Here is a 53,370-nt window from a genome sequence, read left to right as displayed (position 1 = left end):
TGCAGGATCGCTTCGCGGGCATCCATCTCAACGCTCCGTCAGATAAAGCAGGATCTCGCCTGCGGCCTCGCCGGTCGGCGCCGGCAGGAAGCCATGGGTGTCGACAAGCCAGGTCTTGCCGTTGATGACGAGCTCGGCGCCTTGCAGCTTTTCCGGCTCGATGCCGGCGAGATCGCAGGCGCGCAGTGATGCCGCCGGCTTGACTGTCTGCACCTCGGACTGGAACCGGCCACCGCCGGTGACGACGCCCGACGTCTTGTCGATGGCCCGCAACGGCCCGCCATCCGCACCCTTGCTGACCGGCATCTCACCACAGGCCACCGTCAGCACGGCATCGACCGCAATCGGCGACGCATAGAGCGCGTTGTAATGGATATCCCAGATGCTCATACGCCGCGCCTTGTCTTCGGCGTGAAGGCGAATTCCCAGTGGCCGATGCGATTGGCACCGGCATCGGCGTCGATGACGGCGACATATTGCGCGCCGTCGACCAGGGCGAGATCGTCTTCGAGGATGCCGCGATAGACGCCATCGCTGCTTGCGACATAGGCGAGCGTCGCCGGCCAGGTCTGGCCCGTGACGTTGGTCCCGCTGGCATCCTTCACCGTCACGCTGACGTCGGCATCATTGACGAAACCACCCTCGACCGCGCTTTTCAGCCCGACGACCTCGATCAGATTGGTGTTGTCGACATAGACGAGGCAGGTCATGTTTCATCCGTCCTGATCTTGCCGGCAAGCAACGGGCCGGCGTCGATGTCGCCTGAAAGCGCGGTCTTCATCTGCAGCGAGGCGCCGAGCAAAGGCCGGATCGAAATGGACGCTAGGATCAGCGTGGCGATCGGCGGGATGACGGCATCGGCCCAGCAATCGGTCCAGCAGTCCCGCCAGCAATCCGCCCAGACCGTGCCGATCATTTATGCCGGCCCGAACTTGTCGCCGGACGATCCGTCGCCTGTCAGCGCGGTGCCGTTGATCTTGGTCATGTTGGCGTTAAGCGTGCGCGTCTCGACCTCATCGGCGATCGCGTCCGCAGTCGGCGCAGTCGCCCCGGTCGCCCAAGCACCATCACCATGGCTTTGCAGGGCAGTGAACGCGCCGGCGACTACCGATGCATCAGCAGGATCGTCCGGCAGATTGTCGGTGCGCTCCTGGATTGCGGCGATGCCGGCATTGTCTGGGTTGACCGTGGCAAAGCCGGTAGCGGTCGACCAATGGCTGTCGCCATAGCTGGCGAGGCTGGTGAAACTGGCCGATATGCCTGACGACAGCGAGGCAATAGCCGCCAGTGTGGCATCATCCGCCCCAGCCAGCGCCGTGGCGAGCTCGGCATTGGTCGGCAAGTCGGAGACATCCGCCGTCGACCAGGTGCTGTCGCCGTGGCTCTGCAAGGCCGTAAGCGCCGCCGAGGTGGCCAGTGTGGCGATCTGCGTGTCGAAATTGGCCGAAGCCAGACCGAGCGCCGAGCGTGTTCCAGCGGCATCCAGCGGCGCCGTATAACTGAACGTCGCCATGCGACTCGAGATATCAGCGTCGAGATGATCAAGCAGGCCGGCGCGCGTGTTGGTGAGGCGCGAAAGCAATGTCGTGGTTCCAGCCGTGTCGGCTCCGGCATAGGTCGAACGGCTGGAGACGTCGGCATCCAGATGCGCCTGGCGCACGCTGGTCACGCCAGCGTCAGAGAGGGCCGTATCCGCTTCGGCATTGACCTCCGCGGCTGACAGATCATTGAACCCTGTGACGCCGGTTCCCTTGGCGAGCGCGATGTTGGTGCCGGCGGTCAGCACGCGGGTTGCCGTCGACCACACCGCGTCAAGCGCGTTGGCGGCGAAGGAGGCCGCGGCGATGATGCCGGCGGTGATCGTCTTCATGTTGACGTCGGGCAAGCCGGAGGTCAACGTCGTCGCGGTGCCGGCCCATGCCTTGGCGTTGGCGTCAACGCGGCCGTTGGCGTCCTGGTTGATCTGTCCTGCCCCAGTACCGCGCGTATAGAGCCCGCCAGCGGCTTCGGCGGCGGCATTGGGCAGCGCGGTCAGGCCGGCGCGGACGCTGTCCTGCGGGTCCCATGCGACAAGCTGGACATCGACGCTCGCCTGCACCATGCCAGTGGCGCCCTTGAGCACGATAACCACGTCATCACCCGCTCCGGTCGCAAAAGCCGCATCAGGCACGTCGAGGCGGTAGATGCCGGGCATGTTGGTGGCGTCGACTTCCTTGAAACCGCCCGACGACCATGCCGTGTTGGCGGCGGCCAGCGTTGCCAGCGTGATAGCGGTTGCGGTGCCCTGGTTGCGCACATAATAGGCAACCAGGCTCGACGTGTTGAAGGCAAGGCCGGTTTTGCGCCCACCTGTGGTCGATGTGGAATCCAGCACGTCGAAATAGACCGACTGGCTGGTGGCGCCTTTCTTAATGGTGCGCATGATCTACCTGCCCCTAAGCCGCGATCTCGAACTGGATTTCTTGGTTCCAGGGCGTTGTGGTGGTAAAGCCCGATGTCTGGAACAATTGGTAATAGCGATAGCCGGTCGTGTTGGCGGACGCGGACTTAGACACTTGGCGGAAAACCCCGCCGAGCGTCTCGGCTGCACCGACATCGGTCCAGTTCGAATTGTCGTTCGACGCGCGCAGCTTCCATGTACCTTGACTGCCCCCAGGGTTCTGCCAGAAGGCATAGCCTGTGATGATCTTGCTGGCGCCGACCCCGAAATCGAAGGTGATCGTCTGGTTGCTCTGCGATCCGGGAATCTCCAGACTATCGGTACTGTTCAGACCGAATCCGCCGTCGACCAGATTGCTCAAGGTCGAGCCGGATCCGGCTGTGAACGTGCTGGTAACGGTGATGCTTGCGGAACGGTCGCCCGTGCCGCCGGGATTAAGGTAGGACGGCACCGCCGAATTGTTATCGTTGGCCTGCGGCGCGGCGGCAATCTTGAACTCGACTTCGCGGATGTACGGACTAGAGCTCGTCGTACCGGAGACCTGGAGCAGCCGATAGTAGCGATAGCCCTTGCCGGCATTGTAAGCCACGGGGATGGTGGTGGTCGCCGATGTGCCCAATGTGAAACTGTCAGAAATCGGCACCCAGTTCGCGTCGTCGTTCGAACCATCCAAGACCCAACTGCCCTGCGAGACAGCGCTGTCCTGGTACCACTTGATCTCCGAAATCGCCTTGTAGTTGCCGGCGCCGAAGTCGAACTTGACGTATTTGCCAGACTGGCCTGATGCGAACCATGCGCTGTCCGTTTGCGCGCCGTCGATCATCACGGCGATGCCGCCGCTGCCGGCCATGGTGGCATCGGTGGTAATGGTGATCAGCGATGACCGGTTGCCGGATCCGCCGGAATTGGCGTAGGACGGCACCTCGGCGGCGGCGAGCACAAACTGATACGCCCCACCCATCGACCATTGCCGCATGCCGAGGATCGACATTTCACCAGATCCTGTCGCTGTCGGCGACGCGCACGAAGATCATGTTCGAGCCTGCCCAACTGTGCAGGGTGAAACCCTTGGCATGCATCAGCGCATCCAGTTCGTGGCTGGTGTCGCCGCTGCCATTGTCGGCTTCGACGATGACGACGCGTGGCGGGTTTTCGCCGAAATCGGCCGCGCGCAGCACGTCGATGTCGAGGCCCTCGATGTCGATGTTGAGCAGGTCGGGCCAGATGCCGGTGCCCGCCACGTCGACGATGTTGTTCAGCGTGTGGACGTCCACCTCTTCGGCGCGCGTGAAGCCAAGCGTGGAAGCGATCGCCACGTCGAAGGTAAAGCGGCCGGGATCGGCGTTGACGTGATAGAAGGTCATCCTGCCGCAGACCGGCGCGACGCCGGCATGGACGTTGGTGTCTCCCGGCCGGGCCTTGCTGAACGCATCGAACAGCGCCTTGTTCGGCTCGACATTGATGCCGCGCGAACCGCGCTCATAGAGCAGAGCCGTGTTCGAGAGGTCGAACGGATGATAAGCACCGACATCGAGATAGGACGGCTTTTCGATGCCGAGCCGCTTGAAGATGTTGAGCACCGCTAGATCGTCGCCATGCTGCGCATAGGTGCGTCCGCCGAACCATTGATCTCGGTGGGTTATGTTCACTGGGTCACCGTCAGTCGCTCGGGCTGGTGGAGGCATTGGTTAGGACGCTATGTTGCTGACAATGCCGCCGTCGACAGTCACTGTCTTCAGGTCAACAGTAGTGAACGTGTCGGAAGCACCGTTGGCCAGAGCCACGTCACCATCACCATCGGGTAGACCGATTGTCCGCTCTTGGCTGGCGTTGTAGTGGTCGATGAACGTGATCTGATCGCCATCCTGAGGGTTCTGACGGAGCCCAAAATAGTTGCCCGGCTGAATGGTAATATTGTCGTTTGAGTTAACCTTGAACTTGGAAACCTCAGTCGAATTGTTCAAACTGGTGTCGAAAGTGATGGCCAAATCGCCATTGTTATGAAGCAACGCGAACGTCGTGATGTCGAGGATTTGATTGACTGAAACGCTGTCGATCGACCCATTGAAAGTATCATCCAGAGATGCAAATTGAACGTCACCCTGACCCGTGTCGTTGGAGTAAAATAGCGTCACCGAGAAGTCGCCATTTTCGGTCAACGTCGCATTCGCTGCTCCCATCGCCACGCGCAATGTCCATATACCGGAGGCCCCGCTTATTGTTCCGGTTATTCGATACTCTGTGTTTTTTACAGTAGCCAAATTGGCTTGATCGAAACCGGCATCCTCCACGCCCGGAGTTCGCGTGACCTTGTTACCACCGTAGGCCCAGCCTTCTGAAAGGGACCATCCGTCTGCGTTGCCGGTGAACGAACCATTGCTGACAAGCTCGCTTCCTAGGCCGCCCTCTGTCGGCTTAACCGTCAGTCGCGCCGGTTGCAGTTCGGAAATATCCGCAACGCCGAAGCCCCATTGCTGCGTGTCAGGGTTAACGATTGCTCCAAGTGCGGCCAGTGCATCCACGAGTTCCATATCGTCATCCGTTCCTGAAAGGAGAGGTTCGCCGTCCACGGTCAGGGCTTCACCGAGATAAAGGATGCGTCCGCCCCCACCACCCCCGCCCGCACCGATAAAGGCGGCACTCAAGCGGACTTTTCCGGCGGCTTCGCCAGAGATCTCGACGGCGACGCCGATCAGATTGTCGCCTTCGGTCGCGGTCGCCTGGCCGGCGTCCCAATAGACGCGCTGGCCGACGGTCCAGTCCTCATTCTCAGGCTTCGGCAGGATCCAGACACCGGTCAGCGCCAGCTCGCCGGCCTCGCCGACCGCGATGTCGGTCTGCGCGACGCCGAAGAGCGCGCCGGCCATCACGCCATCGCCAGATGCGACGGCGGCATCGCCATCGTTCGTCCAGGGGATGGTGCTGCCGGGACCGATATAGTTCTTCACTTCCGTCCCTCGGCGATTGCCGCCTCGATCCAGTTGAAGTGCTCGCCGATGACGGTGTGATGGCCTTCGACGTTGGTCAGGTCGACCCGAGAAGACTTGTGCACCTCCGCCCCTTCGATCCCGTCGAAGCCGGCGAAATAGAGCGCTGCTTCGAGCAGACCTTGCGACCAGATCGCCTTGTGGCCGTGCGCGAAGATGATGGCGTGCATGGCGCCGCGCAGATCGGCGGTCGGTCCCCATCTGCGGGTGAAATCGCAATAAGCCTGGTCGCCACGCTTCCAGATGTTTTCGAGGCTGGGCACGCAGATGCGGATGACGCCGCCCGGCTTCAGCACGCGCCGGCACTCGGCGAAGAAGGCCAGCGCCTTGACGTAATCGACATGCTCGACGACATGCTCGGCATAGATGAAATCGGCATGATCGTCGGCGAACGGCAGCGGCTTGGTGATGTCGATCTCGGCGTCGAAGTTCTGCCAGCCGTCGAGGCGATTGGTGCCGCAGCCGAAATTCAGCTTGACCGCCGGCTCGATCTGCGCGGCTGGTGCCTCGATCTCGACCGGTGGCGGCGGCATGGCCGCCTCAACGAAGGCATCCAGCGCTTCCGGCGCGCAGTGCGTGATCCAGTCGAAGCCGGCAGCGTTGGCGGCCGTCAACTGGCCCCTGTCGCCGCGCTCGGCCTTGAGCGGCAGCATGCACAGATCCTCACCGATCAGGTCGAAGATCACCTTCTCCGGCGTCGGGCTTTTGCTCCGGTTCCACCAGTCGTAGCGCTCGATGAACTTCGACTGCCAGAGATAGTCGACGCTGAAGAACATCAGGCCGGTTTCAGCCCAGCCGGTTTCCTTGCGCTTGGTGCCCTCGACCGGCACCGAGGCGGCCTTGACGCCATCGGCCATCATCTTGCGGATGATCGGCAGCACCGGCTTGGAAAACAGGCTGTCGCCCTCGATGTGGACGACGTAGTCATATTGGCCGTCGATCGCCATTTCGAGGCCCTTGCTGAAGGCCCTGCCCCAGCCGTCTTTGCCGCCGCGCGCGAGATGGCCGATGTTGTCGGGGAAAGAATAGACCTGGCAGCCCGGCATCGTGTCGTCAGGCTTCGGCGATCCGTCCTCGAACCACCATTCCGGTGAAGCGCTGTCGACCAGCAACAGATGAGCGCCGGGATTTAGCGTCTCGTGCAGCGCCTGCCATTGCTCGGCGAGCTTTGCCTTTGCCGGCGTATCAACATAGGTGGTGCCGAACACCAGGATGCGCGCCATGGCCGCATGTTCGGTGGCGAAGGCCTCAACCAATGGCACGGCCTTCGCCAGGTCGATGGTCTTGTCGCATTTGTGGTGACGATCAAAACACTCGCACGGCTTGACCGGCTCGATCGGCAGCGTCGGCGCCAGGTGCGCGCCAACGATATTGGTGAAGCGGTAGCTTTCATTGCCGCCATAGACGACAATATTCGGCGTGCCGACCGCCTGCGCCAGGATCGGCGTGAAGCCGGCATTTCCGAAAACCAGCGCTGCCTCGGCGAACAGCCCGGCCAGCGTCTCGAAATCCGCCTCGCCATGGTGCAGCTTCAGGTCGGCCGGCTGTTCCTCGCCGACGATCTCCTCGCCCTTTTGGGTCAGGTTGCAGACCGACACGGTGAAGAAGCGATCCTTGATCGCGCCATAGAGCGCGGCATAGGCCGCCGGGTCAGGCGAGCGCGCAGGCGCCGACCACGTCGCATTGATCACGATCGGGCGGTAGACCATGATCGGCTTTCCGCTGGTATCGCCTATCAATGCCCGTGCCGCTTCCCGCCATTCCGGCTTGACCGGCAGGGAAAAGTCCGGCCGCTCCGGGACAGGCAGTCCTACCGAGCCGAACATGGCGGCGAGCAGCGTGCCGTGCCGCTTCGTCGCCGCGTGGTCATAACCGATCTTCCTGTCGTGCGACCGGACCGGCTTGCGGGCTGCGGTGGTATTTCCCCTGTCATTGATGCGGGGATCGAGCTTGCCGGCGACCAGCGTGACCTTGAGCCCTTCGGCTTCGAGGTCATGGAACATCGACGTGTAATAGGTCTGCAGCTCGACATCATGCGTCTTCATCAGCTCGCGCAATACGGCGCGCTGATGAAGATTGTCGCCGATGCCGTACATGGAGAGCACGGTCAGCGGCGGCTTGACGGCAACGCGGTCGAGCATGGAAATGACGTCTCCAAAGGGCACTTTCGGCCAGCAGGCGACATGGCTGACCGGGGAACAGTTGATCACTTCGACACCAAGCTTGCGGATCGACGGCGCCAGCGCTTCGAGTTCGCGGCGGTGGCGCTCGAAGCCGCCCTTTCTCAGGGGATCTGGATAGCGCCCATCATGATGATGACGCCGACCATCCGCGCCCACACAGCCATCGACGCCGAGCAGCACGATGCGGGCAACGCCGCGCAGGGTCAGGATGTTCATTGCCCCGGAAACCGACGTTGCCGAAACAACGATGCGACCGGGATGGATTGAGACACCACGGCCAGGATCGACCTTGACCAGCCGCTTGACCGACTTCGGCCCGCCGAGCGCGTTGGTGGTGAAGATCTCGCCGGCGAAAGGCGGTTCCTTCGAGCCGGTACGCATCCACCAGTCGGAATCGGCGTAGTAGAGCGCATCGGCATCGGGGTAAGCCAGATGCGCCGAGTTGACGGCGATGACCCGCCGCCCTTTCAAGAGCGACAGGTCGAGATTGCGCACGGACGGCCCGCCCGCGAGCACGAAGGCGGTTTCGCCTTCCCAATCGCGGACGAGCTGCGCCACGCTGCAATCAGATGGTGAAGGCGCTGGACAGCCGCACCTTGCCGGTGGCGGACGGGTTGTCTGCCGCTTCCACGGCGACGCCGATCAGCTTGTTCGAGCCGGCGGTGCTGGTGCATTCGCCGCTGGCGGCGACGAAGTAGATGCGCTGGCCGAAGGTCCAGGCCTGCGCCGAGACCTTGGGCAGTTCGTAGACGCCGATCAGGGAAAGCGTGCCTTCGTCACCGACGGCGATATCGCCATTGGCAACGCCGAACAACGATCCGGCAACGACGCCGTCGCCCGAGGCGACATCCACGGCTCCGGTGACGTCTTCATTGGTCCAGGCAATCTCGTTGCCCGGCTGGATGTAGTTCTTCATGATTTGCCTCCTGCAGAGGGATGGATGAGGGGGGAACGAGCGGCATAGGATTTGGGCCGCCCGTCAGGGATCAGGCCGCTTAGTTGCCGGGGTTTTTGTAGCCGAAGCGGTAGTCGGTAGCGCCGACGCCGAAGTCGATCTCGACCGACATCTTGAAGCCCTGGGTGCCGAACGGCTCGTCGGTGCGCACGCGCGGCGCCTCGTAGCCTTCGAGATAGCCCCAGCGGTAATTCGATCCTAGCGCCGGATCGGCGAAGGCATACCAGGCGTTGCCGGTGATCTGCGCGGTGTCGAGTACGCCGAGCTTGCCGGAGAAGATGTTGACGGTGGCAACAGTCGCCGGCGTGATCGAGGCGATCAGCATTTCCGCCTCGGTCAGCTTGTCGGGGCCAACGAGAAGCAGCTTGGCGGCATTGGACAGCAGCTGGTTGCCGCCGGTCGACTTCTGTTTCGACATGGCGGCGCGCGCCTTGCCGACATTGGTGACATCGATCGCCGTGCCGGGGCTGGCAAGGTTGCCGTGGTCGGCGTGGAACACCGTCTTGCCATCCGCCAGGGCGGCATTGAAGGCCAAGCTGTAGAAGGTGATTTCCTCGAACAGCGCGACGGTCGGGCCGTAGCTCGACAGCAGGTCGGCAATGGCGCCGATGTTGTCGTTGATCAGCATCTGGCGGGTGATCGACAGCGCGATGGCGTAGCTGAACGCCGACACGGTTTCCTTGCCTTCGTTGAAGGTGCCGTATTTGATCTCGCCGGATTCCAGCACCTTCTGCAGCATCGGAAAATCACCGGTCTTGACCGTGGTGTGCGGCCGGAAATCGTTGAAATTCTGCTTGCGGGCGATGCTGCGATAGGTCGGCTGTGCGAGCGCATAGCGGCCTTCGAGGGTGCGGTTGATGGCATTCTCGAAGATGATTGGGAAATCCGACGTCGACATGCCGGCGCGCGTCAGGATCTCGTCCTTCTGGCGGGCATTGACCACCATGCCACCGCGCCAGTCGACCGACTGCGCCGCAATGTCGATGATGCTGCGGCCCATGAACGGGCGGGCGGCAGCGGAAGGCCCTGCGGCCGGCAGCGGCGCGCCGAGCGAATAGGCCAGCGCCTCGGTCATGGCGGTGCGGCGGACGTCGCGATCGTCCTGGCCGATGCGGGCCGGGATGGTCGGCGTCTGGCGGGCCGCCAGGCGGTCGAACATCTGGGCACGGAAGGCGGACGGGTCGACATTGCTGCGGATCGCGGCCTGCTCGTCTTCGGTCGACAGATCGACGCCCTGGGCGCGCGCCGTGGCGGCGATGCCGACGATGTCGGCGGCACGAGTTGCCGCATCGGCCGGCGGAGTCAGCTGCTGCTGGCTGCGGGTTTCCTCGGCTTCGGCGGTGCGGATGTCGGCCTTGACCTGCTCGATCTCGGTCATGATCTTGGCATGGTCGGCCTCGATCGCACGCGCCGCATCGGCGGCGGTGTCATCCTTGATCTCGGCCTTCTTCTGTTCGGCCTTGGTGGTCAGTTCGGTCAGCCTGACACGCAGGGCGGCAAGGCCGATGGCGGCATGCATGGCGTGGTCGGAAAGGTTGAAATGCTGGTGCAGGTCGAGGGCGGACAGATGCGGGGCCGCATATGCCAGGTCGGCACCAAGGCCGACGATAAGGCCGGCGCACAAGATCATGGCGACGGCCGCGGAGAAGAAAGCCTTTTTCATCATGGCTTTGGTCCTTTGCGATTCCGGGGCGATGAGCCGTCGCCCTGCGTCCCCGGTGGAGCGCAGGCGGCCGTTGATATGCTGGTGTGCTAGCGGCCGAGACCGGCCATCCGCTGCTGCATGCCGAGACGGATGCGGCGGACCTCGTTAGCGTCGGCGAGCGTGCGCATGACGCGGCAATCGAATGTTTCCGGCTTGGCGCCGTCACTGCGCACCTGCGCGCCGGGATCAGCCGGAATCGGCACCGCCGAGATTTCCCACGGCTCCCAGTCGACGACGCGGTGCAGCGGCACCTTGCCATCCATTTCCTTGCGTTCGACGGCGTGGATGCGGTAGCCGACCGAGATGTTGGAGACTGTTCCTTCCTTGATGCGGGCGACGCGGTCGACGGCGTCGGCGGCGGCCGACAGCTTGACGGTGGCGACACCCTTGCCACCTTCGATCTTGGCGGAACCGCGCACCACCGAGCCGATGACGTCGTTGAGGCTCCATTGGCCGTGCGTGTCGAGGAACGGCGCGCCGGCATTGAGGCGACCGAGGCGTACGGCGTTGCCGCTGACGATCAATTCCTCATCGAACTCGCCATCCATCCACGAAAAGCGCCGCACCGTGGCGCCAGTGGTCCAGATGACGTCGATCGAGTTGGTCGCTTCATCGAAGGATCCGGCGCGCACCTCGGCGTCGCGCAGCATCTGCGGCAGGCGGATGATCTCAGTCATTGTTGCCATCCTGTGGGGTTTGCGGGGCGCCATCCTGTGGCGATGGCGCCGATCCGCCGTTGAGCGGGCGGCGGCCGTCGATATCGAGGGCGAGATTGGCCTTGTCGCTGATCTTGAAGAACGCCTCGGTGTCGGCGATCACCTTCTTCCAATCGCGGCCCCATGCCGAGATGAACTCCTGCGGAGACATTCGGCCGGCGCGGACGGCGGCGATATCGGCGTCGAGGTCCTTCTTGGGGTCGATCGGCTCATTGGCCGGCATGATCAGGTCGACCGGATAGCCGTCGCTGCGCGGCCGAAGCTTGCCGGCGAGGATGGCGCGATCGATGAAACGGCGCGTCGTCGGCATCACCAGCCGCGGTGCCATCAGGTGCCACTGGATCTGCTCGACCAGGCGGCGGAAATCGATCTTGCCGGCGCGCAGGCTGGAATAGTTGGCTTGCCGCAGATCGCCGGTCAGCTGGTCATAGGTGATGCCGGCGCCGGCGGCCATTGCCTGCATGGCGGCGAGGTAGACGGTGCCGAACTGCGATTGCGACGACGGCTGGGCGAACACCATGTCGGAATTGCCGATGTCGACGATCATGCCCGGCTCGATGCGGGTGACTTTCTGGCTGTCGCCGGAGCCATCGGCGGCATCCTTGACCGCGAACGGATTGGGATCGCCGGGATTGGACTTGCGGAAACCGGCGAAACAGGCCTGCGTGCGCGCCTGCATGAGGGCAGAATCGAACAGATCCTGCGCCTCACGGCCGTTGAGCAAGATCGGCGCGAACCAAGTGATGCCGCGCACCTGGCCCCAGCGCAGAGGCCGGTAGAGGTGGCAGAGATCCTTCCAGTCGACCATCGCCGAGCCGCCGCCCAAGGCCGACACCGACATGTCGCCAGGATGGTTTTTCCACAACCACAGGCCCTTGCGACGGCCACCGTCGCCAAGCTCAACGCCGAGCCTGGTGTTGGAACCGGCAAGGCCATAGTCGCGCGAGGCATCGATCTGGTCGCCTTCGAGGCCCTGCAACCTGAACGGCACGCTGCCATCGGCCTCCTGCGACGTCAGATCGATGAAGCGGATGACGCTGTCGCCGCCCTCGACCATGGAGCGCAAGGCCAGGCCCTGCATGGTCGGCGCGTCGAGCACGCCTTCGAGGTCGGCCTGCGCCTGCCATTCCTCGTAGGCCAGCCGGAACTGGTTGTCTGAACGGTCGGAGCCGGTGTTCGGCACCACGGTGATGCCGGTGCCGACGACATGCGAGACCAGCACGTCGAGGATGCGTTGACCCGCCCAGCTATCGCGGACGAATTCTCGCGCCCGATTGCGCAGCGTCGCCAGCGCCTGGCCGACCTCGACGTTGGCCGAGGTGCCGCGACCTGTCCAGCCCTTGTTGCGGCGGCCGGACTGACCAGCGGCATAGCTGCGCTCGAAGCCTTCGAGCGAGGCGCGCGCGGCGGCGCGGCGCAGGCCGGCTTGCGGCGAGAAAACCGAGATCAGGCGGTCGAGCGCGTTCATTCAGGTACCGCTATGGAATTCGGTGAACATCGCGCCGCCGGCCGATCCGTTGACCTCGGCTTCCATGCGCGCCAGCACGCGTTCCATCTCGGACATCGAGCGGAAGGTGGTCAGCGTCTCGCCATGCTTGACGGTCAGCACGCCCGAGGCCATGGCCTTCTTGATGGCGTTGATGTCGGTTTGCGTCCAGGCCATGGCTCAATCCCAGAATGCGGGTTTTTCTTCAGCTATAGGTGCCGACGTCGACTGCATGGGCTTCGGACCTTTCGGCACACGCGCCTGCGACTTGGACGGAGCACGCATCTGAACCTGCAGGACGTCGGGCGCGAAGAAGTCGAAATCCTGCGGAAATCCACGATCGGCGGCGAGCGTGCGCCACTGGTCGGATGTCATCCGCGACAGGCCGAGATAGTCGGCCAGTGCCGCATTGTAGATCTCGCAGTCGAGCAGGTGGTTTTCCTCGCCGCCACGGATCTTCCAGACCCGGCGGGCACGGCCGCGATAGGTTTCGGTGGCCAGATATTCCGAGGTGATCTGGCGGAAATAGACCTCGTCCTGCCACCAGGCGAAGTGGCAGTAGCCGGCCGGATTGACCGGCTGCCCGGCGGCGATGCCTTCCTTGCGCAGCTGCGCGTAGAAGGCGCCCTTCAGCGGCCAGGTGCCGACCGCCCAGACCATGGCGCCGCCGCGGATGCGCTCGCCCTTGAAGTCGATGTCGACCTTCGTCGGCTGGCCGAGCGCTGGGCGGCTCCAGCCGTCGATGCCCTTGAGCGCGAAGGTCGCCGCCTTGCCGCGCACCCATGAATAGACGACATGGCTGCGATAACCCGAGTCGACGCCGAACAGGTCGACGGTGCGGGTGCGGCCGTAGGCGTCCGGCCATTGCGTGACGCGGATTTTTTCCAGCTCGGCGAAGGCGCCGGCGTGGGGATCGTCGGTTTCGCCGGAGAGGTAGCCGGCATCGACAACCCAGCTCTGCCCGTCCGGCGCATAGGCCTTGACCGAATACCAGATGCCGCGCATCTGCACGTCGGCGGCTCCGGTCAGGATCAGGCCGGCGCCCGGAATGTGGCCGCGCTTCTGTTCCTTGTCGCGGCGCAACATCAGCTTGGCGTGGTCGGGCGCGTCACCCTTGACCTCGAACGGCAGGCCGAGCGTCAGGTTTTCGAAGGTCTTCAGCTTGAGCGGATCGCCGGCCGCCTTGACGAAGCGCTCTGCGATCTTCTCCCATGGCACGAAGGGCGAGGTCAGCGCGTCGAAATGGTAGCTCGGATGCGCGCCTGGCCGCGGCGCCGTAGCGATCCAGCGACCTTTCTTCATCAGCTCGACCTTGTCGGACGCCTCGACGATCGCGCCGCAGCAGGGCGTCGCGTAATAGGCCTTGTAAGGAAAGGTTTCTTCGAACTTGAAGAAGGTGCGGTCGAAGACGAACTTGAACGGTGCAGCGCAGCCGGGGCACGGCATGTGCCAATAGCGCTGGTCGCCGGCGTGGAACCCAGCGTCGATCTTCGAGGCGCCCTTGACGGTCGGCGTCGAGATCTTGGCGCGCTTCCACTCGCCCGACATCAGGAACGATTCCTGCCGGGCCTCGATCATGCCGAGCGGATCGCCCTGGCCGTCGAGGTCGTCGGGATACTCGTCGACCTCGTCGAGCAGCGCGACCTTGATCGTCTTCGATCGCAGATCGGCCGGCGACGAGGCGATCGCCAGCGTCAGCGAGCCGCCTGGGAAGACTTTCGATGTCGTGGTCGAGGCGTCACCAGCGCGGCTGGTCTGCGGCTTGACCTTGCGCTTGAGTGACGGCGTGTTTTCGATCGCCGGGCCTAGCTTGTCCTTGTTGAAGTCAGTGAGCGCGCCGGAGGTCGGCTGCACGATCATCGCCCGGCACGGATCCTGCTCGATGATGTGTTTGACCGCGGCCAGGATCAGCGTGGTGAAGCCAGTCTGCGCCGACTTGCGGATATCGAATTCATTGACGCCCGAGTCCATCGCCATCAGGTCGAGCGGCTCGATGATGTAGGGCGTCAGCGATGCGTCCCACTTCTCGTTGGCCTGCGGGCCATCCGGCACGATCAGCCCTTTGGCCGAGGCGCTGGGCAGCATACGCTCGGGCGGCATGATCAGCGCGGCAAGCGTGCCGGCGATCACCGCCAGGGCGGAGCGCTTGAGCTTCAGTTTCATGGATGGTCCTTCAGTCGGTGCCGAAGTCGAACTCGTTGCCGGCTTCCTCGTCGGCATGGCCTTCGGTGCGCTGCAGGGTGAGCGCATCGGCGGCACGGCGGCGGAGCTGATCCTTGATATCGCGCAGCTTGCGGCGCAGTGCCGGCTCGCCGTCGCGGGATGCCGCCATGATCTCGCCGGCGAATGTCGGCAGCTGCTCGATCGCCCGCACGATCGCCTCGCCGGCCCGCACCATGGCGGTCTCGACTTCCGCGACCGGCACCAGCTTGCCGAGCCGCTCGCTGACGTCGAGGGCGGAGCGCCGCGCTTCCCACTGCGCCTTCTCGGTCTGGGCGTCGCGCAGCGCGCTCGGAATGTTGGCGGGCTCGGACTTCTCCTCGCGCACCGTCTCGGCGGCCTGCTCGCGGTAGGCGTCGCCGGCGGTGCCGATTGCCTTGTCGAAGGCGGCAAGGTCGACCTGGCGCTCGCGGCCGTTGCGGCGCGTCGTCAGCAGGCCCTCGGCCTCGTAGCGGTCGACCCGCTTCTTGATCGCGACCTTCGAGACGCCACGCATGACCGCGATCTCGGACAGCGACTTCCAGACGGGCGTCGGCAGTTCGGCAGTGGATTGCATGTCTGAAACCTGCCGAGGTTTACCGTTCACCGGTCATCGTTAACATCGTAAACCCAGCTTTACGGACCCTCTCACTAGCGAACCCTCGGGCTACGCCGTCCCGCATACGTTTTGGAGGTCGGGAAGGACCCAAAGGGGTGGGGGTGGGTGCGGTGCGGTGGGTGCATTGCACAACATGGTGCGATGCGAGATGGAGGTTTTCGGAATCTTTTCGATTGCGGTGAAGCATATGCCGGGCCGCGCCCTTCGCCTCACCTGGTTCCGTCCGGCACCAATCCTACGCCGCACTGGCGTGGCCGTGTCACGGTCTCGGGAGCAGGTTACGCGCTCCACTGTCGACGGCTTGTCCTGGGTGGGATTCGCTATTACGGTTTTACGAGAATGGCAAGTGGCACCTCGAACGGCATCGAGCCACCGAACAGCGTCACCAGCACACGGTCGCGACGCCTGCCCTTGAAGCCGTTGACCATGGCACCCTGACCGAACGCTGCCCCTGCCCCGATCACAGCGTACTCACCCACCATTGGCTTCCAGCCCGCTGGCTTGTCGCCGTACACGCCAAGCGTCACCATCGACCGGAAGCGATTGAATTCCTTCTCGATAACAGGCTTCGGCCCGCTGTCGTCACCGAGCACGGCAAGCACATGCTTGATGCTCATCAGCCCATGCCATGCCTCGCCATTCATGGCGACATGGACGAACAGCAGCCCCCAGATCACAGGCTGGTATGAGGCTGGCAGCATGCGCCCGCGGCGCACCTTTCCCTCGACCTTGCGCAGCGGCAACCATGTGCCGATGCCCGCATCGACCATCGTCTTATCCACAGCCTTCTCGCAATTGACCCGCGTGCGAATCGCATACCAGGCCCTGCCCTCGTCGGCCGCAGCCGCCTCGACCTGGCGCCCGATCATCCGGCGATTCGCCACTGCCCGATCGATGGCAGCCGTCTGCCGGTCGGTCGGCCCTATCCTGACCGCATCATTCGGCCGCTTGCTGTGCATCATGATCCCCTCGCAGTGCTGCTTCGAATGCTTCCAGTCCGCCCGGCCCGCCAGCCGGGAAATAGACACCGCGCATCGTTCCGGGATCTGGCAGCCATGGCCAGCCGCGCAAATCGTGCTCGACCTTCCAGGCTTCCCAGCATTCGGTTCCGATCGGCACGAACTCGCACAGCTTGCCGAGCCGCTCTTCCTCGGGACCGAAGCTGTGGATGCCAAGGCCGCGTGTCTCGGCGGCGAAATGCAACGCGTTGACCATCGGCCATCCGGCCCGCATGCGGTTGCCCTTCTCCAGCGCCTCACGGTTCAGCGTGCCCTCGGCGATTGCCCGCTCTTCCCAGCCCTTGAGCGGGCCCGGCTGTGCCTTCGGTCCGGTGACCAGGTCGCGCATGCGGATCGCCGCCCAGACCGGCCCGAAGGCCGGGGCATAGGCCGGCTTCTCCCGCTCGGCCTCCGGTTCCGGCACGGCCTGCCAGAGTTTTTCGTTGAAGTAGGTCGCCGGCGCCGGAACATGGTCGCGCTTGTTGGCCTTGAGCATCGCCAGCCACAGCGGCAGCTTGCGCTCCGCCTCCAGCCGATCGACCGCATCGAGCTTCAACCAGGCCCGCTTGGCCGGCTCTTTCGGCATCGGTGCGAAGCGCGGCCAGTCCTTGACGACACGCCAGAACGCCTCTTCGACCTTTTTCGGATCTTCCCGCTCGCGCTCTCTCTCGAGGGAGGGATCAAGGGAGGGGTCTTGAGGGGTTGGGTGACTCAGCTTGTCACCCTTAGCCGTCTCCGGTGTCACCCTTACGGTGTCTCCGATGTCACCCTTTTCGTCACTATCGAAGGGTGACACCGTGTCACCCTTATTTTCAGCGCCGGCCACCAGCGCCCAGCCGCCCTTGCCCAGCACTTGCAGCACGTCGAGGTCGAGCGCGTATTCGTTGGTGCTGCGCGGCCCCTTGCCGCCCTCGCGCACCAGCCTGATCAGCCCGATGTCGAGGAACGCCTTCAGCTCACGCTGCACCTGGCGCGTAGAGCATTGCGCCGCGCGCGCGATGGTCGAGATCGCCGGGAAGATGCGGCTACCATCATCCTCGCAGGCGTCGATCAGCTTCAGCAGCACCAGTTTTCTGGCGCAGGTGCCCATGTCGGCGCGAAAGCCTATGCCGAGCAGGAATGCGCTCACTTCGCCGCCCCCAGCTTGAGCGCTGTCCGTGCTCGATGCTCCAGCTTGGCAATGGCCATGATGGTCGGTTTCAATTCGCCTGGAGCATGGTCGTAATCACGCCCGGACCTTCCATTGAGACGCGGCAACAAGCCGATCGGCACCAATTCCCAATTCGCCGGATCGGTGTTCGTTTTGTCGCCAAGACACTTCAGCACCATGCCTTCCGGCACGGGACCATTCGCTTGTTCCCAAAGCCAACGATGCTTGTGGACACTGCATGTCGCAGCGCCAGTCCAAGGATTGGGTTGATCGATAACGATCCAGACGTAGCCGTGGCAGTCGATGCGCTCATGCCCGGCGCCACGATAGGTATGTGGCCGTTGCCCCTTTTTGAATTGTGTCTCGGCGCAGTTCGGGTTGAAAGGCAGTTTCTTGCCCTTACTCCATGGCACCGAGCCTTGTTCGAACTGCCCGGTACGACCCGTCTTCCAGCCCTCACGCTTTCGCATGCTGTGCAGCTTGGCCGGTGTCACATCGTCCCGCCCGAACTCCGCCCGGAAGGCCGCGCACCAGGCGTTGATCTCCATCGTGCAGCGATCGCGTAACCATCCGATTTCAGCATCGCTGTACTTTAGGCGTCTGCCCTTATAACGCGCAGGATCGCGACCGACTTTCCAGCCCAGCCGTTTGCGAAGGCCGTGAAGGTGCACCTGCAAGACATCCGGCCGGCCGAATTCGGCTTGAAAGGCGCGGTGATAGTCGCTGATGACCATCGTGCGGTGCTTCTCAAGCCACGCCATTTCGGAGCCGCTATAGATGATGCGCCCGCCTCTCATGAAGATTTGCCCTCGATCTGCGGCAGGTAGCGCGTCGGATCGTTCCCGTATTCGGCGACCAGCTTGGCGGCGCTGATCTGCAACGCGGCGTTGCGGATGATCTGGTCGGCGACGGCGACGATCGCCTCGCCGCGCGTGGCCTCCTGCTCGATCTGCTCTTTCGTCATGCCCTCGTCGGACAACCGTTCGAGTTGCGCAAACAGGTGATTGTTCAAATCGGAAAGCCTGTTTTTCATCGTTCCGCTTTCAGCCAGTTGGCGAAATCGGCGCGCAGCGCTTTCCACGCTTCGCTGGCCCGCCCGCCTTCGTTGAGTTCCTTTCGGGAAGTGACGCCAAGCAGCGAGCGCACCTTTTGCACCGCGCGCTCGTCGGTCATCGAGCCTTCCAGCCCATGCCGCTCTTTCAAAAACACCTTGAAGGCCGGCTCCTGGCATTTCATCGCGCATTCGGCGGAATAGTTCTTGAAGTCGCTGGCCTGCGCTGCGCCCTTGGGTGGATTGCGGCGGGGCGGCTCGCCCTTCAGTGCACGGATGGTGTCGAAGGCGTCGTCGACCAGCCGCAGCAGGAAATCCACCGTATCGGCGGCATCGCAGACGAAGGCGATCTCATCCGGCGTCGCCTCATCGAAGCGCAGCAACACGAACAGCTCGCCCATCTCGCCACGCGATTCGATGAAGGCGCCGGCCTCGCCATGCACCCGCGTCCAGTCGGCCGGGGCGATCGCTTCAAGCGAGGAACGGATTGCGCGCAGCTTTCTGGCATCGGCGATGCGTCCGTCGTCGTCGCGGATGGCGGCCTGGGCGTTCATGGCATCCGCCCATGTTTCTTCATGACGCGCCCGAGATGGGCGCCGGCGCGCTCCAGCTTAGTTCGCGCCACGATTTCGCCGATGCCGTATTTCGCCTGCGCCAGTCTGTCGGCCGCCTCAGCAACCTCCAGGCAGGCCGCCATGATGTCCCGGTCGGCCTTGGTGCTGGCATCCCTGGGCTTTGGCACCGGCAACGAGGCCGCGACCCGCTCGACCTCCGCCATCAGCATTTCGCGCACGACGGGGGCCAGCGCCCGCGCCAAGGGGTCGATCTGTTTGCCGACCGCCGTCATTTGCCACCTGCCGCGAACTCGACGAGCGCTCGCCGGTACTGTTCCCAAGTGATCGAAAGCTCGGTCGGCGGCAGGCCGTCCGCATCACGCACGGCAAGCGAGAGCGAGACGCGCAGCGCCAGGTAATTTCGGCCGGCCTCAAAACCCGCGCGCCGGCAAGCACCTTCGATGACCATCTGGTACTTCAGCATGACCGAATCGGGCATACGCAGCAGTGTGTCCGCGCGGCTCCGGTCGCCGTCAGCTTCGTGCAACTGGCGGAGGATCGGCAACATCGTATCGGCCATCAGGCACCCCCAAGCAGGCGTGTTTCACGGGGAACGCGCTCTGTAACAGTCTGATCGAGAATGGTTTTTCGCGTCACACGGCGGCGTTTCACGCCGGCCAAGTAGAAGTCCAGCGGGCGCAGCCGCAGTGCCTTGCACAGCGTCAGAAAACTGCCGATGGTCAGGTTCTCGCCTTTCTTGGCGCGGCTGATCATGGCGATGTTGAGCGCCGGAAACGCATCGACCGCGCGGCGGCCGGAGATGCCGTCGAGGCGGCGGCGCACCGAAGCGGCGAAGCGGGCGCGGTCGAACGGATCAGCCATCGCGCGGCTCCCCGGCCTTCTCGACGGGCGGAAGGGCCACTGGACCTTCCGGCAGACCCGCCTCGAAGCCCCAGACATCCCAGCCCGGGCGCGGTTGGCGGCAGAACAGTTCCAGCCGCGGCATCGACGGAAACAGCCGCTCGATCGTCTCGGCGAAGAAATCCGGTTTGGCCGAATGCTTGCCCTTGCGTTCGCGATAGACCGTCTCCGGCTGCGATCCCGGAAGTGGCGATGCCACATTGCCGCGCCGGCCGATCAACAGCAGCTCGTGGCGGTCGCGGCCCCAGTAGCCGGTTCCGGCGACTTCCTTGTCCCATATCCAGTGATGGACATAGTCGAAGCCCCAGGCGGCCATGACGCGCAGGCCGTCATGCAGCATCGGGTTTGTCGCCCACAGGAAAAGCACGGCGTCGTCGGTGGCAGGCTCGCCGATCTCGCGGAACAGGCCGGCAATGTCGGCGCTGTCCATCGTCGGATAGTGGTTTTCAGCGCTCTTTTCGCGACCGGTCACTTCCGAGCGAACGCCGAAGCGCCAGGGCGGATCGGCATAGATGACGGGATACTTTCCGCCGACCTTGCCGGGCGCCGCGGCCTGCCCGCGAGAGGCAGTCATCTCCATATGCGCCAGGCGCACAGTATGCGCGACCTTTTGCTTTTCGGCGCGGATCATCTTCGCGCCCTTCATGTACTCACCGACATTCTCGCGGTCGGGGACGAAGGCGGTCTTGATCGATTTGCGGGCCGGCTGGACGACACCGTCCCTGCCCTCGACCTCGTCATGGTGGCTAATTTCGCCACCATCGACCAGCGTCTTGCGCACCGACTGGACCGTCGAATGATGGACGCCGAGCATGGCGGCGATGGCGCGCGACGAGATCGACGGCGTGTCGCGCAGCTGGTCGGCGATGACAGCCTGTTTCTGCGCCGTGGTCAGGTGGCGGCGGGCGAAGTTCAGTTCGCGCGACAGCGTCCGCTTGTCGGTTTCCGACAGGCCCTTGCGCACGAATCTCGGCCAGTCGACCAGGCCAAGGCTTTCGCAGATCTCGACACGGTGATGGCCGTCGATGATGTCGCCGGCCTCGTCATACTCCACCGGCACCAGCACGCCATGCGCGATGATCGAGCGTTCGAGCGAGGCGAATTCTTCGGAAGAAAGGCGGGGCAGCAGCTGGTATTTCATCACACCATCCCCAGCGCAGCTTTGTAGAGGTCGAGGATCGCGTCTTCCTCGGCGCGCTCGGCCGGGTCTTTCTTGCGCAGCTTGATGATGGTGCGGATGGCCTTGGTGTCGAAACCCGTGCCCTTGGCCTCGGCGAAGACTTCCTTGATGTCCTCGGCGATGGTCTTTTTCTCTTCCTCCAGCCGCTCGATGCGCTCGATCAGCGCGCGCAGCTGCCCGGCCGCCACGGTCTGCGCCGTGCTGGTTGTCTCCGCATCGCGAAGCTCTTCCGTCGCCTCGCGCTTGCGCTCGCCCTTCGGCCTGCGCGGCGAGTAAGGATCGTAATCGTCGCTCACTTGCCCGCCTTTCGCCACGCCTCAAGAATGCGCTCGACCAGCGTCGGCTTGACGCCGGTCGCCTTGGCGATGGCCTTGATGTCGCCCTGCCCCGCGCAGGCGAAAACCAGCGTCACCTGCCGGTCGAGTTCGGCATCATCGACCGGCGCATCGCGCTCCTGGCCGACGAGTGCGGCGAAGCCAGCCTCGAACAGCAGCTTGGCATAGGCCGTCGGCGACAAGCCTTGCTCGCGGGCACGCTTGCCGATGGCGTCGAACACCTTCGGCGACACGTTGAATGCAAACTGCTTGCGCTCGACCGGCTGGAACATCAGGCAGCCTCGCTGCGATCTTCAGCGACACGCTCTTCAGCAACACTGGGCTGGCCACGCAGAAAATCCCTGTGGAAGCTACAGTAGCTGCCGAGGCTGAGGCCCGGCATCCACGCGCCGACCTCAACCTCGACCGCGCAGAAGCGCATGGCCGCGCCCGAACCGCGCAGCGGAAACCGGCACTGATGGCTGCGCAGCTCCAGCATCGAGCGGCCAAGGCTGTTGCAGCCCGGCGCCAGCGGCGCATCGCGCCCGGCAATCATCGCTTCGATCGTTCTCATGCGTCAGCGCTTCGGTGCCGGCCGGTCAAAGCCGGGCGACGTTCCGTTGTCGAGCTTCACGCGCGCCACACCGCTAACGGCTTCCAAGCGCTGCTCGTCGATCCAGACTGAATCGGTCAGCGCCCCGTCTTCCTTGACCTTGGGCTGAAGAAGCGCCTGGTTGCATCCGGTGAGGTATTCGACCCGGCCAACGACGACGCCTGAGAAACCTGTAACGATGTCGCGCAGCGTGGTTCCAAGAACGGCTTTCATGTCGGTCTCCTTTTTGTTGAAAACGGGGTTGAGGCGGGGCCTCATTCGCCACCGACGACCTTCAGGCCGCCGGCGGCACGCGCGCTGGCCAGCACCTTGCGATAGTCGGCGGCCGCGTTGACGAGCTTGGAAACGGCCCGGTCGATCTGTGCGCCTTCGGCCGGCGTCAACTTGCCATCGGCGAAGGCAAGCGCGCCTTCGGTCATCAGCTCGCCCATGCGCACCACCGCTTCGGCGTGCGCGGCCATCACCGAGCCGTTGGCGATCGCCGGCTCGGCATCGGCGAAGCGGCGGCCGCGCGCGGCACAGATCACCTCGCTCATGTCGAAGCGGCCGGTTTCTTCCTCGAGCGCGAAGATCGCCGGCAGTTCCATCAGGTCGGGGCTGTCGGGATTGTTCCAGCGCCCGACCTCGCTTTTCGAATAGGAGCAGACGGCGGCTGCGCGCTCGATGCCGCCGGCGGCGGCGATCAGGTCGCGCTGCGCTGCCTTGAGCTGGAAGTGGCGGGCATTGGCGTTCGGCACCATGGCGAAAGGTCCTCTTGGCGTCATGCGTTCTCGCGCCGGGAAATCCCGGCGGCGTTTCCCGTGGTGGGAATGGTTTTTTGGATTCAGTGTGCGAGCAACAAACCTACGGAGGCCCGCATGCCCAGTGACAAAAGTTCATCGCCGCATCCCCTGGAAATTCCGGTGCGCTTTCCGCGCCTCGACGAAGCGGACATCGTCACTCCTGACGAAGTCCGGCAGATCGCCGAGATCCTCCGTGATGTTTTTGCCGGCAAGCCGCTCGCGCTCGTCGAGGACGGCGCGCGCCAGCGGCCCGGCGCCGATCTTGGTGACGTAGTCGGCGAGCGCCATCGCCACGGCCTGCTCGTTGGAGCATTGCTCGTAGCTGGCCACCGCGCGCAGCAGGATCATCACGTGGTCGGAAAGCGAGAGCACGCCGGCGGAAGGGGCCACCGGCGCGCTTTTATCCCCGTCGCGTGCCCCCACGGACAAGGACTCGGTGAAGTGAAGAAAGGCCGCGTCGCCCCGGGGGGCGGGCGACGCGGCAGGCTCTGCGCATGGGGTGGACGCTTGGGAGGGCTGCGCAGAACGGGGAACCAGGCGCTCGGTGAAGCCGACGCCGGCGAGACGCGCGCCGCGATCGGCGAGTGCGGGAGAAGCGAGGCGGTGCTTGATCATGCCGCGGCCTCCGTCTGTGGCGCAGGCAGCGCCGCGGAGAACTTCTCAGGCCGGTTGTCCTTCAACCAGGCAAGGCGCACTTCGTGCATATCGGCGGCGGTGACCGCGCCGTCTGTAAACGCAAGAATGCGCTCGACCATATCGGCTTCCGGCTGACGGGATCCGTTCTCGATGCGCACCAAGGTGCCACCGGGATTCTTGCCCTTGATGCCAAGCAGCCTCGCTGCCTCGCCCAGGCCAAGTCTCCGCTCAAGTCTCCAATCCCGAAACATCATAGCAAAAGGATAAGCCATAATGGCTAATATCGTGTCAAGTGAAAGTTTAGCCGCTTCGGCTCTTTCTCCGTTAGCCGGATTGGCTAATTTCTTCCATATGATTGATTTGACGGAACGATTTGACCATTACCGCAACCGGCTCAAGCTGGTGATGAAGTCGCGGCGACTGACGAATGAGGGGCTCGCCGAAAAGATCGGCAGCCATAGCGTTACCATTTCGAAATTGCGCGGCGGCGTCCTCAAGCTCGACGACGAATGGCGCGCCCGAATCGCCGCCGGCGTAGGCATCGACGAAATCGCCCTGTTCGGCACCGAACCGCTGCCGGAACCGGCACCTTTTGAAATCTATGTCTCGCCAAAAAAAGCCGTCAGGAAAGGCAAGCCAACCAAGGCGCCGGCGTCGGCCAACGACAACATAACAATTCCGCTCTACGGCCTGGCGGCAGGGTCGATGCAGGGCGCACACACCATGAGCAGCGACCGCGTCGATGACATCCCTTGCCCGCCAGGCTTGCGCGACGTTTTCGGCGCCTATGCGCTGATCACTCGCGGCGAATCGATGATTCCTCGCTATTTCCCCGGGGACCGGCTGTACATCAATCCGAACCAGCCCTTGCATCAAGGCGACCATGTTGTTGTTCAGACCAGGTTGCATGACAACTCCGGAACCGAGACATGGGTCAAGCGCTACGATGGGGAGGATGAGGGTGAGTACAGGCTCTATCAATACAACCAGCCGGCGGAGATCCGGTTCAAGAAGCGGTTTGTCACCTATATCCACCGCGTGTTGCCGACGAACGAACTGTTTTAAGGCGACCCTGGTCGCCGCTCTTTGGCTGGCCGCCGGGCCGGCACTTGCCGGCAATGCCTACGACCAATTGTCGGCCCTGTCCCAGCAACGGCAGGGCGAAGCTTTCGCTACCGTCATCACCTCAGCCGGCTCGGCCTGCAGTTCGGTTTCCCGCATTTTTTATCGTGGCGAGATGCCAAGCATCGACGCTGGCGGTTGGGCGGTGCGCTGCCCGGAAGGTGACTACTTCGTCAGCGTTGGCAATTCGGGCGGCATGTCCACCCGCGTCCTCGACTGCGTAACGGCGAAGGTGTTGACGGGACAGTGTTGGGAGCCATTCTGACTTAGTAGCCGGTTTGGCTAAACTTTTTGTTGACAAAGTATTAGCCGATATGGCTTAAATTGCCGCCATTCGCAATTCAGCGATTTGGAGGCAAGCCGCATGATCACCTTCCAGCAACCGCCGATTGGCGCTCTGTCGACGCAACCAGCTGTCATCGCCACGCCCATCGTCGAACGCATGGCCGATCGCGTGCTCGAGCTTGGCATGAACGGCACGGCCGTCACCAAGGACTCGCTCTACGAGCACACCGATTTCACCCGTGAGGAAATCGACAAGCACGCGCCCGAGGCCTGCAACCTCGCCCGCGCTCGCGCCGTCCGCCAGCAGGGCTAACCCCGATGGAAGCGGCCAACTCCAATGTCGCCGGCCTTGCGAGGCCACGCTCCATCGCCGAGGCGCTGATCGCGGCGGCGGCTTTCTCGCCTGAAATCCACGACTGGATTGCGCTGCAGATCAAGGCCGGCCGCAAGCCGTCCGAGATCCTGGTGCTGCTGCCCTACAACCTCATCCAGGCACAGGTGCTGCATTGAACGCCCGCCTCAACAGGATGCCGGCGCGGGAGACGATCACCATCCCGCCGAACGGCAAGCAGATCAGCGTCTGCCCGCTGTGGCCCGACTGCGACTGCGAGGCCGACTGCACCGCCGGCACCGAGCGGGCGAGCCGGGTGCAATGGGTCATGTTCGGCCTGATGAGCGCCGTCGCCTTGATCGGCGCCGGTCTCATCTATGCGGGGCTGCGCTGATGGGAACGCCGCTCGACCATGTCGCCATCGGCCACGACCGCGTCTGCGACGCCAACGGCCGCCCGCACATCGTCTGCCAGCTCTGGCCCGAATGCCGATGCCCGCAAAACTGCGCCGACATGGAAGACGCCCGCATGGTCTGGCGCCTGTTCCTCGGCTTCATCGCAGCCGTGCTGGCCATCGCCGGCGGGCTGATTTTCTGGGGGATGCATTCATGAACGAGAAGCCAAAATGGACTGCCGCGATCACCGAAGACGGTGACTTACATTCGGCGTTCGTGGAAGGGCATGTCGACCTCAACAGTCTGCCAGATGCTGCCGAGGAGATTGTTGCCGCGTTCGCGGAATTTGGCGAGGACACCGCCGAGGCCGTCAGCGAATCATTCGACGGCGAGCCGATCCACAAGCAGCTCGCACATTTCTGGCTTAGGTCAGAGCAGAGCGAAGACGGCGAGCGGCACTTCTTTGCCCGCGAAGGAGATGCAGGCGCCTTCCCGGTGACCGGCGTGAGGTTCATGTGATGGCTGACAAATCCGCCATCGAATGGACCGACGCGACGTGGAATCCCATCGTCGGCTGCTCCATCGTCTCGCCCGGCTGCACGCATTGCTACGCCATGAAGATGGCCGGCCGCATCGAGGCGATGGCAAGAGGCGGCGAGCGCGGCGAGCAGGGAAAACGGTTCGACGACAAATGGCTGTTCGGCACCGAAAACCTGGCCTCGACCGATGGCCACTTCGACGATCAGCCAGACCTCTACCGCGTCGGCAAACGGGCCGCCGGCCGCCTGCTCGACGGCGTCGAGCACAACGCCTTTCCTTCAAACCTGCAACCTGTGGAGTAAGCAAAGTGGAAAACAGACTGACCGAACTCACCGCCAGCATCGTCTCGGCCTATGTCAGCAACAACCCCGTGCCGGCCAACGCCCTGCCGGATCTCATCGCCAGCATCAACGACGCGGTGCGCAAGCTGGCCGGCGAACCGGTTCTCCTGCCGGCGCCGGCGCTGGTGCCGGCCGTCAACCCGAAGCGCTCGGTGTTCCCGGACCACATCATTTGCCTGGACGACGGCAAGCCCTTCAAGTCGCTCAAGCGCCATCTGGCGGCGCTCGGCATGACGGCCGACGAATACCGCGCCAAATGGGGCCTCGGACCCGACTATCCGATGGTCGCGCCGAATTACTCCGAGAAGCGCTCGGCGCTGGCCAAGGCATCCGGCCTCGGCCGCGCCGGCAGCCACCACGCGCTGCAATAGGCGCCGAGCCGATGGAACAGCTCTCACTGTCACTTCCGCCGGCAGCGACATGGCAGCCGCCAAAGGGAAGACATAACTGCAGGCGTGATCCCACAGCTGGGCCCGGGTCCTGCTGGCATTGGTGGGAAGGCTGCCCCAAGGCTGAAAAGCGCGGCTGCTACCAGCTCTGGTTTCACCAGCAAGCCAAACAAGCCGGGGCAAGTTGATGGCGATCGAGAAGCACGCCGGCCAGATGCAGATCGTCTGCGAATGCGGCGCCAGCCAGACGCGCACCTATGCCACCGACGAGTTCGACGTGATGATGTCCGACGCCCGTCGCGAAGGTTTTGTCTTCGCCAAGGTCGCCGGCGAATGGACGCACACCTGCCAGGACTGTTCGCGCCCGGCCCGACCGCAAGGGAGGCTGCTGTGAGCGATTGGTTCAAGCGCACCCGAATCGCATGGATCGCCGAGATGGTCGAAATCTACGGCTTCATCAACCGCGAGCATATCCAGACGAAGTTCGGCGTATCGATGCCGCAAGCGTCCTACGATTTGCGGGACGCGAGGGCCGAGATGCCGGGCCTGATCGTCTACAACACGAGTTCGAAGCGCTACGAGAAGGCAGATGACCGCTGCCTGTCCGCAGACGAGCAAAAAGCACAGGGCGCAAGGTGCGGCTGCATGGGCGCCGACGATTACTGCGTCTGTCAGAACGTTCCTGACGCCATCACCAAGCACGAGCGCGCTTCAGCATCGCCAGGAGCGCCTAAATGAGAAAACCGCAGCGCATCCAGCTGTCGCGCCGCAAGGGCTGGCGCATGCCGGAAAACACGCTGTCGGTGGCGCGCCCCGGCCCATGGGGCAATCCGTTTATCGTCGGCAAGCACGGCGACGCCGCCTATTGCGTCGACCTCTACAAGGCGTTGCTCGCCGGCCTCATGCGCGTCGGACGTGATCCCGATGTCGCCGCGCTTGAGCGCACCCGCCAATTCGTCGCCGACAACGCCGGAGAACTGACCGGCAAGAACCTCGCCTGCTGGTGCAAGCCCGGCGCGCCCTGCCATGCCGACGTGCTGCTCGACATCGCCAATCGCTCCAACCCGAAGGACTGACCATGCCCGCGAAGAAGAAAGTCGCCACCGATTCGGCTGTCCCGATCACTGCCTACAAAGGCTTCCTCGACGACATGACCTGCCGCCCAGACGGCAAGGTCTTCCAGTTCGAGATCGGCCAGACCTACAAGCATGACGGCAAGGTCAAGGCCTGCAAGGGCGGCTTCCATGTCATCACCGGCCACCCGCTGGCGCTGTTCAGCTACTACGCGCCGGCCGGCACGCGCATCTGCCAGGTCGAGATTTCGGGCGCCACCGACAGCGACGATGGCGGCGAGAAGACCGCTGCCGAAATCCTGACCATCGGCAAGGAAATCGGCCTGACCCAGCTGATCCTCGACGCGGTTAAATGGGTGACGGATCGCGCCAAGCTCGTCGACGGAGACTATACGGCCGGCGATAGCGAAGCGGTGAAGTCAACCAAGGACCGAGGCGCTGCCACCGCATCAGGCTACCAGGGCGCTGCCACCGCATCAGGTGACTGGGGCGCTGCCACCGCATCCGGCACGCGAGGCGCTGCCACCGCATCGGGCGAGCGAGGCGCTGCCACCGCATCAGGTGACTGGGGCGCTGCCACCGCATCCGGCACGCGAGGCGCTGCCACCGCATCAGGTGACTGGGGCGCTGCCACCGCATCCGGCGCGCGAGGCGCTGCCACCGCATCGGGTGTCTGTGGCGCTGCCACCGCATCGGGCGCGCGAGGCGCTGCCACCGCATCCGGCGCGCGAGGCGCTGCCACCGCATCAGGTGACTGGGGCGCTGCCACCGCATCGGGCGAGCGAGGCGCTGCCACCGCATCAGGCTACCAGGGCGCTGCCACCGCATTAGGCTACCAGGGCGCTGCCACCGCATCAGGTGACTGGGGCGCTGCCACCGCATCGGGTGTCTGTGGCGCTGCCACCGCATCAGGCTTCCAGGGCGCTGCCACCGCATCGGGCTATGAGGGCAAGGCCCGCGGCAAGGAAGGCTGTGTGCTCTTCCTGGCCGAGCGCTCTGGCAGTGGCGAGATCCTCAACGCATGGGCCGGCATCGTCGGCCGGGACGGAATCAAGCCCGACCAGTTCTATCGGCTGGTCGACGGCAAGCCGGTCGAGGTTGCGTAAGGCCGATGTCGCGCAGCGCCAAACGAAAGCCGGTTACGCTGGATGAGATCGAGGCAGGCCTCGATCTCATCGCCCGGCTGATGGAAAAGTTTCCGCGTGAGGCGGAACTGTTGACGCCGCACTGGCGAGCGCTGGTGTTCCAACGCGACAAGCGCATCGAAGCCGCCACCATTCTTGCCGCCGCCAAGGAACGCCTCACACGATCGCCGGATCGAACGGCAAGGCAATCTTCTTAAGTTCCTTGCGCCGCCAGTCGAGCGAGCCGCCGGAGCCATATTTAGGGCGGTCCACCGTGTGACCCATCAGCAGCCGCCGCAGCTCGTCGTCGATGCCGGCTTCCTTCATCCTGTCCTCGAATGAATGCCTGAACGAGTAGACCGTATGCGACGTGGTCGGCAGCAAAGAATGCGCGCGCAGATACTGGTTGAGCGTCGCCGACAATTCGTTCTCACGGTTGCGGTAACGCGGGAACCCCGAGGGATGGCGCTTTGCCGCCTCAAGCGCGACGCCGACCAGCGGCACCAGGCGGCGCGACGATTCGGTCTTGATCTCGCGCGGATTGGCCGGATCCTCGCGCGGCTCGATCGACAGGTGTGGCACATGGTTGTGAAGCCGGATGGCGTGCGGTTCCAGGTTGCAGATCTCGCTCGGCCGCGCGCCGGTTTCGATCAGGATCAACAGGATACCCCTCGCCTCCTCATTCAGCGTCGCAAGATTGCCCGGGTGCATGACCTTGCCAGATATCCATTCCGTCGGGATGGGCGGGCGCGAGCGCTTTTTCTTCAGCGAGAAGCCGAGGCCATCGAAAGGATTTTCGCGGCGAGCGTCGCCCTGGTACTTGAAATAGGCCTCATAGAGGACCCGCATGTTGCCGACGTCGCGATTGCCTGACGAGGCGCCGGCCGTCGCCGAACCTTCCTTCGGAGCGATGCGGTTCAGCCAATGCCGGTAGACCTTCTTGGCGTGGTCGATGGTGATCTCTTCCATCGCCAGGTCGCCATTCAGCTTGATGAAGTTGTTGACGGCGCGCTGCTTGACCTTCTTCCATTGGTCCTTCTGCACCTGGCTCTTGCCGATCAGCTCGTCTGCGACGATCTCGTTGCAGTAGATGTCGAAGGCATCGCTGACCTTTGTCTTGGGCACGTCGACGGCGCCGAGCAGCGGCAAAGCCGTCATCTGGTCCTCTTGGCCCGTCGCCAGCACATGGCGGATGCGGTCCATGAGATCGTCGAAGGCTTCCGGCTGCTCGAAATAGGGGCCAGCATGGAAGGTGAAATCGAGCGCCTCGACCCGTTTGACCGCCGCCTCATAGCGCCGTCGGGCGGGATCGGTGACGCCCTTGGTGATCAGCGATGCCCAAAGCGCATCATCGGCCGCCTCGAGGAGGTCGCGTTTGCGCCGTGCCAGGCCGCGATCGTCGGTCTTGAGCGAGGCGCGCACATGCGGCGCCCTCTCGTCGAGATGCGCGATCGTCACCGGCACGCGGCGCTTGTAGTGATAATTTCCCTGTCGCAGGGTGAGGTATCTGTCGGGATCAATCCGGGTTCGATTTCGACCCATGCGCGCACCTGCAAAAAGCCTGTCGGGGCTAGCTGTGTGGCGCAATTAGTGGCACAAAACGGGCGAAATCTGCAAGGCCGGAAAAATCGAATGTCATTTTCCGCAATGAAATCAACGCTCTATGCGAAGATTTCGGGAGAGAAAATGGTGCGGTCGAGAAGACTCGAACTTCCACGGGTTGCCCCACAGCGACCTCAACGCTGCGCGTCTACCAATTCCGCCACGACCGCACGTGGTAGGAGCCGGAACCGACCGGCTCGCGGCGTGTAGCAAATCGTTTCCGGCGAAACAAGTGCGCCGCACGCAATAATCTCAAGCGATTGGCATAACGGTCCACAGGATTGGAATGAAGGGTCGGAACTGGACGTTTCCACCTGATAGCGCCATATGGAAGACAGATGCATGTCGCTCGAAAGTGCAAGCGGATCGCGACGGCACAAGCGAAAAAAGAAACGTCATGCCAGAACGCAGCCAGATCGCCACGTCGTTCCTGCCCCTGCCCGGCTCGGCGCCGGTCGAGTGGCGCATCGAGCCGGGTCTCACCGCCTATCCCGAGGCGCTCGCCTTCATGGAGGCGCGTGCCGACGCGATCCGCAGCGGTGCGGCCGGCGAAATGGTCTGGCTGGTCGAACATCCGCCGCTCTACACCGCCGGCACCAGCGCCCGCATCGAGGACCTGATCGATCCCGACCGTTTTCCGGTCTTTTCGGCAGGGCGCGGCGGCGAATACACCTATCATGGGCCAGGCCAGCGGGTCGCCTATGTCATGCTTGACCTGAAGCGGCGGCGCGAGGACGTGCGCGCCTTCGTCGCCGCGCTCGAACAGTGGATCATCGGCACGCTTGCTGCCTTCAACGTCCATGGCGAACGGCGCGAGGACCGTGTCGGCGTCTGGGTGGTGCGGCCCGATCGCCCTGCGCTGCCGGACGGCGCGCCGGCCGAGGACAAGATCGCGGCGATCGGCATAAGGCTGCGGCGTTGGGTGAGCTTTCACGGCATCGCCATCAACGTCGAACCGGACCTCTCCCATTTCGGCGGCATCGTACCCTGCGGCGTGCAGGACCACGGCGTCACCAGCCTCGTGGACCTTGGCCTTCCCGTTGGCATGGCCGATCTTGATCTGGCGCTGAAATCAGCCTTCGAGGGTGTGTTCGGTCCCGCCACTGCCTTGACCGCCGAAGCAGCCCGCAGGGCAGGTTGACCCTGTCGGGCTCAACACGAACTCAAAGCAGCTGCGCCGATGCCCACAACACGCCGCAGCCATGAATGGTGAACACCGCCAGCAGCGCGCCGGCGATTGCGAAGCGATCAACGGTGCGGATTGGCTCCAACTCGTGGCGCGGCTTCACGCCGCTGCCGACAGTAAGCAGGCTGAGGATCGAAAACACCGCCCCCGCCACGATTAGAAAGCCAGACGAGAAGCCTGCCTGTCGGCCGAGTGCCAGGAAGACGGAAAGCAGGAAGAACGAGGCCAACGCCAGCGCAATCGGCCCCGGGCAGATCTGGCGCAGCACCTGGCCGCCGTCGAATTTCCACACCGGCACCAGATTGGCGATGTTGAACAGGGCCGCACAGCCTGCCAGCGCCGCCAGCAGCGCGGCCGCGGCCTTGTGCCCCTCGCCGCCCGCGAACGCGCTGGCGGCAATGACGATCGGCACCAGGAAGGCGGAGAAACCCGCTCCCATCAGCGCAACGAACGCCACCTCGAAACGGCTGTTATAGGGCCGGCCGCCAATGGCGATGCCACCGAGCAGCGGAATGAAGATCATCCGCGCCTTGCGGTGACCCATCAGCCGGAACGCCGCCATATGGCCGAGTTCGTGCAAGGCAACGACCGACGTCAGGATCGCGGCCAGCGCCAGGCCGCCGAGGTGAAGCCCGAAGAACGGCCACAGGATCAATGCCGACAGCACGGCAAAGCCGACCTGGCTCAGCGGATGCTCGAACCAGCCGCCCTTGCGATACTGCCCGGTTATCGCCCAACGCTGCAGCTTGGACAGCTCGCGGCGTATGGCGAAGTACCGAAACACCAGAAAGGCAGCGCCGCGGTAACGATCCGTCTGGCTGAGCGTTACCCGCGTGCCGCCGCCTTCGGAGACAAGCTCGGCGGTTTCGCGATAGTCTTTCCAGAACGAGACATCGAGCGCGGTATCCTCGAGGACGAGCATGGCGAAGCGGCTGCCCTCGACGACGTCTTCAAACCGCGCCCTGCGCTCGATCGGCTTGCCGTCGCGGCCTTCCCACGACAGCATGATGCGGGACACGCCCTCGCCGTCCAGCGGCTGCGCTGAAAGTATCTCGCCGGACCAGCCGGCATCGCTGCCAAGCGGCCACAGCGCCCGCCAGAGGCGTTGGCGGTCCATCGCCACCACGCGGCTGACCCTCACCGTGCGCAAACCAAGCGGCACGGTCATCAAGAGAAAGATCAGCCCGAGATTGCTGGCCACGAGAATGGCCGTGACGATGGGCGACACCTGGACGTTGCTCCTGCCTTGGAGATGCACCCTAGCGCGCCGGCGGCAAGAAAGACTTAACGGCGAAGCGGGTTTCAACCGCCGGGGACGACGGCGGCAAGAGCCGCCAAATCACATGGCGCCGATCCAGATCGCCATGGAAACGAGAAACGCACTCATGCAAACCAGCGAGATGACATCCTGAACCAGATCGGTCATAACTCTCTCCTGTTGTTGATATGTTCGCAATTTGTTCTAGTTTTGTTTCAATGTCAACGCGCAGAATCCCGCCACCTCCAGAATCTCCGGCGATCAGATCGGCAGGGTTAAGAAAAGGTTGACGGCGCGGCGCTTATCAACAGGTCACGACAATGCGTGACGACGGCCCGTCGGCGAGACTCGGAAAACGAGGCGAAATCCGGTCAACCTGTCGTCGTGGAAACCTGGCTGGATATGGTGAGCTTCAGGTCAGGCCGACATCACTTGAGTGTCGGCGTAGCCTAAAGCGGCACCACCTTGCCGTCGGCCAGCGTGACACGCCGGTCCATCCGCGATGCCAGATCGTGATTGTGGGTCGCGATCAACGCCGCGAGGCCCGATTGCTTGACCAGAGCGCCCAGCGCGTCGAAGACATAGGAGGCGGTGACCGGGTCGAGATTGCCGGTCGGCTCGTCCGCCAGCAGCACCAGCGGCGCATTGGCGACGGCGCGCGCTATGGCGACGCGCTGCTGTTCGCCGCCGGACAATTCGGCCGGCCGGTGCGATGCGCGCTTGCCGATCTGCATATAGTCGAGCAGCTGTGCGGCGCGCTCCGCCGCTTCCTTGCGCGACAGCCCCTTGATCAGCTGCGGCATCATGATGTTTTCCAGCGCCGTGAACTCCGGCAGCAGGTGATGGAATTGGTAGACGAAGCCGACATCGTTGCGGCGGATCGACGTGCGTTCGTCGTCGGACAGCCGTCCGCAGGCCCGGCCGGACAGGATCACGTCTCCCGCGTCAGGGCGTTCCAGCAGACCTGCCGTGTGCAGCAGGGTCGACTTGCCGGTGCCTGATGGCGCCACCAGCGCCACCATCTCGCCGCGCCTCAGCGCAAAATCGGCCCCGTTCAGGATGGTGAGCTTGCGCGGCCCTTGCACATAGTGCCGCTCGACGCTCTTCAGCTCGATAATGACCTCGGCCACTACTCGTACCTCAAGGCTTCGACGGGATCGAGACGGGCGGCCCGCCATGCCGGAAACACGGTCGCCAGGAAGGACAGGCCGAGCGCCATGATGACGACATAGGTCGTCTCGCGCGGATCCATCTTTGCCGGCAGCTGGCTGAGGAAGTAGAGTTCGGGATTGAACAGCACCTTGCCGGTCATCCAGGAGAAGAATTGCCGGATCGATTCGATGTTGGTGCAGATGACGACGCCGAGCAGCACGCCGGCAAGCGTGCCGGTGACGCCGATCGCCGCCCCCGTCATCAGGAAGATGCGCAGGATGGCACCGCGCGTCGCGCCCATGGTGCGCAGGATGGCAATGTCGTGCCCCTTGTCCTTCACCAGCATGATTAGTCCGGAAATGATGTTGAGCGCCGCCACCAGCACGATCAGCGTCAGGATCATGAACATCACGTTGCGCTCGACCTGCAGGGCGGAAAAGAAGGTCTCGTTGCGCTGGCGCCAGTCGACCATGTCGATAGGCCGCTGCGCCGCCTCTTCGACTTTCGATTTCAGCGCGTCGACATCGTCGGGATTGTCGACATAGATCTCGATCGTCTGCGCGCGGCCATCCATGTTGAAATAGAGCTGCGCTTCGGAGAACGGCATATAGACGATGGACGTGTCATATTCCGACATGCCGACTTCGAAGATCGCCGCGATCTTGTAGCCTTTCATGCGCGGTGTCGTGCCGATCGGCGTCACGTCGCCATCGGGCGAGATGAGCGTAATGGTGTCGCCGAGCGTTAGCCCAAGATTCTCCGCCATGCGCTTGCCGATGGCGACGCCCTCGCCGCTATCGAAATCGGCGAGCGAGCCTTGCTTGATGTTGCTGGCGACGATGGCAATCTTGCCGAGATCTTCACCGCGTATGCCGCGCACCAGCGCACCGGTACCGCCGCCGACATTGCCTTGCGCCAGCACCTGGCCGTCGATCAGCGGGATGGCGTATTTGACGCCGGGCACGCCGTTGATGCGGCCGGCAACCTGGGCGTAGTCCTCAAGTGGCGAATCGAGCGGCTGCACAATCAGATGGCCGTTGACGCCAAGGATGCGTGTCAACAGCTCGGCGCGAAACCCGTTCATCACGGCCATGACGACGATCAGCGTCGCCACCCCCAGCATGATGCCGAGGAAGGAGATCGAGGCGATCACCGAGATCACCGTCTCCTTGCGCCGCGAGCGCAAATAGCGCCACGCCACCATGCGCTCGAAGATGGAGAAAGGGCCGGCGCCCGCCGATCTTGTCGCCGCCGCCTCGCTCATGCGGCCGCACCGAAGCGTTTTTTCGCGTCGGCCAGCGGCAGCGTTTCGCGCTCGCCGGTCTTGCGGTTCTTGATCTCGATCTCGCCTGCGGCCACGCCGCGCGGCCCGACGATCACCTGCCAAGGCAGGCCGATCAGGTCGGCGGTGGCGAACTTGCCGCCCGGCCGCTGGTCGGTGTCGTCGTAAAGCACATCCTTGCCACTGGCTGCGAAGGCGGCGTAGAGCTCGTCGCAGACGCGGTCGCAGTCGGCGTCGCCCACCTTCATGTTGATCAGGCCGATGTCGAACGGCGCCACGGCGTCGGGCCAGATGATGCCGTTGTCGTCGTGGCTGGCTTCGATGATCGCCGCGACCAGCCGCGACGGGCCGATGCCGTAGGAGCCGCCGGAGACGAAATGATCCTTGCCGTCGGGCCCGGTCACCTTGGCGCCCATGGGCTTCGAATATTTGTCGCCGAAATGGAAGATGTGGCCGACCTCGATGCCGCGCGCCGAGACCCGGTCCGCTTCGCCGAGCTTGTCCCACGCCGCTTCATCATGCATCTCGTCAGTCGCGGCATAAGGTGTCGTCCACGTTTTGACGATGTCCGATATCTCGGCGTCATTGGCGAAGTCGGTGTTTTCGCCGGGCACCTGGAGCGACAGATAATCGCGATCGCAATAGACCTGGCTTTCGCCGGTGTCGGCCAGGATAATGAATTCGTGGCTGAGATCGCCGCCGATCGGCCCGGTATCGGCCCGCATCGGGATCGCCTGCAGGCCCATGCGCGTAAAGGTCCTGAGATAGGACACGAACATCCTGTTGTAGGCAGCTCTCGCGCCTTCGAAATCGAGGTCGAACGAATAGGCGTCCTTCATCAGGAATTCGCGTGAGCGCATGACGCCGAAGCGCGGCCGCACCTCGTCACGGAACTTCCACTGGATGTGGTAGAGATTGAGCGGCAGGTCCTTGTAGGACTTGACGTAAGCGCGGACGATTTCGGTGACCACTTCCTCATTGGTCGGACCGTAGAGCATGTCGCGGTCCTGGCGATCCTTGATGCGCAGCATCTCCTTGCCGTAGTCGTCGTAGCGGCCGCTTTCGCGCCACAGATCGGCCGACTGGATGGTCGGCATCAGGATTTCGAGCGCACCGGCGCGGTTCTGCTCCTCGCGAATGATCTGGCAAACCTTGTCCAGCACGCGCTTGCCAAGTGGCAGCCAGGAAAAGCTGCCCTGCCCCTGCTGGCGGATCATGCCGGCACGCAGCATCAGCCGGTGCGAGATGATCTCGGCCTCGCGCGGATTCTCTTTGAGGATGGGCAGGAAAAACTGCGACAAACGCATGGACTGGTCCGTGAATGAGAACGGCCACGCCAGAATCGGCGCGACACAAGCTTGCTTGACCCGGCTTCATAGCCATTTCATGGCACAATGGGAACCCGGCCATGGCGGCACATTGACGCCCTCGCGCCCGGATTCCCTCACTTCTTGGATCATGTCGCGCCGGCTTGCTTGAGCCGAAAAGCCGTGGGACGCTGTCCGCTGGGGTGGATTGGGGCATTGCGTTTTTTCCTGGCAGTTATCCTTGGGATCTTTTTTGTCTCGGCGGCACATGCCGAGCGGCGGGTCGCGCTCATTATTGCGGCCGACGAGTATCGCAACGTGCGACCCCTGAAGAATGCGGTGAACGACAGCCGCACGATCGAATCCGCGCTGCAAAAACTCGGCTTCGACGTCACCACCGAAGCGAACCGCGACTTGAAGCGCATGCGGCGCGCGCTGGAGGATTTTCGCGACGATGCGGCCGGCGCGGATGTTGCGCTGATCTATTTCTCCGGCCATGGAGTCGAGATCGCCGGCGACAATCGCCTTCTGCCGGTCGATGCCGATCCGTCTTCGCTGGACCGGCTGAAGGCAACCAGCCTTCCACTTGAAGACGTGCGCGAGACGGTGACAGCAGCCGGCAAGATCGGCCTCGTGGTGCTCGATGCCTGCCGCAACGATCCTTTCGGCCAATCCGGCGGCGACCAGTCGGGAGACGGCAAATCTGGCCACGGACGCGGCGTGGTGTCCATCGCACCAGAGGTGAAAGCCGAGGCCAAGCCGGGGCTCGGACGCATGGGCCGAGCGGAAAACGTGCTGTTCGCCTTCTCCGCGGCGCCCGGACAGACGGCCTCTGACGGCGCATCCGGCAACTCCGAGTTTTCCGCCGCATTGGCCAAGTTCCTGCCCACCGACGGGCTGGAAATACGCTCCGTGCTGACGCTGGTGCAGCAACAGGTCTACGATCTGTCGCGCGGTAAGCAGCTTCCCTATGTCGAGAGCGGCTTGCCGCGGCTTTTCTTCGCCGCGCAGGCCAGCAAGGACGCCCTGCCCGAGCGCGATCGGCTGTTGCTCGCCATGGCCGATGTCACGCCGGACCTGCGCGTCGAGGTCGAGACGGTGGCGGCCCACGCCGACATGCCGCTGGCGCCGCTATACGCCGCGCTCATCACCTCCGACGGCAAGGCGATGGCGCCAAGGCAGCGCCAGCAGAAGCTCCAGGAAGCGGCCGATGCCTTCATCAAGGTGCGAGCCGATTTGCGCAACTTCGCCTCCTCCGATCCGCAGGTAACGGCGCTGCGCCAACAGGCCGAGGCGAAATTGGCACTAGGCTCGTTCGACGAGGCACGTGCGCTGCTTGGCAAGGCGGCGGATATCGACGGCAAGTCGCGCGACGATCTGAAAACCCGCTTCATCGAGCGTACGCTGTCCAAGGCAACGACGCACTATTTAGCCGGCGGCGCCTCGCAGGCGCAGTTGCGTTACGACCTCGCCATCGAAGACTACCGCAAGGCCGTGGCGCTCTACGCTGACGTCGAGGGTTTCCAGATACCGGACGACGCACGCTACCGGCAGACACTGTCCTGGGAATTTATCGGCACGCTGGAAACGACCGTCGGTCATCTCCAGGAAGCCGGAAAAGCCTTTGATTCGATGGTCCTGTCCGCTCAGAAACGCGCGGCCGCCGAGCCCGACAAGATCGACCACCAGCGCGACCTTGCCGTGGCGCAGAACAAGGTGGCCGACGTCAAGAAGGCGATGGGCGATACCGCCGGCGCGATCGCGCTGTACCAGCAGGCTCTCGCCACGATGAAGGCCATACTCGAAAAAGAGCCCACCTTCGGCTATCTGCGCGACTACGCCGTCTGCTTCAACCGCATCGGCGACGCCATGCGGGTTTCGGGCGACGGACCCGGTGCGCTGGCGAATTACCGTTCGGCACTCAAGGTGGCTGAATTCCTGGTCAAGCAAGCGCCGGATGATGACGGCTTCCGGCGCGACCTTGCCGTCAGCCATTCCAAGCTTGGGCTGGCGCTCAGGCTGACCAACGACCTGGAAAGCTCGATCGCCGAATATGAAGTCTCCTTGCAGATCACCGAGGCGCTGGCGAAGAAGATGCCAGACGACGCCGAACTGCAGCGCGACATCACCGTCAGCCTCACCGCCGTCGGCGACCTGCAGCGGCTGACCGGGCACAACGAAAAGGCTTTCGAACCCTACCAGCGCAGCGTCGATACCACGCGGAAGCTGGTGGCGCGCGACCCCGGCAACACGCTATGGCGGCGTGACCTCGAGCTTGCGCTGGGCAAGATAGCCGACGCCCGCGCCGAGGCGGGCGACCTTGACGGATCGCTCGCCGACCGCCGTTCCGCGCAGGCCATTGCGGAATACCTGGCCGAACTCGACCCCGACAATGCCGAATGGCAGCGCGACCTTGCGATTGGCCACAACCGAATCGGCGACGTGCTGATGGGCAAGGGCGACAAGACCGGCGCGGCTGCGGAATACCAGGCTGGCTTCGTCATCGCCAAGGCGCAGCTGCAAGCCGATCCCGGCAACGCACAGCGCACAGTCGATGCCGCCTTCAGCCGCTACAAGCTTGCCGTGGCCGGCGTTGACCCGTCGACAAATTTCAAGGCCGCGCTGGCCATGCTGACCGGCCTGAAATCGGAGGGACGCCTGCCCGGCGCCAACGAAGGCTGGATCGGCATGGTCGAGAAAGCGATGGCTGCGTCCGGCGTCGCAAAATAGGTTCAGCCGACTGTACGAAAGAGCCCAGCCTCTTGGGATTTGGCCGTCAATTCTTTGCGCGCGTCAACTGAGGACATGCCGCAAAGGCTCTGTGGTCGTTTCGAAAGCAAAGCATGCCACACTATTGTGCAGTGCAGCACGAGAATGCCTGTTTCGAGGCAAAATTCTTCGTGACATTTTCATTCGGCTTGGGCTAATGTCCCGCGATAACCGAGAGGGCGGAGAAAAATCTGCTCTCCTACGCGGTCAAAGTCTTGGGAGGATGCGATCTAGGCGCGGTTACTCGCTGCCGCCGGAAAACGGAAACAGATCGGACGCGTTTAATTGCAAGGCCTCGTGCCTTGCATTTTTTTTGTGCAATCATCTGGTTAGCGCGGCGAGTTGCCAAGTTGCATGACCTAGCGTCAGCTTAGCGTCCGGCCCAAGCATGGCGGCATCTCAGTCCCCCTCCGCAACACTCCGATGTTGTCGGAGCGCGCCCTCGGCAAGATCTATTTAGCCGGGGTCTGGCTGAAATCCGGCACGATGTGCGGGATATCGTTCAGGCTATATCCCAGCCCGTGTGTCAGGCCATAAAAAGTGCCCATCAGGATCGCCGTGACGATGGTGGTGCGGATCACCGCGCGCAGCATGTGCGGCCCGCGCGGCGCACTTGGAACCGTGCCCAGCGTCACGTCATGATCGTCATCCTGCGTGCGGACGCTGAACGGCAGCACGGCAAACAGCACCACCCACCATGTCGCAAAAAACAGGGCCGTGAACGAAACCCAGCTCATGATTGCTCCAGTTCGATCAGCGTGCCGAAGAAATCCTTCGGATGCAGGAACAGCACCGGCTTGCCATGCGCGCCGATCCTGGGGTTGCCGTCGCCCAGCACACGGGCGCCGGCGGCCTTGAGCTGATCGCGCGCAACCAGGATATCGTCGACCTCGTAGCAGAGATGATGCATGCCGCCGGATGGGTTCTTCGCCAGGAACGCGGCGATCGGCGAGCCCTCGCCCAAGGGCTCCAGCAATTCGATCTTGGTGTTGCCGACATTGACGAACACCACCGTGACGCCATGCTCCGGCAAAGCCTGCGGCTCCGTCACTTCGGCGCCCAGCGTGTTGCGGTAAGCAGCAATGGCGGCAGCCAGATCCGGCACGGCAAGCGCGACATGGTTCAGCCGTCCGAGCATGTGCGAACTATCTTTCCTCTGTCCAATGGCTGGCGTCATACGTCAAATCGGCCGAGACCAACAGCCATTGACGAGGCGCGCACTGTCGCACTTTGGTGAACATTCTCCCAAATCGCGATCGAGACTGTTCCGATCGGCAACCGCAAAGTACAAACGGCAATGTCTTACATCCGCCCTGCCCGCGCCCGCGTTTTCACCTTCGATCTCGAATCATTCAAGATTGCCGCCTTGCTCGACGCCGTAGATGTCCGCGACAACCTTGCATCGGCCTTCGCAGCCGGACAGCCGCCAGGTGCGGTGCTCGAACTCGCGGTCTCGAACTTCATCAACCGGGATCGGTACGAACACTGTTTCATCCCGACGCTGATCGACACCGGTTCCGAGAAGATCCTGTTCGACACCGGATGCGGAGATGAAGCCAGTTCACTCCTGGACGGATTGCAAGACCTTGGGCTCGGGCCTGATGATATCGACGTGGTGGTCATCACGCACGGCCACCCGGATCACATCGGCGGGCTTGTCAGGAACGGCGAACCCGTTTTCAGCCGGGCACCCTATGTATTCGGCGCGGCGGAATTCGCGTTCTGGACCGAGGGAACAGCGGTTCGCGAGGCCAGATTGGCCAACCGTGGTCTGTTCAGGCAGATTTGCACCGGGCTGGCCGACCGGGCGACATTCATAGCGCCTGGAGATGAGGTGCTGCCGGGCATTACCGCCATTGACGCGTCAGGTCATTCCCCAGGGCTGCTGGCATTTCTCGTCGAAAGCGGCGGCCAGAGATTGCTGATATGGTCGGACGCCTTCCTGCACTATGTCGTGTCCATCCAGCATCCGGAGTGGCATGCCGACTTCGATGACGACAAGGAACAGTCGGTCGAGACCCGCAAGCGCCTGCTGAAGATGGCCGCGGAACAGCGCCTGCTGGTCGCCGGCCATCACATGCCATTTCCAGGCCTGGGCTACATCGAATCGGTGAACGGCTCTTTTCGCTGGCTTCCGGTCAGCTATCAGTTGACCTTGTAGCGAACCGCTGCCGTCCTCATCGTGTAACGAACACCGTCACCAGCGGTTTCTTGCCCCAGGCTTCGTTGGCGGCGCCGCGCACCGCGCGACGCACCGCTTCCTGAACCAGATCGAGGTCTTTCCGGCGCTGGCGGGGAATCGAATCGACCGCGCCGACGGCCGCATCGATCATCAAATCCTCAAGCGTCTCGCCGCTGGCATCGGCTTCGGCGACGCCGATGGCGACCAGGTCGGGATCGCCGGCCAGTTCATACTTGTCGTCGAGCACGACATTGACCGCGACATGGCCGGCAAACGACAATTTGCGCCGGTCACGGATGCCCATAGCCTGGTCGGTGCCGATCAGCCTGCCGTCCTTGTAGATGCGGCCGAACGGCACCTGGTCGATAATGGTGGCCGGACCTGGAGCAAGCCTCAGCATGTCGCCGTCGCGCACCTGCGCCACCTGGCCGATGCCGGAGGTCGACATCAGCGACCCCTGCGCCACCAGATGCGCCGCCTCGCCATGCACGGGAACGCCGATCTGCGGGCGCACCCACTCATACATCTTGCGCAATTCGCTGCGGCGGGGATGGCCGGAGACATGCACCAGCGCATCGCCGTCCTCGATGATCTTGACGCCGAGATCGATGAGACGGTTCTTGATCTCGAGGATCGCCTTCTCATTGCCGGGGATGGTGCGCGAGGAAAACACCACGGTGTCGCCCGCCGTCAGCGACACCGATTTCATCTCGTCGCGCGACAGTTTCGCCAGCGCCGCCAGCGACTCGCCCTGGCTGCCGGTGCAGATGATGACCAGGTTTTCGCGCGGGATGAAGCCGAAATCTTCCTCGGCGATGAACTCCGGCAGGCCGTCCATATAGCCAAGCTCGTCGGCGACATCGATGACGCGCTTCAGCGACCGTCCCAGCACCAGGCACTGGCGGCCGGCATCCCTTGCCGCCCTGGCGATGGAAACAATGCGCCCGACATTGGAGGAGAAGGTGGTGACGGCGACGCGGCCGACAGCGCTCTGAATGACGCCCTTCAGGCCCTCGCCGACGGCGACTTCCGAAGGCGATTCGCCTTCCCTGAGCGCATTGGTCGAATCGCAGATCAGTGCCAGCACGCCCTTGTCGCCATACCAGCGAAAGCGCGCCTCGTCGGTCTTGGGGCCGATCGTCGGCTCCGGATCGATCTTCCAGTCACCGGTATGAATGACGGTGCCGGCCGGAGTGGTGATGGCCAGCGACATCGGCTCGGGAATGGAATGCGCAACCGGAATGGCTTCGATCTCGAACGGGCCGACGGTGAATTTTTCGCCGGCCCGGTAGATCGTCACGGGAATCTTCGGTGCCCCCTGCTCGCCCTGCCGCTTGGCGTCCAGCAAGCCGGCGCTGAACGGCGTCATCCACACCGGCGCTTTCAGCTTCGGCCAGGTATCGAGCAACGCGCCGTAATGGTCTTCATGCGCGTGGGTGATGATGATGCCGCGCAGATTGGCGAGGTTCTCCTCGATGAAGCGCGTATCGGGCAGCACCAAGTCGACGCCGGGCAGGCTGGCATCCGGGAAGGTGACGCCGACATCGATGACGATCCATTCGCGCGCACTCGGCGGACCGTAGCCATAAAGGGCGAAGTTCATGCCGATCTCGCCCACGCCGCCGAGCGGCACGAAGACGAGTTCAGCGTTTTCGGCTTTCGCCATGATTTTTTCCTTCCTGGCCCTCAGGCCAAGCGGTTGAAGCAATTCCAGGAAAAGCGTGTAACGGCTTTCCCACAGGAATTGCGCAGAAACAAACACTTATAGCCGTCATTGTTTAGATCGAACAATGAACCGCTCTAAACCCGGGCGGATGCGACCGCGCCGAAATGCACGTCGCCGGCTGCTACCGTCACAACAGATCCCTCATCGTCGCGGATCACGAAACGACAGTCTTCGTCAATGGTCTCGAACACCCCACGCACGACATTACCGTCAATTCTGACAGCAACCTCGCCACCAAGTCCCGCCGCGCGCGCCAGCCAGCGCCGCCTGACGGCGGCAAGGCCGCGCCCTTCATCCCACAGGCGGGCGTTCTCGCTCCAGGCATCCGACAGCGCCAGGAACAGCGTTTCCGCGTCGCATGTCGCGCCCAGAGCTTGCAGCGATGTCGCGGGATACGGCAAATCAGGCGGATGCGCCACCACATTGACGCCGATGCCGACGGCGACCGCGAAGCGGCCGCCATCCAGTATCGCCGACTCCAGCAGGATGCCGGCGAGCTTCTCGCCGGAGGCAAGCACGTCGTTCGGCCATTTCAGCTCGAAACGGTTTTGTCCCTGGCTCGCGCCGTCGAGGCCGATGGCGATGCGGCCTTTCGGCACCACGGCGTCGAGCGCGTCGGCAAGCGATAGGCCGGCGACGAAACCGAGCGTCGCGGCAAGGCGAAGTTCGCCGCCGGTGATGACGAGCAAGGTCGCGGCCAGATTGCCTTCGGGCGATACCCAGGCGCGGCCGCGCCGGCCACGCCCGCTTTCCTGCTTCTTGGAAACGACCCACAGCCTGCCAGGGTCGCCTGCCCTTGCGTGGTCCAACGCCACCGTATTGGTGGAACCGACGCTGTCACGGGCCTCGAGCCGGAACCCTTCCGACGCCGAGGTTGGGGCCAGCCGAAATGCCATCCCGTCTAGAAAAATGTCTTGGCGGCGGCTTCGGCATAGGTGCCGATCGGGCCGCCGATCAGCACATAGAACAGCACGAAGGCGCCGCAGACGCCGAGCACGACACGCAGTTCGCTGGCCATCGGCACGAAGCCGCCGACCGGTTCGTCGAACCACATGATCTTGATGATGCGCAGATAGTAATAGGCGCCCACCACCGAGGCCAGCACGCCGATGATCGCCAGCGCGTAGAGATGTGCGTTGATGGCGGCGAGGAAGACGTACCATTTTCCCCAGAAGCCGGCGAGCGGTGGGATGCCGGCCAGCGAAAACATCAGGATGGTCAGGATCGTCGCCATGATCGGATTGGTCGACGACAGCCCGGCCAGGTCGCTGATCTGCTCGACATTGCCTTCCTTGCGCCGCATGGCGAGGATGAAGGCGAAGGTGCCGAGCGTCATCACCAGATAGATCAGCATGTAGATGGCAACACCACGCACGCCGGCCTGGCTGTTGGCGGCGAGGCCGACCAGCGCGTAGCCCATATGGCCGATCGAGGAATAGGCCATCAGGCGCTTGATGTTGGTCTGGCCGATCGCGGCGAAGGCGCCGAGCGCCATCGAGGCGATGGAGATGAAGACGATGATCTGTTGCCAGTCGGCGGCGATCGGCTTGAACGCGCCCATGGTGACACGCACGATCAGTGCCATTGCCGCCATCTTGGGGGCTGCCGCCAGGAAGGCCGTCACCGGCGTCGGTGCACCCTCATAGACGTCGGGCGTCCACATGTGGAACGGCACCGCAGATATCTTGAAGGCGAGGCCGGCCAGCACGAAGACGAGGCCGAAAACCAGGCCAAGCTGACGCTCGCCGCTGCCGAGCGCCGAGGCGATCTCCTGGAAGCCGGTGTTGCCGGTGTAGCCATAGACCAGGCTGATGCCATAGAGCAGCATGCCCGACGACAGCGCACCGAGGACGAAGTACTTGAGGCCTGCCTCGGTTGACCGCAGATTGTCGCGGTTGATCGCGCACAGCACATAGATCGCCAGTGATTGCAGTTCGAGGCCGAGATAGAGCCCGATCATGCTGTTGGCCGAGATCATCAGCATCATGCCGAGCGTGCACAGCAGGATCAGCACTGGATATTCGAACTTGTCGAAACGCTCCGCCTTGGCAAAGCGCATCGACATGATCAGCGTCACCGCCGAGCCGACCAGCGCCAGCACTTTCATGAAGTGGGAGAAGGAATCCTGGATGAAGGCGTTGCCATAGGCACTGCCCTGCCCGGTCTGGAAGATCAGCCAGAAGCCGGCGATCACCAGAACGGCCACCGCAAGGCCGGTGACAAAGTTGGCGGTGTTGGCGCGCGAATAGGCGCCGACCATCAGCAGCGCGAGCGCGCCGATGGCAAGGATCAGCTCGGGCGTCGAGAGCGACAGGCTGGAGAGAAGGTCCGGCGTCATGGTTCGCAAAACCTCTGGTCAGTTCGCCGCCGCGGTCTGCGCGGCGCCGATGGATGCGGTGACATTGGTGACGAGCGACTTGACCGATTGGGCCGTCGCGTCGAAGACGGGAGCAGGATAGACGCCGAAGAAGATGACCAGCACGACCAACGGGTAGATGATCACCTTCTCGCGCGGCGACAGGTCGAGCAGCCCCTTCAGGCTGTCCTTGGTCAGCGCGCCGAAGATCACCCGGCGGTAGAGCCAGAGCGCGTAGGCCGCCGACAGGATGACGCCGGTGGCGGCGAAGAACGCCACCCAGGTGTTGACCCGGAACACGCCAAGCATGGTCAGGAACTCGCCGATGAAGCCCGAGGTGCCCGGCAGACCGACATTGGCCATGGTGAAGATCAGGAACACGGTGGCGTATTTCGGCATGTTGTTGACCAGGCCGCCATAGGCATCGATCTCACGCGTGTGCATGCGGTCGTAGATGACGCCGACGCACAGGAACAGCGCACCCGAGACGAGGCCGTGGCTGAGCATCTGGAAGATCGCGCCCTGCACGCCCTCCTGGTTCATGGCGAAGATGCCCATGGTGACGAAGCCCATATGGGCGACCGACGAATAGGCGATCAGCTTCTTCATGTCCTCCTGCATCAGCGCCACCAGCGAGGTGTAGATGATGGCGACGACCGAGAGCGTGAACACCAGCGGCGCGAACATTTCGGACGCCAGCGGGAACATCGGCAAGGAGAAGCGCAGGAACCCGTATCCGCCCATCTTCAAGAGGATGCCGGCCAGGATCACCGAGCCCGCCGTCGGCGCTTCGACGTGCGCGTCGGGCAGCCAGGTGTGCACCGGCCACATCGGCATCTTCACCGCGAAAGAGGCGAAGAAGGCTAGAAATAGCCATGTCTGCATGTTGGCCGGGAAGCTGTGGGTCAGCAGCGTCGGGATGTCGGTCGTGCCGGACTGATAGAACATCGCCATGATGGCGAGCAGCATCAGCACCGAGCCGGCGAGCGTATAGAGGAAGAACTTGAACGAGGCATAGACGCGCCGCTTGCCGCCCCACACGCCGATGATGATGAACATCGGGATCAGGCCGGCTTCGAAGAAGACGTAGAACAGCACGATATCCAGCGCGCAGAACACGCCGATCATCAGCGTCTCGAGCAGCAGGAAGGCGATCATGTAGGCCTTGACGCGCTTCTCGATCGATTCCCACGAGGCCAGGATGCAAAGCGGCATCAGGAAGGTCGTCAGGATGACAAACAGCATGGAAATGCCGTCGACGCCCATGTGGTAGGAGATACCGGAGTCGAGCCAGGCGACCTTTTCGACGAACTGGAAGCCGGCCTGCGAGTTGTCGAAGCCGGTCCAGATGAACAGCGAGATGATGAAGGTGAACGTCGTCGTCAGCAGCGCGATGGCGCGGATGTTGCGGCGTGCGTTTTCGCTGTCATCGTTGATGAACAGGATCAGCAGCACACCAACCAGCGGCAGGAAGGTGACCAGCGAGAGGATTGGCCAGGCGGTCATCAGAGCATCATCCAGGTGACGAGTGCGGCAACGCCGATCAGCATGGCGAAGGCATAATGGTAGAGGTAGCCGGTCTGCAGCTTGACGACGCGGTTGGTGACATCGACGACGCGCGCCGAAATGCCATCCGGCCCGAGCCCGTCGATGATGGTGCCGTCACCGGTCTTCCACAAGAAATGGCCGAGCCGCTTGGCGGGCCGCACGAACAGGAAGTCGTAGAGCTCATCGAAATACCACTTGTTGAGCAAGAAGGCGTAGAGCCCGCGATTCTGCTTGGCAAGGTTCACCGGCATTTCCGGCGAGCGAATGTAGAACTTCCAGGCCAGCGCGAAGCCGATCAGCATGGCGATGAAGGGCGCCAGTTCGACCCACAGCGGAAGTTCTTCGATGTCGTGCAGGATGTGATTGTTTGGCAGCGTGAACAGCGACGCCTTCCAGAACTCGGCATTGCCTTCGCCGATGAACGAATTGTGGAAGATAATGCCGGCAAACAGCGCGCCGGCGGCCAGGATGAACAGCGGCGCCAGCATCACCGGCGGCGATTCATGGACATGGTGCATCACTTCATGGCTCGCCCGCGGCTTGCCGTGGAAGGTCATGAAGATCAGCCGCCAGGAGTAGAAGGAGGTGAAGCAGGCGGCGATCACCAGCAGCACGAAAGCGAGGCCGGCGACCGAATTGTGGCTGGCAAAGGCGCTCTCGATGATGGCGTCCTTGGAGAAGAAGCCGGCGGTGCCGATGACGGTCACCGGAATGCCGACGCCGGTCAGCGCCAGCGTGCCGATCACCATCATCCAGTAGGTGGTCGGGATCAGCTTCCTGAGGCCACCCATCTTGCGCATGTCCTGCTCGTCGGAGACGGCATGGATGACCGAGCCCGAGCCGAGGAACAGCAGCGCCTTGAAGAAGGCATGCGTGAACAGATGGAAGATCGCCGCGCCATAGGCGCCGACGCCGAGCGCGACGAACATGTAGCCGAGCTGCGAGCAGGTCGAATAGGCGATGACGCGCTTGATGTCGTTCTGGACGAGACCGACGGTCGCCGCGAAGAAGGCGGTGAAGGCGCCGATGAAGGTGACCACCGTCAGCGCCGAGTGCGACAGTTCGAACAGCGGCGACAGCCGCGCCAGCATGAACACGCCGGCCGTCACCATGGTGGCGGCATGGATGAGTGCCGACACCGGCGTCGGGCCTTCCATGGCGTCCGGCAGCCAGGTGTGCAGCGGCACTTGCGCCGACTTGCCCATGGCGCCCATGAAAAGGAGCAGGCAGACGACGGTCATCGCCGACTGCTTGTCCAGCGCATGGCCGAGGAAGGTCAGCACAGCCGCACCTTGCGGCGCGCCCTCGGCCGGAATGAACGTCGCGGCGTTGGCGAAGATGGTGCCGAGATTGACCGAGCCGAACAGCACGAACAAGCCGAAAATGCCGAGCGCGAAGCCGAAATCGCCGACGCGGTTGACGACGAAGGCCTTGATGGCCGCGGCATTGGCCGACGGCTTCTTGTACCAGAAGCCGATCAGCAGGTAGGACGCGAGGCCCACCCCTTCCCAGCCGAAGAACATCTGCACCAGATTATCGGCCGTCACCAGCATCAGCATGGCGAAGGTGAACAGTGACAGATAGGCAAAGAAGCGCGGCCGGTTCGGATCGTGGTGCATGTAGCCGATTGAATAGATGTGAACCAGCGCCGAGACGGTGTTGACCACCACCAGCATCACCACCGTCAGCGTGTCGATGCGCAGCGCCCAGGACACGTCCAGCCCGCCGGACTGGATCCAGTGCAGCACCGGCACGACGAACACCTCGCCATGGCCGAAGCCGACGCTGAAGAAGGCAACCCACGACAGCACCGCCGAAATCACCAGGAAACCGGAGGTGATGTATTCTGACGCCTTGGCTCCGAGCGAATTGCCGAACAGGCCGACGATCAGGAAGCCGAGCAGTGGAAGGAAGACGATGGCCTGATACATGGTGGTTCCGTCAACCCTTCATCATGTTCACGTCTTCGACCGCGATCGAGCCGCGGTTGCGGAAGAAGACGACGAGAATGGCAAGTCCGATGGCAGCCTCGGCCGCCGCGACCGTCAGCACGAACAGCGCGAAAACCTGGCCGACCAGATCGCCGAGCGCCGCCGAAAAGGCGACGAAATTGATGTTGACCGCAAGCAGGATCAGCTCGACCGACATCAGGATGACGATGACGTTCTTACGGTTCAGGAAGATGCCGAACACGCCGAGCGTGAACAGGATTGCCGATACGGTCAGATAATGTGCGATGCCGACGACCATCTCAGACTCCTTCGCCCGACTTGACCTTGCGGATTTCCATGCCGGTGGCCGGCGTGCGGCCGACCTGGGCTGCGATCGATTGCCGCTTGACCCCTTCCTTGTGGCGCAGCGTCAAGACGATGGCGCCGATCATGGCAACCAGCAGGATGAGGCCCGAAATCTGGAAGTAGTAGAGGTAGTCGGTATAGAGGATGTCGCCGAGTGCCGCCGTGTTCGAGCGCGCGGCGAGATCGGGAATTGGCTTCGAGACCGTCGCGGCCAGCTTCGGCGCGAAAGTGTAGCCGCCGAGCACGACGATCAGCTCCGCCGCCAGGATCAGTCCGACCAACGCGCCGATCGGCGCGTATTGCAGGGCGCCGCTCTTGAGCTCGGCGAAATCGACGTCGAGCATCATGACGACGAACAGGAACAGCACCATGACCGCGCCGACATAGACGACGAGCAGGATCATCGCCAGGAATTCGGCGCCGGTCAGCATGAACAGGCCGGCGGCGTTGAAGAAGGTCAGGATCAGGAACAGCACCGAATGCACGGGGTTGCGCGACGAAATGACCATGAACGCCGACGCCACGGCGACAAAGGCGAAGAGGTAGAAAAAGGCCGCCTCTAGTCCACTCAGCATTGGGGTTCCCCCGGGTTCCTGTCCGAGCACGACGCTTGCGTCCTGCCCGATCTTGCTTGCCACCGCCTCCGGTCGACAAGTTTCGTTGTGTCCTTAGACGAGGCCCCTCGCCCCGTCCATGCGTCAAATATCAGCGGTAGGGCGAGTCCAGCGAGATGTTGCGCGCCAGTTCGCGCTCCCACCGGTCGCCATTCGCCAACAGCTTGTCCTTGTCGTAGTAGAGTTCCTCGCGCGTCTCCGTCGCGAACTCGAAATTCGGCCCCTCGACGATGGCGTCGACCGGGCAGGCTTCCTGGCAGAAGCCACAATAGATGCACTTCACCATGTCGATGTCGTAACGCACCGTGCGCCGCGTGCCGTCGTTGCGGCGCGGGCCGGCCTCGATGGTGATGGCCTGCGCCGGGCAGATCGCCTCGCATAGCTTGCAGGCAATGCAGCGTTCCTCGCCATTGGGATAACGGCGCAACGCGTGCTCGCCACGGAAGCGCGGGCTGGTCGGCCCCTTCTCGTGCGGATAGTTGATCGTCTCCTTCGGCGCGACGAACTGGCGCATCGACAGGAAGAAGGCGCTGACGAAATCCTGCAGCAGCAGCGACTTGGCAGCCTGGGACAAAGCGGACATCACGCAAACCCCGTGATCTTGAGGAAGGCTGCGGTGGCGACCACCATGAACAGCGAGATCGGCAGGAACACTTTCCAGCCCAGCCGCATCAGCTGGTCGTAGCGGTAGCGTGGCACGAAGGCCTTCACCATGGAGATGCCGAAGAACACGAAGCAGACCTTCAGCACGAACCAGATGACGCCGGGAACCCAGGTGAAGGGCGCGAAGTCAAAGGGCGGCAGCCAACCGCCGAGGAACAGGATGGTGGCCAGCGCGCACATCAGCACGATCGCGACATACTCGCCGAGGAAGAACAGCAGGAACGGCGTCGACGAATATTCGACCATATGGCCGGCGACCAGCTCCGATTCGGCCTCGACCAGATCGAAGGGCGGACGGTTCGTCTCGGCCAGCGCCGAGATGAAGAAGATGATGAACATCGGGAACAGGGCAAGCCAGTTCCAGTCGAGGAAGGTGTTGGGCAGGCCAAGCCGCGTGCCAATCCCATCATGCTGCGACAGCACGATATCGGTCAAATTGAGCGAGCCGGCGGTGAGCAGCACGGTGACGATGACGAAGCCGATCGAGACTTCGTAGGACACCATCTGGGCCGCCGAACGCAGCGCGCCGAGGAAGGGGTATTTCGAGTTGGATGCCCAGCCGCCCATGATCACGCCATAGACCTCGAGCGAGGAGATGGCGAAGACATAGAGGATGCCGACATTGACGTTGGCGATCGCCCAGCCCTGGTTGACCGGGATGACCGCCCAGGCCGAGATCGCCAGCACGGCGGAGACCAGCGGCGCCAGCAGGAACACGCCCTTGTTGGCGCCGGACGGGATCACCGGTTCCTTGAAGACGAATTTCAACAGATCGGCGAAAGCCTGCAGCGTGCCCCAGGGGCCGACAACGTTCGGGCCGCGGCGCAACTGCACCGCCGCCCAGATCTTGCGGTCGGCGTAAAGGATGTAAGCGACGAAGACCAGCAGCACGACGATCAGCACGACTGACTTCAAGAGGATCAGCAGCGCCGGCAGCACGTAGAAGGAGAAGAAGGTGTCCATGCTTATTCCGCCGCCTGCTTGAAGCCGCTCTTGGCCAGTGCCGAGCATTCCGCCATCACGGCGGATGCCCGCGCGATCGGGTTGGTCAGGTAGAAATCCTTGACCGGAGAGGTGAAGGTGCCCTTGTTCAGCCTACCGCCAAGCTTCGCCACCTTGACGATATCCTCGGCATTGCCGGCCGCGACCTGATCGATGCGGGCCAGATGCGGGTACTCGCCATAGAGCTTGGCACGCAGTTGCGGCAGCGAATCGAACGGCAGCTTCTTGCCCAGCACATCGGACAGTGCCCTGAGAATCGCCCAGTCTTCGCGGGCATCGCCCGGCGCGAAGCCGGCGCGGTTGGTCTGCTGCACACGCCCTTCCGTGTTGACATAGGTGGCCGACTTTTCGGTGTAGGCGGCCGCCGGCAGGATGACATTGGCGCGATGCGCGCCATGGTCGCCATGGGTGCCGATATAGACAACGAAGGCGCCGCCGGTCTTGCCCATGTCGATCTCGTCGGCGCCGAGCAGGAACAGCACGTCCGTCTCGCCCAGCATGCCGGCGACATCCTTGCCGCCCTCGCCCGGGACGAAACCGAGGTCAAGGCCGCCGACACGTCCGGCCGCATTGTGCAGCACGGCAAAGCCGTTCCAGTCCGCCCGCGCCGCGTTGACGGCCGCAGCGAGCTTGGCCGCCTGGCCAAGCACCGCCGCACCATCGGCACGAGACAGCGCGCCCTGGCCGATGATGATCAGCGGATGCGTCGCCTTCTTCAACGTCTGGAAGAACTTGCCATTGCCGTCGGCCAGATCCTTCAGCGAATCCGGTCCTGCGCCCAGCAATTCGTATTCATAGCGCGTATCGCCGACATCGCCGATGACGCCGACCGGCAGATTGCCGACCCGCCAGCGCTTGCGGATGCGCGCGTTGAGCACCGAGGCTTCGTAACGCGGATTAGCGCCGATGATCAGCACCGCGTCGGCTTGTTCGATGCCTTCGATGGTCGGATTGAAGATGTAGCTGACGCGGCCGAGCGCCGGATCGAGTGCGGCGCCATCCTGGCGGCAATCGGTGTTCTTCGAGCCGAGCGAAGCCACCAAAAGCTTCAGCGCGTAGATTTCCTCGACAGCCGCGAGATCGCCGGCAATGGCGCCGATCTTCTCGGGCGTCGTCTTCGACACCGCGTCCTTGATCGCGGCAAATGCCTCGGCCCAGCTTGCCGCAACCAGCTTGCCGTCCTTGCGCACATAGGGGCGATCGAGGCGCTGAGTGCGCAATCCGTCCCAGATGAAGCGGGTCTTGTCGGAGATCCACTCCTCGTTCACCTGCTCGTTGACGCGCGGCAGGATGCGCATCACTTCGCGGCCTCTGCTATCGACACGGATCGCCGAGCC

65 protein-coding genes and 1 tRNA gene (2 of these 66 cut by a window edge) are annotated in these 53,370 nt (G+C 63.4%); 16 read left to right on the top strand and 50 right to left on the bottom strand.

Annotation, left to right across the window (positions count from 1 at the left end; genetic code table 11):
- The 32 genes from HGP13_RS17845 to HGP13_RS17690 form a co-directional block, all read right to left on the bottom strand.
- Positions 1 to 26 carry the 5' end (the start) of a hypothetical protein gene (locus HGP13_RS17845; RefSeq protein ID WP_172227765.1) on the bottom strand. The gene continues 421 nt to the left of window position 1, outside the view, so the window shows 26 of its 447 coding nt (coding positions 1–26); the start codon lies at positions 24 to 26; its stop codon lies beyond the left edge, outside the window.
- A 1-nt stretch (position 27) separates the two neighbouring features.
- Positions 28 to 390 carry a hypothetical protein gene (locus tag HGP13_RS17840; RefSeq protein WP_172227763.1) on the bottom strand — a complete coding sequence of 121 codons (363 nt, stop codon included), beginning with the start codon at positions 388 to 390 and terminating at the stop codon, positions 28 to 30.
- Positions 387 to 710, bottom strand: a complete 324-nt coding sequence (locus tag HGP13_RS17835) for a hypothetical protein (protein WP_172227761.1) — start codon at positions 708 to 710, stop codon at positions 387 to 389. The genes HGP13_RS17840 and HGP13_RS17835 overlap by 4 nt, the downstream gene beginning before the upstream one ends.
- The gene (locus HGP13_RS17830) at positions 707 to 916 is read right to left on the bottom strand and encodes a hypothetical protein (RefSeq protein WP_172227759.1); all 210 of its coding nucleotides are present in this window, start codon (positions 914 to 916) and stop codon (positions 707 to 709) included. Before HGP13_RS17830 ends, HGP13_RS17835 begins: the two co-directional genes overlap by 4 nt.
- Positions 917 to 2,422, bottom strand: a complete 1,506-nt coding sequence (locus HGP13_RS17825) for a hypothetical protein (RefSeq protein WP_172227757.1) — start codon at positions 2,420 to 2,422, stop codon at positions 917 to 919.
- Between the two features lie 13 nt (positions 2,423 to 2,435).
- Positions 2,436 to 3,431: a hypothetical protein gene (locus HGP13_RS17820; protein WP_172227755.1), complete on the bottom strand. Its 996-nt coding sequence runs from the start codon at positions 3,429 to 3,431 to the stop codon at positions 2,436 to 2,438.
- 1 nt (position 3,432) lies between these two features.
- The gene (locus tag HGP13_RS17815) at positions 3,433 to 4,089 is read right to left on the bottom strand and encodes an FkbM family methyltransferase (RefSeq protein WP_172227753.1); all 657 of its coding nucleotides are present in this window, start codon (positions 4,087 to 4,089) and stop codon (positions 3,433 to 3,435) included.
- Positions 4,090 to 4,128: 39 nt separating this feature from the next.
- Complete coding sequence (locus HGP13_RS17810) at positions 4,129 to 5,388, bottom strand: capsid cement protein (RefSeq protein WP_172227751.1); 1,260 nt, start codon at positions 5,386 to 5,388, stop codon at positions 4,129 to 4,131.
- Positions 5,385 to 8,168, bottom strand: a complete 2,784-nt coding sequence (locus HGP13_RS17805; RefSeq protein WP_172227749.1) for a methyltransferase domain-containing protein — start codon at positions 8,166 to 8,168, stop codon at positions 5,385 to 5,387. Before HGP13_RS17805 ends, HGP13_RS17810 begins: the two co-directional genes overlap by 4 nt.
- A gap of 7 nt (positions 8,169 to 8,175) precedes the next feature.
- On the bottom strand, positions 8,176 to 8,526 hold the full coding sequence (locus HGP13_RS17800; protein WP_172227747.1) for a DUF2190 family protein: 351 nt from the start codon (positions 8,524 to 8,526) through the stop codon (positions 8,176 to 8,178).
- Between the two features lie 79 nt (positions 8,527 to 8,605).
- Positions 8,606 to 10,231: a hypothetical protein gene (locus HGP13_RS17795; RefSeq protein WP_172227745.1), complete on the bottom strand. Its 1,626-nt coding sequence runs from the start codon at positions 10,229 to 10,231 to the stop codon at positions 8,606 to 8,608.
- A gap of 86 nt (positions 10,232 to 10,317) precedes the next feature.
- Positions 10,318 to 10,947, bottom strand: coding sequence for an HK97 family phage prohead protease (locus tag HGP13_RS17790; protein WP_172227743.1), 630 nt, complete (start codon positions 10,945 to 10,947; stop codon positions 10,318 to 10,320).
- Positions 10,940 to 12,454 carry a phage portal protein gene (locus tag HGP13_RS17785; protein WP_172227741.1) on the bottom strand — a complete coding sequence of 505 codons (1,515 nt, stop codon included), beginning with the start codon at positions 12,452 to 12,454 and terminating at the stop codon, positions 10,940 to 10,942. The genes HGP13_RS17790 and HGP13_RS17785 overlap by 8 nt, the downstream gene beginning before the upstream one ends.
- Positions 12,455 to 12,649: a hypothetical protein gene (locus HGP13_RS17780; RefSeq protein WP_172227739.1), complete on the bottom strand. Its 195-nt coding sequence runs from the start codon at positions 12,647 to 12,649 to the stop codon at positions 12,455 to 12,457. It abuts the gene before it with no gap.
- Positions 12,650 to 12,652: 3 nt separating this feature from the next.
- Positions 12,653 to 14,635, bottom strand: coding sequence for a terminase gpA endonuclease subunit (locus HGP13_RS17775; protein ID WP_172227737.1), 1,983 nt, complete (start codon positions 14,633 to 14,635; stop codon positions 12,653 to 12,655).
- Positions 14,636 to 14,645: 10 nt separating this feature from the next.
- A complete protein-coding gene (locus HGP13_RS17770; RefSeq protein ID WP_172227735.1) occupies positions 14,646 to 15,248 on the bottom strand; it encodes a hypothetical protein in 603 nt (200 codons plus the stop codon).
- Positions 15,249 to 15,613: 365 nt separating this feature from the next.
- Positions 15,614 to 16,252: a transcription termination/antitermination NusG family protein gene (locus HGP13_RS17765; RefSeq protein ID WP_172227733.1), complete on the bottom strand. Its 639-nt coding sequence runs from the start codon at positions 16,250 to 16,252 to the stop codon at positions 15,614 to 15,616.
- Positions 16,227 to 17,417, bottom strand: coding sequence for a hypothetical protein (locus HGP13_RS17760; RefSeq protein WP_172227731.1), 1,191 nt, complete (start codon positions 17,415 to 17,417; stop codon positions 16,227 to 16,229). Before HGP13_RS17760 ends, HGP13_RS17765 begins: the two co-directional genes overlap by 26 nt.
- Positions 17,414 to 18,235, bottom strand: a complete 822-nt coding sequence (locus tag HGP13_RS17755; RefSeq protein WP_210266308.1) for an HNH endonuclease signature motif containing protein — start codon at positions 18,233 to 18,235, stop codon at positions 17,414 to 17,416. The genes HGP13_RS17760 and HGP13_RS17755 overlap by 4 nt, the downstream gene beginning before the upstream one ends.
- Complete coding sequence (locus tag HGP13_RS17750; RefSeq protein ID WP_172227729.1) at positions 18,232 to 18,471, bottom strand: hypothetical protein; 240 nt, start codon at positions 18,469 to 18,471, stop codon at positions 18,232 to 18,234. The genes HGP13_RS17755 and HGP13_RS17750 overlap by 4 nt, the downstream gene beginning before the upstream one ends.
- Positions 18,468 to 19,043, bottom strand: coding sequence for a hypothetical protein (locus tag HGP13_RS17745; protein WP_172227727.1), 576 nt, complete (start codon positions 19,041 to 19,043; stop codon positions 18,468 to 18,470). Before HGP13_RS17745 ends, HGP13_RS17750 begins: the two co-directional genes overlap by 4 nt.
- Positions 19,040 to 19,336 carry a hypothetical protein gene (locus HGP13_RS17740; RefSeq protein ID WP_172227725.1) on the bottom strand — a complete coding sequence of 99 codons (297 nt, stop codon included), beginning with the start codon at positions 19,334 to 19,336 and terminating at the stop codon, positions 19,040 to 19,042. Before HGP13_RS17740 ends, HGP13_RS17745 begins: the two co-directional genes overlap by 4 nt.
- Positions 19,333 to 19,623, bottom strand: a complete 291-nt coding sequence (locus HGP13_RS17735; RefSeq protein WP_172227723.1) for a hypothetical protein — start codon at positions 19,621 to 19,623, stop codon at positions 19,333 to 19,335. The genes HGP13_RS17740 and HGP13_RS17735 overlap by 4 nt, the downstream gene beginning before the upstream one ends.
- A complete protein-coding gene (locus tag HGP13_RS17730; protein WP_172227721.1) occupies positions 19,623 to 19,925 on the bottom strand; it encodes a hypothetical protein in 303 nt (100 codons plus the stop codon). Before HGP13_RS17730 ends, HGP13_RS17735 begins: the two co-directional genes overlap by 1 nt.
- Positions 19,918 to 21,105, bottom strand: a complete 1,188-nt coding sequence (locus HGP13_RS17725; RefSeq protein WP_172227719.1) for an MT-A70 family methyltransferase — start codon at positions 21,103 to 21,105, stop codon at positions 19,918 to 19,920. The genes HGP13_RS17730 and HGP13_RS17725 overlap by 8 nt, the downstream gene beginning before the upstream one ends.
- The gene (locus HGP13_RS17720; protein WP_246707456.1) at positions 21,105 to 21,332 is read right to left on the bottom strand and encodes a DUF2312 domain-containing protein; all 228 of its coding nucleotides are present in this window, start codon (positions 21,330 to 21,332) and stop codon (positions 21,105 to 21,107) included. Before HGP13_RS17720 ends, HGP13_RS17725 begins: the two co-directional genes overlap by 1 nt.
- 104 nt (positions 21,333 to 21,436) lie before the next feature.
- Positions 21,437 to 21,751 carry a hypothetical protein gene (locus HGP13_RS17715; RefSeq protein ID WP_172227715.1) on the bottom strand — a complete coding sequence of 105 codons (315 nt, stop codon included), beginning with the start codon at positions 21,749 to 21,751 and terminating at the stop codon, positions 21,437 to 21,439.
- Positions 21,751 to 22,032, bottom strand: coding sequence for a hypothetical protein (locus HGP13_RS17710; RefSeq protein ID WP_172227713.1), 282 nt, complete (start codon positions 22,030 to 22,032; stop codon positions 21,751 to 21,753). The genes HGP13_RS17715 and HGP13_RS17710 overlap by 1 nt, the downstream gene beginning before the upstream one ends.
- Positions 22,033 to 22,035: 3 nt before the next feature.
- Positions 22,036 to 22,284, bottom strand: a complete 249-nt coding sequence (locus HGP13_RS17705) for a hypothetical protein (RefSeq protein WP_172227711.1) — start codon at positions 22,282 to 22,284, stop codon at positions 22,036 to 22,038.
- A gap of 41 nt (positions 22,285 to 22,325) precedes the next feature.
- On the bottom strand, positions 22,326 to 22,835 hold the full coding sequence (locus tag HGP13_RS17700) for a phage regulatory CII family protein (RefSeq protein WP_172227709.1): 510 nt from the start codon (positions 22,833 to 22,835) through the stop codon (positions 22,326 to 22,328).
- 111 nt (positions 22,836 to 22,946) lie between these two features.
- Positions 22,947 to 23,468, bottom strand: a complete 522-nt coding sequence (locus HGP13_RS17695) for a hypothetical protein (protein ID WP_172227707.1) — start codon at positions 23,466 to 23,468, stop codon at positions 22,947 to 22,949.
- Entirely contained in the window at positions 23,465 to 23,743 is a 279-nt protein-coding gene (locus tag HGP13_RS17690; protein ID WP_172227705.1) for a helix-turn-helix transcriptional regulator, read from the bottom strand. The genes HGP13_RS17695 and HGP13_RS17690 overlap by 4 nt, the downstream gene beginning before the upstream one ends.
- A gap of 19 nt (positions 23,744 to 23,762) precedes the next feature.
- On the opposite strand from HGP13_RS17690, the gene HGP13_RS17685 reads away from it, so the two are divergent.
- From HGP13_RS17685 to HGP13_RS17625, 13 genes are all read left to right on the top strand, one after another.
- On the top strand, positions 23,763 to 24,554 hold the full coding sequence (locus HGP13_RS17685; protein WP_172227703.1) for a S24 family peptidase: 792 nt from the start codon (positions 23,763 to 23,765) through the stop codon (positions 24,552 to 24,554).
- Between the two features lie 421 nt (positions 24,555 to 24,975).
- Positions 24,976 to 25,209: a hypothetical protein gene (locus HGP13_RS17680; protein ID WP_172227701.1), complete on the top strand. Its 234-nt coding sequence runs from the start codon at positions 24,976 to 24,978 to the stop codon at positions 25,207 to 25,209.
- A 5-nt stretch (positions 25,210 to 25,214) separates the two neighbouring features.
- On the top strand, positions 25,215 to 25,406 hold the full coding sequence (locus tag HGP13_RS17675) for a hypothetical protein (RefSeq protein WP_172227699.1): 192 nt from the start codon (positions 25,215 to 25,217) through the stop codon (positions 25,404 to 25,406).
- Positions 25,403 to 25,621, top strand: a complete 219-nt coding sequence (locus tag HGP13_RS17670; RefSeq protein ID WP_172227697.1) for a hypothetical protein — start codon at positions 25,403 to 25,405, stop codon at positions 25,619 to 25,621. The genes HGP13_RS17675 and HGP13_RS17670 overlap by 4 nt, the downstream gene beginning before the upstream one ends.
- On the top strand, positions 25,621 to 25,839 hold the full coding sequence (locus HGP13_RS17665; protein WP_172227695.1) for a hypothetical protein: 219 nt from the start codon (positions 25,621 to 25,623) through the stop codon (positions 25,837 to 25,839). The genes HGP13_RS17670 and HGP13_RS17665 overlap by 1 nt, the downstream gene beginning before the upstream one ends.
- On the top strand, positions 25,836 to 26,141 hold the full coding sequence (locus tag HGP13_RS17660) for a hypothetical protein (protein ID WP_172227693.1): 306 nt from the start codon (positions 25,836 to 25,838) through the stop codon (positions 26,139 to 26,141). The genes HGP13_RS17665 and HGP13_RS17660 overlap by 4 nt, the downstream gene beginning before the upstream one ends.
- Entirely contained in the window at positions 26,141 to 26,464 is a 324-nt protein-coding gene (locus HGP13_RS38745; RefSeq protein WP_172227691.1) for a DUF5131 family protein, read from the top strand. The genes HGP13_RS17660 and HGP13_RS38745 overlap by 1 nt, the downstream gene beginning before the upstream one ends.
- Positions 26,465 to 26,469: 5 nt before the next feature.
- Entirely contained in the window at positions 26,470 to 26,874 is a 405-nt protein-coding gene (locus HGP13_RS17650; protein WP_172219735.1) for a MucR family transcriptional regulator, read from the top strand.
- A 205-nt stretch (positions 26,875 to 27,079) separates the two neighbouring features.
- Positions 27,080 to 27,286 (top strand): hypothetical protein, encoded by a 207-nt coding sequence (locus tag HGP13_RS17645; protein ID WP_172227689.1) that lies wholly within the window; start codon positions 27,080 to 27,082, stop codon positions 27,284 to 27,286.
- Complete coding sequence (locus HGP13_RS17640; protein ID WP_172227687.1) at positions 27,226 to 27,630, top strand: hypothetical protein; 405 nt, start codon at positions 27,226 to 27,228, stop codon at positions 27,628 to 27,630. Before HGP13_RS17645 ends, HGP13_RS17640 begins: the two co-directional genes overlap by 61 nt.
- Positions 27,627 to 27,968, top strand: a complete 342-nt coding sequence (locus HGP13_RS17635) for a DUF4326 domain-containing protein (protein WP_172227685.1) — start codon at positions 27,627 to 27,629, stop codon at positions 27,966 to 27,968. Before HGP13_RS17640 ends, HGP13_RS17635 begins: the two co-directional genes overlap by 4 nt.
- A gap of 2 nt (positions 27,969 to 27,970) precedes the next feature.
- Entirely contained in the window at positions 27,971 to 29,071 is a 1,101-nt protein-coding gene (locus tag HGP13_RS17630) for a hypothetical protein (protein WP_172227683.1), read from the top strand.
- Positions 29,072 to 29,076: 5 nt separating this feature from the next.
- The gene (locus tag HGP13_RS17625; protein ID WP_172227681.1) at positions 29,077 to 29,307 is read left to right on the top strand and encodes a hypothetical protein; all 231 of its coding nucleotides are present in this window, start codon (positions 29,077 to 29,079) and stop codon (positions 29,305 to 29,307) included.
- Here the strand turns inward: HGP13_RS17625 and HGP13_RS17620 are convergent.
- Positions 29,267 to 30,631: a tyrosine-type recombinase/integrase gene (locus tag HGP13_RS17620; protein ID WP_172227679.1), complete on the bottom strand. Its 1,365-nt coding sequence runs from the start codon at positions 30,629 to 30,631 to the stop codon at positions 29,267 to 29,269. The two genes, HGP13_RS17625 and HGP13_RS17620, sit on opposite strands and share 41 nt — an antisense overlap.
- Before the next feature lie 145 nt (positions 30,632 to 30,776).
- Positions 30,777 to 30,861 (bottom strand) — tRNA-Leu (locus tag HGP13_RS17615).
- A gap of 227 nt (positions 30,862 to 31,088) precedes the next feature.
- Here HGP13_RS17615 and lipB point away from each other — a divergent pair.
- Positions 31,089 to 31,832, top strand: a complete 744-nt coding sequence (gene lipB / locus HGP13_RS17610) for a lipoyl(octanoyl) transferase LipB (protein ID WP_172227677.1) — start codon at positions 31,089 to 31,091, stop codon at positions 31,830 to 31,832.
- 22 nt (positions 31,833 to 31,854) lie between these two features.
- Here lipB and HGP13_RS17605 read toward each other — a convergent pair whose 3' ends face one another.
- The 4 genes from HGP13_RS17605 to proS all read right to left on the bottom strand — a co-directional run bounded on the left by HGP13_RS17605 (position 31,855) and on the right by proS (position 36,876).
- Entirely contained in the window at positions 31,855 to 33,105 is a 1,251-nt protein-coding gene (locus HGP13_RS17605) for a site-2 protease family protein (protein ID WP_172227675.1), read from the bottom strand.
- A 479-nt stretch (positions 33,106 to 33,584) separates the two neighbouring features.
- A complete protein-coding gene (locus HGP13_RS17600; protein WP_172227673.1) occupies positions 33,585 to 34,313 on the bottom strand; it encodes an ABC transporter ATP-binding protein in 729 nt (242 codons plus the stop codon).
- Positions 34,265 to 35,551, bottom strand: a complete 1,287-nt coding sequence (locus HGP13_RS17595; RefSeq protein WP_172227671.1) for a lipoprotein-releasing ABC transporter permease subunit — start codon at positions 35,549 to 35,551, stop codon at positions 34,265 to 34,267. The genes HGP13_RS17600 and HGP13_RS17595 overlap by 49 nt, the downstream gene beginning before the upstream one ends.
- Positions 35,548 to 36,876, bottom strand: a complete 1,329-nt coding sequence (gene proS, locus HGP13_RS17590) for a proline--tRNA ligase (protein ID WP_172227669.1) — start codon at positions 36,874 to 36,876, stop codon at positions 35,548 to 35,550. The genes HGP13_RS17595 and proS overlap by 4 nt, the downstream gene beginning before the upstream one ends.
- A gap of 216 nt (positions 36,877 to 37,092) precedes the next feature.
- Between proS and HGP13_RS17585 the strand changes: the two genes are divergently transcribed.
- Complete coding sequence (locus tag HGP13_RS17585) at positions 37,093 to 39,606, top strand: caspase family protein (RefSeq protein ID WP_172227667.1); 2,514 nt, start codon at positions 37,093 to 37,095, stop codon at positions 39,604 to 39,606.
- Between the two features lie 491 nt (positions 39,607 to 40,097).
- On the opposite strand, the gene HGP13_RS17580 is transcribed toward HGP13_RS17585, so the two are convergent.
- Complete coding sequence (locus tag HGP13_RS17580) at positions 40,098 to 40,382, bottom strand: DUF1467 family protein (protein ID WP_172227665.1); 285 nt, start codon at positions 40,380 to 40,382, stop codon at positions 40,098 to 40,100.
- Complete coding sequence (mce, locus tag HGP13_RS17575) at positions 40,379 to 40,783, bottom strand: methylmalonyl-CoA epimerase (RefSeq protein WP_027044909.1); 405 nt, start codon at positions 40,781 to 40,783, stop codon at positions 40,379 to 40,381. The genes HGP13_RS17580 and mce overlap by 4 nt, the downstream gene beginning before the upstream one ends.
- Positions 40,784 to 40,942: 159 nt before the next feature.
- Between mce and HGP13_RS17570 the strand changes: the two genes are divergently transcribed.
- Complete coding sequence (locus tag HGP13_RS17570; RefSeq protein ID WP_172227664.1) at positions 40,943 to 41,806, top strand: MBL fold metallo-hydrolase; 864 nt, start codon at positions 40,943 to 40,945, stop codon at positions 41,804 to 41,806.
- Positions 41,807 to 41,822: 16 nt separating this feature from the next.
- Here the strand turns inward: HGP13_RS17570 and HGP13_RS17565 are convergent, their stop codons facing one another.
- The 10 genes from HGP13_RS17565 to nuoG all read right to left on the bottom strand — a co-directional run.
- Complete coding sequence (locus HGP13_RS17565) at positions 41,823 to 43,493, bottom strand: ribonuclease J (protein WP_172227662.1); 1,671 nt, start codon at positions 43,491 to 43,493, stop codon at positions 41,823 to 41,825.
- A 134-nt stretch (positions 43,494 to 43,627) separates the two neighbouring features.
- On the bottom strand, positions 43,628 to 44,449 hold the full coding sequence (locus HGP13_RS17560; RefSeq protein WP_172227660.1) for a biotin--[acetyl-CoA-carboxylase] ligase: 822 nt from the start codon (positions 44,447 to 44,449) through the stop codon (positions 43,628 to 43,630).
- 5 nt (positions 44,450 to 44,454) lie between these two features.
- The gene (gene nuoN / locus HGP13_RS17555; protein WP_172227658.1) at positions 44,455 to 45,891 is read right to left on the bottom strand and encodes an NADH-quinone oxidoreductase subunit NuoN; all 1,437 of its coding nucleotides are present in this window, start codon (positions 45,889 to 45,891) and stop codon (positions 44,455 to 44,457) included.
- A gap of 18 nt (positions 45,892 to 45,909) precedes the next feature.
- Positions 45,910 to 47,415: an NADH-quinone oxidoreductase subunit M gene (locus HGP13_RS17550; RefSeq protein WP_172227656.1), complete on the bottom strand. Its 1,506-nt coding sequence runs from the start codon at positions 47,413 to 47,415 to the stop codon at positions 45,910 to 45,912.
- Positions 47,415 to 49,388, bottom strand: a complete 1,974-nt coding sequence (gene nuoL / locus HGP13_RS17545; RefSeq protein ID WP_172227654.1) for an NADH-quinone oxidoreductase subunit L — start codon at positions 49,386 to 49,388, stop codon at positions 47,415 to 47,417. Before nuoL ends, HGP13_RS17550 begins: the two co-directional genes overlap by 1 nt.
- A 10-nt stretch (positions 49,389 to 49,398) precedes the next feature.
- The gene (nuoK, locus tag HGP13_RS17540; RefSeq protein WP_019858930.1) at positions 49,399 to 49,707 is read right to left on the bottom strand and encodes an NADH-quinone oxidoreductase subunit NuoK; all 309 of its coding nucleotides are present in this window, start codon (positions 49,705 to 49,707) and stop codon (positions 49,399 to 49,401) included.
- A 1-nt stretch (position 49,708) separates the two neighbouring features.
- Positions 49,709 to 50,329: an NADH-quinone oxidoreductase subunit J gene (locus HGP13_RS17535; protein ID WP_172227652.1), complete on the bottom strand. Its 621-nt coding sequence runs from the start codon at positions 50,327 to 50,329 to the stop codon at positions 49,709 to 49,711.
- A 130-nt stretch (positions 50,330 to 50,459) separates the two neighbouring features.
- Positions 50,460 to 50,951 (bottom strand): NADH-quinone oxidoreductase subunit NuoI, encoded by a 492-nt coding sequence (gene nuoI / locus HGP13_RS17530; RefSeq protein ID WP_172227650.1) that lies wholly within the window; start codon positions 50,949 to 50,951, stop codon positions 50,460 to 50,462.
- Positions 50,951 to 51,994, bottom strand: a complete 1,044-nt coding sequence (gene nuoH, locus HGP13_RS17525) for an NADH-quinone oxidoreductase subunit NuoH (protein WP_172227648.1) — start codon at positions 51,992 to 51,994, stop codon at positions 50,951 to 50,953. The genes nuoI and nuoH overlap by 1 nt, the downstream gene beginning before the upstream one ends.
- Before the next feature lie 2 nt (positions 51,995 to 51,996).
- Positions 51,997 to 53,370, bottom strand: the 3' portion of a protein-coding gene (gene nuoG / locus HGP13_RS17520; RefSeq protein WP_172227646.1) for an NADH-quinone oxidoreductase subunit NuoG. 708 nt of this gene lie beyond the right edge of the window; the window shows 1,374 of its 2,082 coding nt (coding positions 709–2,082); the start codon falls outside the window, past its right edge; it ends in the stop codon at positions 51,997 to 51,999.

Source organism: Mesorhizobium sp. NZP2077 (genome assembly GCF_013170805.1).
Taxonomy (GTDB): Bacteria; Pseudomonadota; Alphaproteobacteria; order Rhizobiales; family Rhizobiaceae; genus Mesorhizobium.
The sequence above is the reverse complement of the archived record's forward strand: the minus strand, read 5'-3'. Positions and strand labels throughout refer to the sequence as shown.

Bases quoted from the DNA above. Each gene is read 5' to 3' on its own strand.
- HGP13_RS17840 (WP_172227763.1), bottom strand. From the start codon at position 390: ATGAGCATCTGGGATATCCATTACAACGCGCTCTATGCGTCGCCGATT.
- HGP13_RS17835 (WP_172227761.1), bottom strand. From the start codon at position 710: ATGACCTGCCTCGTCTATGTCGACAACACCAATCTGATCGAGGTCGTC.
- HGP13_RS17830 (WP_172227759.1), bottom strand. From the start codon at position 916: ATGATCGGCACGGTCTGGGCGGATTGCTGGCGGGACTGCTGGACCGAT.
- HGP13_RS17825 (WP_172227757.1), bottom strand. From the start codon at position 2,422: ATGCGCACCATTAAGAAAGGCGCCACCAGCCAGTCGGTCTATTTCGAC.
- HGP13_RS17820 (WP_172227755.1), bottom strand. From the start codon at position 3,431: ATGTCGATCCTCGGCATGCGGCAATGGTCGATGGGTGGGGCGTATCAG.
- HGP13_RS17800 (WP_172227747.1), bottom strand. From the start codon at position 8,526: ATGAAGAACTACATCCAGCCGGGCAACGAGATTGCCTGGACCAATGAA.
- HGP13_RS17795 (WP_172227745.1), bottom strand. From the start codon at position 10,231: ATGATGAAAAAGGCTTTCTTCTCCGCGGCCGTCGCCATGATCTTGTGC.
- HGP13_RS17790 (WP_172227743.1), bottom strand. From the start codon at position 10,947: ATGACTGAGATCATCCGCCTGCCGCAGATGCTGCGCGACGCCGAGGTG.
- HGP13_RS17785 (WP_172227741.1), bottom strand. From the start codon at position 12,454: ATGAACGCGCTCGACCGCCTGATCTCGGTTTTCTCGCCGCAAGCCGGC.
- HGP13_RS17780 (WP_172227739.1), bottom strand. From the start codon at position 12,649: ATGGCCTGGACGCAAACCGACATCAACGCCATCAAGAAGGCCATGGCC.
- HGP13_RS17775 (WP_172227737.1), bottom strand. From the start codon at position 14,635: ATGAAACTGAAGCTCAAGCGCTCCGCCCTGGCGGTGATCGCCGGCACG.
- HGP13_RS17770 (WP_172227735.1), bottom strand. From the start codon at position 15,248: ATGCAATCCACTGCCGAACTGCCGACGCCCGTCTGGAAGTCGCTGTCC.
- HGP13_RS17765 (WP_172227733.1), bottom strand. From the start codon at position 16,252: ATGATGCACAGCAAGCGGCCGAATGATGCGGTCAGGATAGGGCCGACC.
- HGP13_RS17755 (WP_210266308.1), bottom strand. From the start codon at position 18,235: ATGAGAGGCGGGCGCATCATCTATAGCGGCTCCGAAATGGCGTGGCTT.
- HGP13_RS17750 (WP_172227729.1), bottom strand. From the start codon at position 18,471: ATGAAAAACAGGCTTTCCGATTTGAACAATCACCTGTTTGCGCAACTC.
- HGP13_RS17745 (WP_172227727.1), bottom strand. From the start codon at position 19,043: ATGAACGCCCAGGCCGCCATCCGCGACGACGACGGACGCATCGCCGAT.
- HGP13_RS17740 (WP_172227725.1), bottom strand. From the start codon at position 19,336: ATGACGGCGGTCGGCAAACAGATCGACCCCTTGGCGCGGGCGCTGGCC.
- HGP13_RS17735 (WP_172227723.1), bottom strand. From the start codon at position 19,623: ATGGCCGATACGATGTTGCCGATCCTCCGCCAGTTGCACGAAGCTGAC.
- HGP13_RS17730 (WP_172227721.1), bottom strand. From the start codon at position 19,925: ATGGCTGATCCGTTCGACCGCGCCCGCTTCGCCGCTTCGGTGCGCCGC.
- HGP13_RS17725 (WP_172227719.1), bottom strand. From the start codon at position 21,105: ATGAAATACCAGCTGCTGCCCCGCCTTTCTTCCGAAGAATTCGCCTCG.
- HGP13_RS17715 (WP_172227715.1), bottom strand. From the start codon at position 21,751: ATGTTCCAGCCGGTCGAGCGCAAGCAGTTTGCATTCAACGTGTCGCCG.
- HGP13_RS17710 (WP_172227713.1), bottom strand. From the start codon at position 22,032: ATGAGAACGATCGAAGCGATGATTGCCGGGCGCGATGCGCCGCTGGCG.
- HGP13_RS17705 (WP_172227711.1), bottom strand. From the start codon at position 22,284: ATGAAAGCCGTTCTTGGAACCACGCTGCGCGACATCGTTACAGGTTTC.
- HGP13_RS17700 (WP_172227709.1), bottom strand. From the start codon at position 22,835: ATGACGCCAAGAGGACCTTTCGCCATGGTGCCGAACGCCAATGCCCGC.
- HGP13_RS17695 (WP_172227707.1), bottom strand. From the start codon at position 23,468: ATGATCAAGCACCGCCTCGCTTCTCCCGCACTCGCCGATCGCGGCGCG.
- HGP13_RS17690 (WP_172227705.1), bottom strand. From the start codon at position 23,743: ATGATGTTTCGGGATTGGAGACTTGAGCGGAGACTTGGCCTGGGCGAG.
- HGP13_RS17685 (WP_172227703.1), top strand. From the start codon at position 23,763: ATGGCTAATATCGTGTCAAGTGAAAGTTTAGCCGCTTCGGCTCTTTCT.
- HGP13_RS17680 (WP_172227701.1), top strand. From the start codon at position 24,976: ATGATCACCTTCCAGCAACCGCCGATTGGCGCTCTGTCGACGCAACCA.
- HGP13_RS17675 (WP_172227699.1), top strand. From the start codon at position 25,215: ATGGAAGCGGCCAACTCCAATGTCGCCGGCCTTGCGAGGCCACGCTCC.
- HGP13_RS17665 (WP_172227695.1), top strand. From the start codon at position 25,621: ATGGGAACGCCGCTCGACCATGTCGCCATCGGCCACGACCGCGTCTGC.
- HGP13_RS17660 (WP_172227693.1), top strand. From the start codon at position 25,836: ATGAACGAGAAGCCAAAATGGACTGCCGCGATCACCGAAGACGGTGAC.
- HGP13_RS38745 (WP_172227691.1), top strand. From the start codon at position 26,141: ATGGCTGACAAATCCGCCATCGAATGGACCGACGCGACGTGGAATCCC.
- HGP13_RS17645 (WP_172227689.1), top strand. From the start codon at position 27,080: ATGGCGATCGAGAAGCACGCCGGCCAGATGCAGATCGTCTGCGAATGC.
- HGP13_RS17640 (WP_172227687.1), top strand. From the start codon at position 27,226: ATGGACGCACACCTGCCAGGACTGTTCGCGCCCGGCCCGACCGCAAGG.
- HGP13_RS17635 (WP_172227685.1), top strand. From the start codon at position 27,627: ATGAGAAAACCGCAGCGCATCCAGCTGTCGCGCCGCAAGGGCTGGCGC.
- HGP13_RS17630 (WP_172227683.1), top strand. From the start codon at position 27,971: ATGCCCGCGAAGAAGAAAGTCGCCACCGATTCGGCTGTCCCGATCACT.
- HGP13_RS17625 (WP_172227681.1), top strand. From the start codon at position 29,077: ATGTCGCGCAGCGCCAAACGAAAGCCGGTTACGCTGGATGAGATCGAG.
- HGP13_RS17620 (WP_172227679.1), bottom strand. From the start codon at position 30,631: ATGGGTCGAAATCGAACCCGGATTGATCCCGACAGATACCTCACCCTG.
- lipB (WP_172227677.1), top strand. From the start codon at position 31,089: ATGCCAGAACGCAGCCAGATCGCCACGTCGTTCCTGCCCCTGCCCGGC.
- HGP13_RS17600 (WP_172227673.1), bottom strand. From the start codon at position 34,313: ATGGCGGGCCGCCCGTCTCGATCCCGTCGAAGCCTTGAGGTACGAGTA.
- HGP13_RS17595 (WP_172227671.1), bottom strand. From the start codon at position 35,551: ATGAGCGAGGCGGCGGCGACAAGATCGGCGGGCGCCGGCCCTTTCTCC.
- proS (WP_172227669.1), bottom strand. From the start codon at position 36,876: ATGCGTTTGTCGCAGTTTTTCCTGCCCATCCTCAAAGAGAATCCGCGC.
- HGP13_RS17580 (WP_172227665.1), bottom strand. From the start codon at position 40,382: ATGAGCTGGGTTTCGTTCACGGCCCTGTTTTTTGCGACATGGTGGGTG.
- mce (WP_027044909.1), bottom strand. From the start codon at position 40,783: ATGCTCGGACGGCTGAACCATGTCGCGCTTGCCGTGCCGGATCTGGCT.
- HGP13_RS17570 (WP_172227664.1), top strand. From the start codon at position 40,943: ATGTCTTACATCCGCCCTGCCCGCGCCCGCGTTTTCACCTTCGATCTC.
- HGP13_RS17565 (WP_172227662.1), bottom strand. From the start codon at position 43,493: ATGGCGAAAGCCGAAAACGCTGAACTCGTCTTCGTGCCGCTCGGCGGC.
- HGP13_RS17560 (WP_172227660.1), bottom strand. From the start codon at position 44,449: ATGGCATTTCGGCTGGCCCCAACCTCGGCGTCGGAAGGGTTCCGGCTC.
- nuoN (WP_172227658.1), bottom strand. From the start codon at position 45,891: ATGACGCCGGACCTTCTCTCCAGCCTGTCGCTCTCGACGCCCGAGCTG.
- HGP13_RS17550 (WP_172227656.1), bottom strand. From the start codon at position 47,415: ATGACCGCCTGGCCAATCCTCTCGCTGGTCACCTTCCTGCCGCTGGTT.
- nuoL (WP_172227654.1), bottom strand. From the start codon at position 49,388: ATGTATCAGGCCATCGTCTTCCTTCCACTGCTCGGCTTCCTGATCGTC.
- nuoK (WP_019858930.1), bottom strand. From the start codon at position 49,707: ATGGTCGTCGGCATCGCACATTATCTGACCGTATCGGCAATCCTGTTC.
- HGP13_RS17535 (WP_172227652.1), bottom strand. From the start codon at position 50,329: ATGCTGAGTGGACTAGAGGCGGCCTTTTTCTACCTCTTCGCCTTTGTC.
- nuoI (WP_172227650.1), bottom strand. From the start codon at position 50,951: ATGTCCGCTTTGTCCCAGGCTGCCAAGTCGCTGCTGCTGCAGGATTTC.
- nuoH (WP_172227648.1), bottom strand. From the start codon at position 51,994: ATGGACACCTTCTTCTCCTTCTACGTGCTGCCGGCGCTGCTGATCCTC.